General features: G+C 39.6%; 64 protein-coding genes and 1 pseudogene. 48 read left to right on the forward strand and 17 right to left on the reverse strand.

The features are described 5' to 3' along the window. Window positions 1-34 precede the first annotated feature (34 nt). From hemF to ribA, 3 genes are all read right to left on the reverse strand, one after another. Complete coding sequence (hemF, locus tag ACK2M2_RS01025) at window positions 35-976, reverse strand: oxygen-dependent coproporphyrinogen oxidase (protein WP_419345849.1); 942 nt, start codon at window positions 974-976, stop codon at window positions 35-37. A 152-nt stretch (window positions 977-1128) separates the two neighbouring features. Beyond that, the gene (locus ACK2M2_RS01030) at window positions 1129-3000 is read right to left on the reverse strand and encodes an NPP1 family protein (protein ID WP_419345850.1); all 1872 of its coding nucleotides are present in this window, start codon (window positions 2998-3000) and stop codon (window positions 1129-1131) included. A 127-nt stretch (window positions 3001-3127) separates the two neighbouring features. Further along, on the reverse strand, window positions 3128-3730 hold the full coding sequence (ribA, locus tag ACK2M2_RS01035) for a GTP cyclohydrolase II (RefSeq protein ID WP_419345851.1): 603 nt from the start codon (window positions 3728-3730) through the stop codon (window positions 3128-3130). A 319-nt stretch (window positions 3731-4049) separates the two neighbouring features. On the opposite strand from ribA, the gene dxs reads away from it, so the two are divergent. Together dxs and ACK2M2_RS01045 are read left to right on the forward strand one after the other, a co-directional pair. Next, complete coding sequence (gene dxs, locus ACK2M2_RS01040) at window positions 4050-5954, forward strand: 1-deoxy-D-xylulose-5-phosphate synthase (protein WP_419345852.1); 1905 nt, start codon at window positions 4050-4052, stop codon at window positions 5952-5954. 178 nt (window positions 5955-6132) lie between these two features. Next, window positions 6133-6963 carry an inositol monophosphatase family protein gene (locus ACK2M2_RS01045; RefSeq protein WP_419345853.1) on the forward strand — a complete coding sequence of 277 codons (831 nt, stop codon included), beginning with the start codon at window positions 6133-6135 and terminating at the stop codon, window positions 6961-6963. 71 nt (window positions 6964-7034) lie between these two features. Here the strand turns inward: ACK2M2_RS01045 and ACK2M2_RS01050 are convergent, their stop codons facing one another. Further along, window positions 7035-7460 (reverse strand): hypothetical protein, encoded by a 426-nt coding sequence (locus ACK2M2_RS01050; RefSeq protein WP_419345890.1) that lies wholly within the window; start codon window positions 7458-7460, stop codon window positions 7035-7037. A gap of 9 nt (window positions 7461-7469) precedes the next feature. Beyond that, window positions 7470-8117: a hypothetical protein gene (locus ACK2M2_RS01055; RefSeq protein WP_419345855.1), complete on the reverse strand. Its 648-nt coding sequence runs from the start codon at window positions 8115-8117 to the stop codon at window positions 7470-7472. 403 nt (window positions 8118-8520) lie between these two features. On the opposite strand from ACK2M2_RS01055, the gene ACK2M2_RS01060 reads away from it, so the two are divergent. The 6 genes from ACK2M2_RS01060 to ACK2M2_RS01085 all read left to right on the forward strand — a co-directional run bounded on the left by ACK2M2_RS01060 (window position 8521) and on the right by ACK2M2_RS01085 (window position 14128). Continuing rightward, window positions 8521-10440 carry a DEAD/DEAH box helicase gene (locus tag ACK2M2_RS01060; protein WP_419345856.1) on the forward strand — a complete coding sequence of 640 codons (1920 nt, stop codon included), beginning with the start codon at window positions 8521-8523 and terminating at the stop codon, window positions 10438-10440. A gap of 446 nt (window positions 10441-10886) precedes the next feature. Continuing rightward, the gene (locus tag ACK2M2_RS01065) at window positions 10887-11705 is read left to right on the forward strand and encodes an ABC transporter ATP-binding protein (protein WP_419345857.1); all 819 of its coding nucleotides are present in this window, start codon (window positions 10887-10889) and stop codon (window positions 11703-11705) included. After that, the gene (mlaE, locus tag ACK2M2_RS01070) at window positions 11702-12481 is read left to right on the forward strand and encodes a lipid asymmetry maintenance ABC transporter permease subunit MlaE (protein ID WP_419345858.1); all 780 of its coding nucleotides are present in this window, start codon (window positions 11702-11704) and stop codon (window positions 12479-12481) included. The genes ACK2M2_RS01065 and mlaE overlap by 4 nt, the downstream gene beginning before the upstream one ends. Continuing rightward, the gene (locus tag ACK2M2_RS01075) at window positions 12481-13158 is read left to right on the forward strand and encodes an outer membrane lipid asymmetry maintenance protein MlaD (protein WP_409509963.1); all 678 of its coding nucleotides are present in this window, start codon (window positions 12481-12483) and stop codon (window positions 13156-13158) included. Before mlaE ends, ACK2M2_RS01075 begins: the two co-directional genes overlap by 1 nt. 27 nt (window positions 13159-13185) lie before the next feature. Then, on the forward strand, window positions 13186-13815 hold the full coding sequence (locus tag ACK2M2_RS01080) for an MlaC/ttg2D family ABC transporter substrate-binding protein (protein WP_409509964.1): 630 nt from the start codon (window positions 13186-13188) through the stop codon (window positions 13813-13815). A gap of 25 nt (window positions 13816-13840) precedes the next feature. Beyond that, window positions 13841-14128, forward strand: coding sequence for an STAS domain-containing protein (locus tag ACK2M2_RS01085; protein WP_419345860.1), 288 nt, complete (start codon window positions 13841-13843; stop codon window positions 14126-14128). Window positions 14129-14288: 160 nt separating this feature from the next. Here ACK2M2_RS01085 and ACK2M2_RS01090 read toward each other — a convergent pair whose 3' ends face one another. Next, on the reverse strand, window positions 14289-15302 hold the full coding sequence (locus ACK2M2_RS01090) for a magnesium and cobalt transport protein CorA (protein WP_409509966.1): 1014 nt from the start codon (window positions 15300-15302) through the stop codon (window positions 14289-14291). Window positions 15303-15459: 157 nt separating this feature from the next. Here ACK2M2_RS01090 and ACK2M2_RS01095 point away from each other — a divergent pair, with 157 nt between their 5' ends. Both ACK2M2_RS01095 and ACK2M2_RS01100 read left to right on the forward strand, forming a co-directional pair. After that, entirely contained in the window at window positions 15460-16056 is a 597-nt protein-coding gene (locus tag ACK2M2_RS01095; protein ID WP_419345861.1) for a TIGR00730 family Rossman fold protein, read from the forward strand. A gap of 92 nt (window positions 16057-16148) precedes the next feature. After that, window positions 16149-16538 (forward strand): NUDIX hydrolase, encoded by a 390-nt coding sequence (locus ACK2M2_RS01100; RefSeq protein ID WP_419345862.1) that lies wholly within the window; start codon window positions 16149-16151, stop codon window positions 16536-16538. Window positions 16539-16541: 3 nt separating this feature from the next. Here ACK2M2_RS01100 and ACK2M2_RS01105 read toward each other — a convergent pair whose 3' ends face one another. Together ACK2M2_RS01105 and recG are read right to left on the reverse strand one after the other, a co-directional pair. Then, window positions 16542-17171, reverse strand: a complete 630-nt coding sequence (locus tag ACK2M2_RS01105) for a ComF family protein (RefSeq protein WP_419345863.1) — start codon at window positions 17169-17171, stop codon at window positions 16542-16544. 122 nt (window positions 17172-17293) lie between these two features. Next, the gene (gene recG / locus ACK2M2_RS01110) at window positions 17294-19339 is read right to left on the reverse strand and encodes an ATP-dependent DNA helicase RecG (protein WP_419345864.1); all 2046 of its coding nucleotides are present in this window, start codon (window positions 19337-19339) and stop codon (window positions 17294-17296) included. Window positions 19340-19422: 83 nt separating this feature from the next. Between recG and ACK2M2_RS01115 the strand changes: the two genes are divergently transcribed. Then, on the forward strand, window positions 19423-20232 hold the full coding sequence (locus ACK2M2_RS01115; protein WP_419345865.1) for an NAD-dependent epimerase/dehydratase family protein: 810 nt from the start codon (window positions 19423-19425) through the stop codon (window positions 20230-20232). Window positions 20233-20386: 154 nt separating this feature from the next. Here ACK2M2_RS01115 and ACK2M2_RS01120 read toward each other — a convergent pair whose 3' ends face one another. Together ACK2M2_RS01120 and plsB are read right to left on the reverse strand one after the other, a co-directional pair. Then, complete coding sequence (locus ACK2M2_RS01120; protein WP_419345866.1) at window positions 20387-21529, reverse strand: catalase family protein; 1143 nt, start codon at window positions 21527-21529, stop codon at window positions 20387-20389. A gap of 256 nt (window positions 21530-21785) precedes the next feature. Continuing rightward, on the reverse strand, window positions 21786-24353 hold the full coding sequence (plsB, locus tag ACK2M2_RS01125; protein ID WP_419345867.1) for a glycerol-3-phosphate 1-O-acyltransferase PlsB: 2568 nt from the start codon (window positions 24351-24353) through the stop codon (window positions 21786-21788). A gap of 321 nt (window positions 24354-24674) precedes the next feature. Here plsB and ACK2M2_RS01130 point away from each other — a divergent pair, with 321 nt between their 5' ends. Continuing rightward, entirely contained in the window at window positions 24675-25550 is an 876-nt protein-coding gene (locus ACK2M2_RS01130) for an acyl-CoA thioesterase (protein WP_409509974.1), read from the forward strand. A gap of 173 nt (window positions 25551-25723) precedes the next feature. Further along, window positions 25724-26959, forward strand: coding sequence for a dicarboxylate/amino acid:cation symporter (locus ACK2M2_RS01135; RefSeq protein WP_419345891.1), 1236 nt, complete (start codon window positions 25724-25726; stop codon window positions 26957-26959). Window positions 26960-27032: 73 nt separating this feature from the next. Here the strand turns inward: ACK2M2_RS01135 and ACK2M2_RS01140 are convergent, their stop codons facing one another. From ACK2M2_RS01140 to ACK2M2_RS01165, 6 genes are all read right to left on the reverse strand, one after another. Next, complete coding sequence (locus tag ACK2M2_RS01140) at window positions 27033-27980, reverse strand: metal-dependent hydrolase (RefSeq protein WP_419345868.1); 948 nt, start codon at window positions 27978-27980, stop codon at window positions 27033-27035. Window positions 27981-28147: 167 nt separating this feature from the next. After that, window positions 28148-28984 (reverse strand): ribosome biogenesis GTP-binding protein YihA/YsxC, encoded by an 837-nt coding sequence (gene yihA / locus ACK2M2_RS01145; protein ID WP_409509976.1) that lies wholly within the window; start codon window positions 28982-28984, stop codon window positions 28148-28150. Window positions 28985-29086: 102 nt separating this feature from the next. Next, window positions 29087-29530, reverse strand: coding sequence for an RrF2 family transcriptional regulator (locus ACK2M2_RS01150; RefSeq protein WP_409509977.1), 444 nt, complete (start codon window positions 29528-29530; stop codon window positions 29087-29089). Window positions 29531-29652: 122 nt separating this feature from the next. Then, the gene (locus ACK2M2_RS01155) at window positions 29653-30414 is read right to left on the reverse strand and encodes a globin domain-containing protein (RefSeq protein WP_419345869.1); all 762 of its coding nucleotides are present in this window, start codon (window positions 30412-30414) and stop codon (window positions 29653-29655) included. Window positions 30415-30584: 170 nt separating this feature from the next. Continuing rightward, a complete protein-coding gene (locus tag ACK2M2_RS01160; RefSeq protein ID WP_419345870.1) occupies window positions 30585-32168 on the reverse strand; it encodes a helicase HerA-like domain-containing protein in 1584 nt (527 codons plus the stop codon). A gap of 39 nt (window positions 32169-32207) precedes the next feature. Further along, window positions 32208-33401, reverse strand: coding sequence for a PLP-dependent transferase (locus tag ACK2M2_RS01165; RefSeq protein WP_419345871.1), 1194 nt, complete (start codon window positions 33399-33401; stop codon window positions 32208-32210). Between the two features lie 180 nt (window positions 33402-33581). On the opposite strand from ACK2M2_RS01165, the gene ACK2M2_RS01170 reads away from it, so the two are divergent. The 30 genes and pseudogenes from ACK2M2_RS01170 to ACK2M2_RS01315 all read left to right on the forward strand — a co-directional run bounded on the left by ACK2M2_RS01170 (window position 33582) and on the right by ACK2M2_RS01315 (window position 49840). Continuing rightward, a complete protein-coding gene (locus tag ACK2M2_RS01170) occupies window positions 33582-34310 on the forward strand; it encodes a type 1 glutamine amidotransferase (RefSeq protein ID WP_419345872.1) in 729 nt (242 codons plus the stop codon). Between the two features lie 278 nt (window positions 34311-34588). Further along, complete coding sequence (gene rpsJ, locus ACK2M2_RS01175; RefSeq protein WP_004725677.1) at window positions 34589-34900, forward strand: 30S ribosomal protein S10; 312 nt, start codon at window positions 34589-34591, stop codon at window positions 34898-34900. A 60-nt stretch (window positions 34901-34960) separates the two neighbouring features. After that, window positions 34961-35599 carry a 50S ribosomal protein L3 gene (rplC, locus tag ACK2M2_RS01180; protein WP_409509982.1) on the forward strand — a complete coding sequence of 213 codons (639 nt, stop codon included), beginning with the start codon at window positions 34961-34963 and terminating at the stop codon, window positions 35597-35599. Window positions 35600-35610: 11 nt separating this feature from the next. Continuing rightward, on the forward strand, window positions 35611-36213 hold the full coding sequence (gene rplD, locus ACK2M2_RS01185) for a 50S ribosomal protein L4 (protein WP_409509983.1): 603 nt from the start codon (window positions 35611-35613) through the stop codon (window positions 36211-36213). Then, window positions 36210-36530: a 50S ribosomal protein L23 gene (gene rplW / locus ACK2M2_RS01190; RefSeq protein WP_409509984.1), complete on the forward strand. Its 321-nt coding sequence runs from the start codon at window positions 36210-36212 to the stop codon at window positions 36528-36530. The genes rplD and rplW overlap by 4 nt, the downstream gene beginning before the upstream one ends. Window positions 36531-36541: 11 nt before the next feature. Beyond that, complete coding sequence (gene rplB / locus ACK2M2_RS01195; RefSeq protein WP_409509985.1) at window positions 36542-37366, forward strand: 50S ribosomal protein L2; 825 nt, start codon at window positions 36542-36544, stop codon at window positions 37364-37366. Between the two features lie 19 nt (window positions 37367-37385). Continuing rightward, window positions 37386-37661, forward strand: coding sequence for a 30S ribosomal protein S19 (rpsS, locus tag ACK2M2_RS01200; RefSeq protein ID WP_004281508.1), 276 nt, complete (start codon window positions 37386-37388; stop codon window positions 37659-37661). Between the two features lie 9 nt (window positions 37662-37670). Next, window positions 37671-38000, forward strand: a complete 330-nt coding sequence (gene rplV / locus ACK2M2_RS01205) for a 50S ribosomal protein L22 (protein WP_086179951.1) — start codon at window positions 37671-37673, stop codon at window positions 37998-38000. A gap of 1 nt (window position 38001) precedes the next feature. Further along, window positions 38002-38818, forward strand: a pseudogene (gene rpsC, locus ACK2M2_RS01210) (30S ribosomal protein S3). Further along, complete coding sequence (rplP, locus tag ACK2M2_RS01215; RefSeq protein ID WP_409509986.1) at window positions 38758-39171, forward strand: 50S ribosomal protein L16; 414 nt, start codon at window positions 38758-38760, stop codon at window positions 39169-39171. Before rpsC ends, rplP begins: the two are co-directional and overlap by 61 nt. After that, complete coding sequence (gene rpmC / locus ACK2M2_RS01220) at window positions 39171-39368, forward strand: 50S ribosomal protein L29 (RefSeq protein WP_409509987.1); 198 nt, start codon at window positions 39171-39173, stop codon at window positions 39366-39368. Before rplP ends, rpmC begins: the two co-directional genes overlap by 1 nt. After that, complete coding sequence (gene rpsQ / locus ACK2M2_RS01225) at window positions 39365-39622, forward strand: 30S ribosomal protein S17 (RefSeq protein ID WP_409509988.1); 258 nt, start codon at window positions 39365-39367, stop codon at window positions 39620-39622. Before rpmC ends, rpsQ begins: the two co-directional genes overlap by 4 nt. A 94-nt stretch (window positions 39623-39716) precedes the next feature. After that, window positions 39717-40085 (forward strand): 50S ribosomal protein L14, encoded by a 369-nt coding sequence (gene rplN / locus ACK2M2_RS01230; RefSeq protein ID WP_004725701.1) that lies wholly within the window; start codon window positions 39717-39719, stop codon window positions 40083-40085. A gap of 11 nt (window positions 40086-40096) precedes the next feature. Beyond that, window positions 40097-40414, forward strand: coding sequence for a 50S ribosomal protein L24 (gene rplX / locus ACK2M2_RS01235; protein ID WP_409509989.1), 318 nt, complete (start codon window positions 40097-40099; stop codon window positions 40412-40414). 16 nt (window positions 40415-40430) lie between these two features. Then, entirely contained in the window at window positions 40431-40967 is a 537-nt protein-coding gene (gene rplE, locus ACK2M2_RS01240) for a 50S ribosomal protein L5 (RefSeq protein WP_409509990.1), read from the forward strand. Between the two features lie 9 nt (window positions 40968-40976). After that, window positions 40977-41282 (forward strand): 30S ribosomal protein S14, encoded by a 306-nt coding sequence (gene rpsN, locus ACK2M2_RS01245; RefSeq protein ID WP_166322118.1) that lies wholly within the window; start codon window positions 40977-40979, stop codon window positions 41280-41282. A gap of 12 nt (window positions 41283-41294) precedes the next feature. Then, complete coding sequence (rpsH, locus tag ACK2M2_RS01250) at window positions 41295-41690, forward strand: 30S ribosomal protein S8 (RefSeq protein ID WP_409509991.1); 396 nt, start codon at window positions 41295-41297, stop codon at window positions 41688-41690. 13 nt (window positions 41691-41703) lie between these two features. After that, on the forward strand, window positions 41704-42237 hold the full coding sequence (rplF, locus tag ACK2M2_RS01255) for a 50S ribosomal protein L6 (protein ID WP_409509992.1): 534 nt from the start codon (window positions 41704-41706) through the stop codon (window positions 42235-42237). A 14-nt stretch (window positions 42238-42251) separates the two neighbouring features. Continuing rightward, complete coding sequence (gene rplR / locus ACK2M2_RS01260) at window positions 42252-42602, forward strand: 50S ribosomal protein L18 (protein WP_004869518.1); 351 nt, start codon at window positions 42252-42254, stop codon at window positions 42600-42602. A gap of 2 nt (window positions 42603-42604) precedes the next feature. Then, window positions 42605-43102, forward strand: coding sequence for a 30S ribosomal protein S5 (gene rpsE / locus ACK2M2_RS01265; protein ID WP_409509993.1), 498 nt, complete (start codon window positions 42605-42607; stop codon window positions 43100-43102). A 6-nt stretch (window positions 43103-43108) separates the two neighbouring features. After that, window positions 43109-43285, forward strand: coding sequence for a 50S ribosomal protein L30 (rpmD, locus tag ACK2M2_RS01270; RefSeq protein WP_067762901.1), 177 nt, complete (start codon window positions 43109-43111; stop codon window positions 43283-43285). Window positions 43286-43288: 3 nt separating this feature from the next. Next, window positions 43289-43729: a 50S ribosomal protein L15 gene (gene rplO / locus ACK2M2_RS01275; protein ID WP_409509994.1), complete on the forward strand. Its 441-nt coding sequence runs from the start codon at window positions 43289-43291 to the stop codon at window positions 43727-43729. 45 nt (window positions 43730-43774) lie between these two features. Beyond that, window positions 43775-45094 (forward strand): preprotein translocase subunit SecY, encoded by a 1320-nt coding sequence (gene secY / locus ACK2M2_RS01280; protein WP_409510017.1) that lies wholly within the window; start codon window positions 43775-43777, stop codon window positions 45092-45094. A gap of 20 nt (window positions 45095-45114) precedes the next feature. After that, window positions 45115-45231 (forward strand): 50S ribosomal protein L36, encoded by a 117-nt coding sequence (gene rpmJ, locus ACK2M2_RS01285; protein WP_000867907.1) that lies wholly within the window; start codon window positions 45115-45117, stop codon window positions 45229-45231. A 106-nt stretch (window positions 45232-45337) separates the two neighbouring features. Then, window positions 45338-45694 (forward strand): 30S ribosomal protein S13, encoded by a 357-nt coding sequence (rpsM, locus tag ACK2M2_RS01290; RefSeq protein ID WP_004650467.1) that lies wholly within the window; start codon window positions 45338-45340, stop codon window positions 45692-45694. A gap of 19 nt (window positions 45695-45713) precedes the next feature. After that, on the forward strand, window positions 45714-46100 hold the full coding sequence (gene rpsK / locus ACK2M2_RS01295; protein ID WP_004281491.1) for a 30S ribosomal protein S11: 387 nt from the start codon (window positions 45714-45716) through the stop codon (window positions 46098-46100). 12 nt (window positions 46101-46112) lie between these two features. Continuing rightward, window positions 46113-46739, forward strand: coding sequence for a 30S ribosomal protein S4 (gene rpsD, locus ACK2M2_RS01300; RefSeq protein WP_409509995.1), 627 nt, complete (start codon window positions 46113-46115; stop codon window positions 46737-46739). Between the two features lie 17 nt (window positions 46740-46756). Continuing rightward, the gene (locus tag ACK2M2_RS01305) at window positions 46757-47764 is read left to right on the forward strand and encodes a DNA-directed RNA polymerase subunit alpha (protein ID WP_409509996.1); all 1008 of its coding nucleotides are present in this window, start codon (window positions 46757-46759) and stop codon (window positions 47762-47764) included. Window positions 47765-47782: 18 nt separating this feature from the next. Next, complete coding sequence (rplQ, locus tag ACK2M2_RS01310; RefSeq protein ID WP_004281488.1) at window positions 47783-48148, forward strand: 50S ribosomal protein L17; 366 nt, start codon at window positions 47783-47785, stop codon at window positions 48146-48148. 201 nt (window positions 48149-48349) lie between these two features. Continuing rightward, window positions 48350-49840, forward strand: a complete 1491-nt coding sequence (locus ACK2M2_RS01315; protein WP_419345873.1) for a flavin-containing monooxygenase — start codon at window positions 48350-48352, stop codon at window positions 49838-49840. A 123-nt stretch (window positions 49841-49963) separates the two neighbouring features. On the opposite strand, the gene ACK2M2_RS01320 is transcribed toward ACK2M2_RS01315, so the two are convergent. Next, a complete protein-coding gene (locus ACK2M2_RS01320) occupies window positions 49964-51136 on the reverse strand; it encodes an acyl-CoA dehydrogenase family protein (RefSeq protein WP_419345874.1) in 1173 nt (390 codons plus the stop codon). Between the two features lie 191 nt (window positions 51137-51327). Between ACK2M2_RS01320 and ACK2M2_RS01325 the strand changes: the two genes are divergently transcribed. From ACK2M2_RS01325 to ACK2M2_RS01345, 5 genes are all read left to right on the forward strand, one after another. Then, window positions 51328-51585: a succinate dehydrogenase assembly factor 2 gene (locus ACK2M2_RS01325; protein WP_409509999.1), complete on the forward strand. Its 258-nt coding sequence runs from the start codon at window positions 51328-51330 to the stop codon at window positions 51583-51585. After that, complete coding sequence (locus tag ACK2M2_RS01330; protein WP_419345875.1) at window positions 51578-51985, forward strand: hypothetical protein; 408 nt, start codon at window positions 51578-51580, stop codon at window positions 51983-51985. Before ACK2M2_RS01325 ends, ACK2M2_RS01330 begins: the two co-directional genes overlap by 8 nt. Before the next feature lie 573 nt (window positions 51986-52558). Then, the gene (locus ACK2M2_RS01335) at window positions 52559-53665 is read left to right on the forward strand and encodes a hypothetical protein (RefSeq protein WP_419345876.1); all 1107 of its coding nucleotides are present in this window, start codon (window positions 52559-52561) and stop codon (window positions 53663-53665) included. Window positions 53666-53745: 80 nt separating this feature from the next. After that, complete coding sequence (gene rrtA / locus ACK2M2_RS01340; protein WP_409510018.1) at window positions 53746-54354, forward strand: rhombosortase; 609 nt, start codon at window positions 53746-53748, stop codon at window positions 54352-54354. A 416-nt stretch (window positions 54355-54770) separates the two neighbouring features. Next, window positions 54771-56969 (forward strand): TRAP transporter large permease subunit, encoded by a 2199-nt coding sequence (locus tag ACK2M2_RS01345; RefSeq protein ID WP_409510002.1) that lies wholly within the window; start codon window positions 54771-54773, stop codon window positions 56967-56969. Window positions 56970-57019: the final 50 nt, after the last annotated feature.

The following is a 57019-nucleotide window of genomic DNA, read 5'->3' on the forward strand; positions in this document are numbered from 1 at the left end:
ATTCAAACAATCTAAAATGACGGAGGTTTTTAAACTATTTTAGTTCATTTAACCAATCTTTAGGTTTTAAATAATAATCCGTTAAACGTTTTTCGGGGCTGTTTTCATCCCATATTGGACGATATGACCAACCTGCAAGCGGTGGCATACTCACCAAAATTGACTCGATACGACCACCTGTTTGTAAGCCAAATAGAGTGCCTCGGTCATACACTAAATTATATTCAACATAGCGACCACGACGATACAGTTGGAAGTCGCGTTGCGCTTCGGTATAAGGCTTATCTTGATTTTTCTGGAAAATCGGTAAAATAGCTTCAAGGTAGCCATTGCCCACCGCTTGAATATATTCAAAGCATTTTTCAAAGTCCCATTGATTTAGGTCATCAAAAAATAAGCCACCCACGCCACGTTGTTCATCACGGTGTTTTAAATAGAAATAATCATCACACCATTGCTTATGTTCTGCATAAACATTATCACCAAACGGTGCACAGAGATCATACGATTTTTGATGCCATGCAAGGACATCTTCATCATTTGGATAAAAAGGCGTGAGATCAAAACCACCACCGAACCACCAAATTGGTTCTTGACCTTCTTTTTCGGCAACAAATAAGCGAACGTTTGCATGAGAAGTTGGTACATTCGGATTGTTCGGATGGATAACGAGTGAAACACCCATTGCTTGCGCTTTTGCTCCTGCAATTTGCGGATGGCGTTCAGTTGCAGATGCAGGCAGATTTAAAATGTTGATGTGTGAGAACATCACACCACCTTTTTCAACTACAATGCCATTTTGTAGTACGCGAGAGCGACCACCACCACCTTCAGGACGTTGCCAATCATCAATTTCAAATGTCGCAGTCCCACCGCCAATTTTTTCTTGTTGTTCTAGCGCAGAACAAATGCGTGCTTGTAAATCACATAAAAAATCACGTACACGTTGGATATCTGCGGATGTTGGATTCTGCATGTGAACCTCTTGGGAAGATGAAAATAAAATTTCTGAAGTTGTATACATAAAAACATAAAACCATAAAAAAAGTAAGGAATTTAATGCTTTTATTTAAAAAAAAGATGCTTCTATATTTTAAGCATCTTTTAATTGTGTGAGGCTTTATCTGATTAGAATTTTACTTTTGCATTTTCCCATGCTTTAGGCATAACTGGAACTTTATCAATAACTAGAAAGTTTGGTTTAAACCAATGCTTTTCGCAACCCTCAGCAACTCTTACAGGGCAAACTTTGCTATTAAGCCAACTATTGTCATAAATACGCTGAGTCACACGCTCCCAAGATTGTTTAGTTTTCCCTTTACTTTCAAACCATTGTTTAAAGTCAGTGGATGCGTATTTATAGTCTAATATTTGCTTGCTGTCATGACCAAATAGAGTTCCTTGTGGTGTTGGCTGTTCAGATGGTATATAGATACCATTTTTACTTCCTGCAAAATCTGGATAATGGCTATTAATGCCTCCTTCCTGAATGTATTTAAATACAAATGTATTTGGAGCATTTGCTAAGTGTGTCGCTTTTGAAGCTTCTTTGGTTTCAATCCAGCCATGTCGGGTATGGGTTACATATTCTGGCTGATTGTCTTTCATCCAAATAATGACATGTTCCCATTCATTTTTATGCCCACATAACTTCTCTGGTACTGCAGGACTACATTGATCTTTAACCGCATATAAACCAAAAATACGTGCTTTGTAATTTGATTTATTTGAGCTCACTTCATGATATGTCAGATATGCATTATTCATTTGATCGAAATAATTACATTTATCTGTCTTAGAGCCTGCTAAAGGAATTCCAGGATTAGCTCTGAGCGAACCGTCAAGTGCGGTATAGACTGGAGCTGAGGCATAGCACCCATCAGTACCGAAGGCAAAAACAGCACGGCCTTGATTTAATTCTGCATCAGAAGGTGAAATATAATTTTTGAGAGATAAGCAGGCAGTTGGTAATTCATTATTTACTGATTCTGCTTTGGCTTGGGCACAGGTTTTGGTATTCCAATTAGGCGTTTCTAAATGATCAATAGAACCAAAATGTGCATAAACTTTATTATTCTGATTCAGGTCAATGGTACAAGTATTTGCATTGCTATTTTCACAGCCTTCCCAACCTTCAAAGACCATATTGGGTATTGTGGGAGTGGCTGTTAATGTTATGTTTGATATAGCAGATCCTTCAATAGGATTGTTGAGCAAGACTGCTGTATTATTGTCCTTATTTAGAGTTTCAATTCTAGGATCGTTGCTAGTGATTTCGCCATTCTCACCTGATGATATTTCTGTTTGATAGACGGTTTTGGTGAATATTGCTGGCTCTTCAAGCCTTATTAATGAATCAAAAACTTCATCCATAATTGATCTAAATAAAGATGAATCAGCTGTTTTATACGCATCATTAAGACTCATATTGAAGCTATTATTTTTATTATTAAAGTATTCATCATAGTTAAACTCTAATTTCTGAAGAGCTTGAGTATTTTTATTTAAACTCAAAATATCTTCATAATTAATCGTTTTATTGCCATCTAAATCTTCTTTTAAGATTTTATCTGCTAACAGATCTGTAAATATTATCATGTCGGCATAGCTTAAGCCGAGAAACCGTTCCATTGCTTCATTGCTAATGAGAAAGGAAAACTCATTGAATTCAATTTTGTGGTCTAAAATTTGTTGCTTGGTTGCAAGGATGAAACCAATATTTTTCTCACCTGATAAATAGTTAATGATAAATAGATCTTCGGCTTGGCCAAGTAATATAGGAGTATCTTTGAGCTTACCATCTAAAAGGTCAACTGTCTCCGATATACTATTAGGATATTTTAAACTAGTAATTTGAACTTTATCGGTTTTTTCCCCAAAGTTTAGGTGTGTATTTTGGGGTGGAGAAGATGTTTCATTGTTATTGGTTTTAGAATCACTACCATTACACCCCATTAATAATATCGAGAAAATACTCATTGCTAAGATAGTTTTTTTCATGGTCATCTCAAGTTTCTAATGCTAGAAAATAGAATCTAGCCAAGAAAAAGAGTGAAAAATATCCCTGAAATCAGTGATTTTCGCTTAATCTAGTATGGTTTAATTTGATTTATATCACATTTTTGTTTTAAAAATCCTCTTTCTCATACATATGCGACATACGGTCATGTTTAGTTTTTAAATAATCAGCATTGAATTCATTCAAACCCACAGTCAATGGCACACGATCCGTTACATCAATACCTAAGTCAGTTAAGGCTTTAAGTTTTAACGGATTATTGGTGATGAGTTTGACCTGTTTTACGGCTAAATGATCCAGCATAATGCTACACATATCATAAGTGCGGGCATCGGCAGGGAGGTTTAACATCAAATTAGCATCAACGGTGTCATGTCCTTGATCTTGTAAAGCATAAGCACGAATTTTATTGGTCAAGCCAATACCACGACCTTCTTGACGCAGATATAAAATCACACCTTGACCTGCATCATTGATCATTTGCATGGTGTTATGCAGCTGTGGGCCACAGTCACACTTGAGTGACCCAAAGGCATCGCCCGTTAAACATTCAGAATGAATACGTACTAAAACAGGTGCGGTTGGTGCATTTTCAAGACCTTTTGAAAGCGCAACGTGCTCTTCACCAGTTTGTGGATCTTGAAAAACAGAAATTTTAAAGTCACCAAAAGCCGTAGGGAGTTTAGACGTAGCAATAAATTCAATCGGCACAGGCTTAACCATTTTTTGTGTTGAAATTGGCTAAAGTATAGCGTAAAGCATGCATATAGGTAGAATGGTAACGTATGTTTTTATGCACAATCCTGAAAATACATTATTCTTTTTTGTATAAAGAACACGAAAATGGTTGATAAATACTAAGATTATTCAGGATAATTAGACCAAATTGACATAAATGCCGAACTGAGAACCGTTCAGTGGAGCATCCTTATAAATGTGGCGGAAGGTTTGTGATATGATGATCTTTCACGAATATACTACCCCGTGTTCCCAGCTTAGATTTGCCAGGCTTTAGAAGGCTTTGCCACATATGTTGTATACCGAAATCCCGAGTCAACGCCCTGATACGCCATTGTTGAATGGAATAGACCATCCACAACAATTACGTCAGCTTGAGCCAGCCCGTCTGACACAGGTGGCAGATGAGCTACGTCAATATATTTTATACGCTGCTGGACAAAGTGGTGGGCATTTTGGTGCCAATCTTGGGGTCGTTGAGCTGACCGTAGCACTCCATTATAGCTTTAACACTCCCGAAGACCGCTTGGTTTGGGATGTTGGACATCAAGCCTATCCGCATAAAGCTCTAACAGGTCGCCGTGAGCAACTTGTTAGCATTCGTGCGAAAGATGGTTTAGCTGCATTTCCTGCACGTGAAGAATCTGTATTTGATACCTTTGGTGTAGGACATTCATCGACTGCAATTTCTGCAGGTTTAGGCATGGCATTGGCAAGCCGATATCAACAAAAAAAGCGAGAAGTTGTTGCCATCATTGGTGATGGTGCAATGACAGCTGGTATGGCATTTGAAGCCATGAATGATGCGGTTGCCCACAATGCAGACCTAATGGTTGTATTAAATGACAACGATATGTCAATTTCACAAAGCACAGGTGGATTTGCCAAACATCTAGCGTCTATTTGGGAACAAGGTAAATTTATTAATGTTGATGAACAGGGGCAAGCCTTCGTTCAAGATTGCCCTGAATGGGACTTTAATTCTCGTTTGCATGAATCTGCAACTGATGCTGCCGATAACCTATTTAAAGCCATTGGTTTTGATTATTTTGGTCCATTTGATGGACACGATGTCAATCAAATGGTTCAGGTCTTTAATGCGTTAAAACAGCGTAAGGGACCTCGTTTAATCCATATTTATACCGTTAAAGGTAAAGGATTTGCACCTGCCGAAGCGGATCAAATTAAGTACCATGCGATTGGTAAACTCAGCGCGGTAGCTTCAAAAAATACCGCCCCAAAATATGCCGATGTTTTTGGGCAATGGTTGTGTGATGAGGCAGCGCAAGATGAAAAATTGCTCGCGATCACACCTGCAATGTGTGAAGGCTCGGGTATGGTGCAATTTGCACAGCAATATCCTGAGCGTTATTTCGATGTTGCGATTGCCGAACAGCATGCGGTCACACTTGCTGCTGGTATGGCATGTGAAGGCTTAAAACCTGTTGTTGCGATTTATTCGACATTCTTACAACGTGGTTATGATCAACTGGTTCACGATGTTGCTTTGCAAAATCTTGATGTCACTTTTGGTATTGATCGTGCAGGTTTAGTCGGTGAAGATGGTCCAACACATGCAGGGGCGTATGATTATGCCTTTATGCGTACCGTACCGAACATTGTGATTATGGCGCCGAAAGACGAAAATGAATGTCGTCAAATGTTGCATACGGCGTATATGCATCAGGGGCCTGCCGCAGTACGTTATCCACGTGGTAATGGCTTGGGTGTAGAAATTCAGCAAACAATGATCACAATGGATATAGGTAAAGCTGAACTTTTAGCGACGTTTAATACTGAACATGAAGATGGTATTTCGATTTTAGCTTTTGGTAGTCGTGTTCAACCTGCGTTTGAAGCTGCAAAGCAACTTGCTGAACAGCTAGATGTTGCTGTACGTATCGTAAATATGCGTTTTGTCAAACCACTTGATGAGCAAATTATTCGAGATTTGGCAGATCAAACGAGTTTATTTGTTACTGTTGAAGAACATGCAGTAATGGCAGGAGCGGGAAGTGCTGTGAATGAATTTATGGCGCAAGCGCAAATTTTAAAACCTATGTTGAATTTAGGTTTGCCTGATACGTTCTTAGCACAAGCGAGCCATGCTGAAATGTTACAATCTTGCGGTCTAGATGCTAAAGGCATTCAACTTTCAGTTCAACATGCATGGACGAAACTGATTCAGCATGTTTAAAAGTATTAAAAATTATTTTGATATTGAATTGGATGATTTAGCTCAATTAAGCGATATAAATTCATAGCTTATAAACTTCATAAACATTTTTCCCCTAAAAGCCCGAATATTTGCTAAAATATTCGGGCTTTTATGCATTATTCTTTATCAATATCTTCAAATTTGTAGTGGGTGTTCAATGGAACCTATGGTGGTTATGGCTGCGCGTGCGGCTCAATTAGTTGGTCAAGAGCTTTTAAAAGCGCATCAAAATCGTCATAAACTCGATCTACAAGTCGAAGAAAAAGGTATCGATGGTCCTGTAACGCGTGTAGACCGTTATATTGAACAGTTGACGATTGATACACTTCGTAAAAGTTATAAAAATCACAGCTTCCTTGGTGAAGAATTTGGTTATCAAGAAGGTAATGGTCACGACGCTGATTGGTGTTGGATTATTGATCCACTTGATGGCACATTAAACTTCATTAATGGTGTTCCTCATTTCTGCGTATCTATCGCAGTTCAGCACAAAGGTATCACTCAACACGGTGTTATTTATGACCCTGTGAAAGATGAGTTATTCTCTGCAAGCCGTGGTCGTGGTGCAATGCTGAACCAACGCCGTATTCGTGTAAATGTAAAAGACAGCCTTGAAAAGACTTTCATGGGCGTAGGTCATGCATTCCGTAAAGTTCGTAACGGTGAAGTCGTTTCTTATGCAAAAAACCATTTTGATTCATTGTTGAATGTCACTGAGGCAGGCGCGCAATATCGTCGTTCAGGTTCAGCAGCACTGGATCTTGCTTATGTTGCAGCAGGTCGTTTTGATGCTTACTTTGAACTTGGTCTGAAGCCTTGGGATATCGCAGCGGGTGAGTTAATCGTGAAAGAAGCGGGTGGTACTGTTGTTGATGCACGTGGTGGCTCAGAATCTATGGAAAACGGTCAAGTGATCGCTTGTTCTATGAAAATGTTAAAACCACTCATGCAACAAGTTGTTCCTGCTTGGGGTGAAGCTGCGAAGTAATTTATACTTTCGTAGATTGAGTTTGAAAAGCCTTCATTTTTATGAAGGCTTTTTTATGCGATATTTGAAATTTAATCTTTATTTTGTTCCCTATGTTTAATACGCATTTCCCATTCTTCAAATGGAATATTATGTAGATCTAACTCATCTTCTTTTAATTCACTTACACCTTTCATAAGTAGTCCTGGCCAATGATCTTCTTCAGGAATATAGGCAAATTCGAAATCAATCTTTCCTGTTTCTGTTAATGTGATTTTATAGTTTGTCCATTTCTCTGCAAACATATCCAGTGATCTTAACTTTTTCATTAATTCATATATTTGACTTTCAATTTCGTAAGGACTTTCACCAAATAGAAAACTCTCGATTTTCCCATTTTTGAGAAGCCAATCTGCTCCACCTGACCAATGTTCAGGATAAATATCACCTGTAAAATATATTACAGTTGCTTCTTCAGGCATGATAGACCACAGAAGTTCACCAATTTTTTGATAGATTTTTTGTTTTTATTTTTGTTCTTGTTCTTGTTCTTGTTCTTGTTCTTGTTCAGGGTTGCTCCAACTATCTGTCAACTTTTGTGTCCAAAATCGTGATGGAACCATCATGCATGCATGAGTAGAAGGGTGTATTAAAATTGGAATTTTATTACTGGACAATATGCGATTCGGACTATGTTCTCTGGCAAAGACAAATGTTGTTGAACATATTGATGCGTTTGTAAGTGATGATGGCAACTCCCAATCTAAGCCACGCTCTTGCTCATTCGTGACCATTTCTGCAAGTTTACTCAATTGGATATCATCAGGAACAGTATTTTTTAAACTATAAATTTTTGATGCGATTTCTGATAAGTATTCAGGATTATTATCAAAGTCTTGAGTAGAAGAGTAGACAATATGCACGGGATGATCCATCGGACCATCTTGAAATAATAAATTATTCGCTTGTACGACTGCCGCCCAAACAATATTTCCATGATTGAGTAATTTTAATTGTTGTCGATATTGTTCGGATAGTGGATCATCAGCATTCATCCATTTAGGTTGTTTAGATCTAGTGAATAGGTTTTTAATAAAGCGAATAATATAATGATCTTTATTGAAGTTTTTTCTAATCACTTGAATAGTTTCTTGTTCAATGGTTTGTGTAGACATTTTTTTTAATCTAGCTTTGTTGTTTTTAGGGATAAATAGAAGTGTTTTATTTCAAAATAATTATATCTTATTTACTCACAGGAAAAAACAATAAAACTTCGTGACTTTATTTTAAATCCTGCTATACTCCGCCCACGCACTAAATTTCGTTCATTACCTGAACATTTCTCTTCTATATTGTGTAGCGCGTCCGGTCCCAAGAGAGGACAATATTTCGCGCCCCACCCAATCGCTTAAGCGATTCCTTCAGGTTGCGGCTGTTATCAAATGTGCGTTATACGCATCGTCGTTCTCGGATTTCCGCTGATTTCTATTTTTTCAGCGATTATTGCTGTGCCGGTTTTTGCCGATGTCCATCAGACTATATATTTAATGGAGCACCCACATTCGGGTGACATACTCTATGAGCAAAACTTTTGCTGATTTTTCTTTAGACGAGTCGCTACAAAAAGCACTTGAATCTCTTGGTTTTACTGCGCCTACGCCAGTTCAAGAGCAATCTATTCCTGCGGCTATGGAAGGTAAAGACCTTCTTGTATCAAGCCAAACAGGTTCTGGTAAAACTGCTGCATTTTTACTTCCAACATTAAATGCTTTAGCGGGTCAAGACACGCTTAATTCATTTAAAGATCGCATGAAAGCGGTAACTCAACCGAATATCCTTGTTATCTCTCCTACACGTGAGCTTGCACAGCAAGTATGTCAAGATGCTATTGCACTTGTACGTCACATGAAAGGTGTTCGTGTTGCTGCAATCATGGGCGGTATGCCTTTTGGTAAGCAAATTCAACAATTAAAAGGTGCACAAGTTGTAGTTGCGACTCCAGGTCGTTTACTTGATCTTGTAAACCGTCGTCAAATCAAACTTGATTTAGTTGACGCTTTAATTGTCGATGAAGCTGACCGTATGCTTGATTTAGGCTTCTCTGAAGACTTGGAAGCAATCAGCGATTTAGCGTTAAATCGTAAACAAACATTAATGTTCTCTGCAACATTTGCACCACGTATCATTAACCTTGCTGAACGCATGATGAATGATCCAATGCGTATTGCAATTGAAACAGGTCATTCTACAAATACTGACATTACCCAAACTTTGCATTGGACTGATGGTTTTGAGCATAAGAAAAAATTGCTTACGCATTGGTTAAGTGCTGAAGATGTAGATCAGGCTGTTGTATTTGCGTCAACTCAAGAAGATACAGATATGCTTGCTGAAGAGCTTGCAGAAGCTGGTCTTTCAGTTGTAGCACTTCATGGTGCTATGCCACAAACTGTACGTAACCGTCGTTTACGTTCTATTCGTGAAGGTCGTGCAAAAATCCTTGTTGCTACAGATGTAGCTGCTCGTGGTCTTGACGTTCCAACAATTTCACACGTAATTAACTTCGGTCTTCCTATGAAGAACGAAGACTATGTACACCGTATTGGTCGTACAGGTCGTGCGGGTCGTACAGGTAAAGCAATCACTTTGGCAACTTACCGTGAACGCGGTAAAATTCGTGCTTTAGAAGATTACTTAGAAGCGCGTTTGAACGTTTCTGAAATCGAAGGCCTTGAGCCATCTCCACCTCCTGCACGCGGTAGTCGTGATGGCGGCGGTCGTGGTCGTGATGGTGGCGGTCGTGGTCGTAACGGCGGCGGTCGTGGCGGTTTTGGTGGCCGTGATAGCGGTGGTCGTAGTCGTTTTGAAGGCGAAAGCAACTTCAAACGTCGTGATGGTGGTGAAGATCGTCCACGTCGTGAAGGCGGTTTCGGTGATCGTCCACGTGGCGACCGTCCATCGTATGGCGATGATCGTCCAAAGCGTGATTTTGGTGATCGTCCAGCTCCACGCCGTGAGGGTGGTTTCGGTGATCGTCCACGTGGCGACCGTCCATCGTATGGCGATGATCGTCCAAAGCGTGATTTTGGCGATCGTCCACCACGTCGTGAAGGCGGTTTCGGTGATCGTCCACGTGGTGACCGTCCATCGTATGGCGATGATCGTCCAAAGCGTGATTTCGGTGATCGTTCAGCTCCGCGTAGCGATCGTCCATCTTATGGTGATCGTCCTCGCTCTAATGATGATAACCGTGGTAACAGCGTAGATTACAAACCACGTCGTGAAGGTAGCTTCGGCGACCGTCCAAAGCGTGATTTTGGTGATCGTCCAGCGCCACGCCGTGAAGGTGGTTTCGGTGATCGTCCACAACGTTCTTTTGGTGACGACCGTCCAAAACGCACTTTTGGTGGTGAAGATCGTCCTAAGCGTGAATTTAATTCAGATCGTCCGCGCCGTGAAGGTGGAGAAGATCGTCCACGTCGCAAATTTAACGACTAAATATAAAATAGTTTAAGTAAATTTAAAAAAACCAGCTTTAGGGCTGGTTTTTTATTGCATGCAAAATTTATTCTGATACAATAAAGTGTGTTGTAGTTCATGCTTTTTTTATTTTTAGATAAATATAGGTAATAATGTGAATATTCGTATTTATGGAAATTCCCATTTTGGAGTGATTATGTTTAATATTTTCTTCCTGCTCTTGTTATGTAATATCGGATATTTTGTTTTTAGTGTCTTGCTGTAAATGCATTTTGTTTTACCTAAAATAATTTAATAAATAAGAACATTTTAAGTACATTATTCAATAATAAATTTAGTATAAGATTCAGACTTTAAGTATAAAAATGATACACTGCGTCCCAAATTATTATTATTTCATCTTAATACAACTCAGGCTGATCAGAGTATAGTATGCGGACTGTAATTGCAGGAAATGTTCAATTATGAATAATCAAACACTTCCCGACGATCAGGCTTTAATTGAAGTACGCAATTTAAGTTTTAATCGTAGTGAACGTGTCATTTATGACAATGTAAATCTTAAAATTCGACGTGGACAAATTACCGCAATCATGGGGCCGTCAGGTACAGGTAAAACAACTTTATTGCGCCTAATTGGGGGACAATTGACGCCTGATCATGGTGAAGTATTGCTTGATAGAAAAAATATTGCATCCATGTCACGAAATGAGCTTTTTGCTGCACGTGCACGTATGGGAATGTTATTCCAAAGTGGTGCATTGTTTACAGATATGACGGTGTATGAAAATGTGGCTTTTCCCATTCGTGCACATACGAAATTATCTGAAAATTTAATTGCAGAACTTGTGGCTTTAAAACTTGAATCTGTTGGTTTACGTGGTGCTGAAAAATTGATGCCAGCTGAGCTGTCGGGTGGCATGAATCGCCGTGTTGCTTTGGCGCGTGCTATAGCACTTGACCCTGATCTCATTATGTATGATGAGCCATTTGCAGGGCAAGACCCAATTGTGATGGGGGTTTTAACGCGCTTGATTCGCTCTTTACGTGATGCGCTCGATTTGACTTCAATTATTGTTTCACATGATGTATCTGAAACTTTATCTATTGCTGACTATATTTATGTGGTTGCCGAGGGCAAAGTACAAGGAGAGGGCACACCTGATGAATTGCGTCAGCATGCTTCACCGTTTGTACAGCAATTCTTGACAGGTTCGATGGAAGGACCTGTTGATTATCAGTTTAGTCATCAGCCGTATTTAAAGAATGAGGTACATTCATGAATGCAATTGCCTTATTAGGTAGACGTGTTATTGAGCGTGTACAGGGCATTGGAGTTGCAACGCAGATGCTGTTGCAGATCTTATTTTCTATGCCTACAGCTTTGGGCTTCCGACTATTTCTGTATCAAATGTACCGTGTCGGGGTCATGTCATTATTAATCATTGCAGTATCTGGGCTGTTCATTGGTCTAGTCATTGGTCTGCAAGGTTATTCAATTTTGGTTAATGTTGGCTCTGAGTCTATGCTTGGTACAATGGTTTCATTGACTTTACTGCGTGAACTTGCACCTGTTGTTGCTGCGTTGTTGTTTGCAGGACGTGCAGGTTCTGCATTAACTGCAGAAATTGGTTTAATGAAAGCGACAGAACAGCTTTCAAGTATGGAAATGATAGGTGTTGATCCACTCAAACGTATTGTTTCACCGCGTCTTTGGGCGGGGATTGTAAGTTTACCTATGTTATCTGTTATTTTTGCTGCCATTGGAATTATGGGTGGTAAATTGGTGGGAGTGGACTTTTTGGGTGTTGATGAAGGTTCATTTTGGAGCGGTATGCAAGGCACAGTACAGTTTAGTAAAGATGTGCTTAATGGCACAATTATCAAGAGTATTGTTTTTGCACTTATTTGTACTTGGATTGCGGTATATCAAGGTTACGCTTGTGAGCCAACATCGGAAGGTATTGCTACTTCGACAACACGTACGGTTGTCTATTCATCGCTTTGTGTACTTGGTTTTGATTTTGTGTTGACTGCGGTCATGTTCGGAGGGGTTTAATGAAATCACGTAGTAGTGAGCTAGCCGTAGGTATTTTTGTCATTGTCTTTGGGATTGCTCTATTTTTCCTTGCCATGAAGGTTAGTGGCTTGATGGGGACAAATCTCAAAGATAGCTATAGCATGACAGCTACATTTGATAATGTGAATGGTTTAAAACCTCGTGCCAAAGTAACGATGAGTGGTGTCACCATTGGTCGTGTGGAATCTATTACCCTAGACCCTGTTTCACGCCTTGCAAAAGTCACATTTGATTTGGACGGTCAATTGACATCATTTGATAGTAAACAATTGAAAGATGTACAGCAAAATGCACTCGAAGAATTGCGTTACAGTGCTGATTATCAGTCTGCAGATGCTGTGAAACAAAAAGAAATGGAAAAGACACTGATTAGTAACATGACATCCATCACAAGTATTGATGAAGATGCTTATATTATGGTTGCGACCAATGGATTGTTGGGTGAAAAATATTTAAAAGTTGTACCTGGTGGTGGTTTGAATTACCTCAAACGTGGTGATGCTGTAGGTAATACACAAGGCACAATGGATCTTGAAGATCTAATTTCTAAATTTATTACAGGTGGTGCAGGTAAATCATCAAGCGCTGCATCTGAGTCTAAAGATGCACCTGCTACGACCGAAACAACTGATGCTCAAAATTCGTTTGTCGAATAAGCATTAGAGGAGTAACTGAAGGTGAACATGAATATAGTATTAAAACAAACTTTTACAGCAGGTATTCTTGCAACAATGATGGCGACAGTTGCCAATGCAGCACCTACTGAAGCGCCTCCCGCTTTTGTTAAGCGTGTTGCTGATGGTCTTATTTCACGTTTGAAAGCAGATCATGCGAAACTTCAGAGTAACCCCGATGCTGTAAAAGCGATTGTACGTCAAAACCTTGATCCGTATGTCGATGGTCAGGCTTTTACACGTATTGTGATGGGAACATATGCGACGAATCAATACAGTAATGCTGCACAGCGTGCTAAGTTTGAACAAAATTTTCGTAATACATTGATCGAAAACTACGGTAGTGCGTTTGCGAAATTTACGAATCAAACTTATACCATGCGTCCGTATAAAGCGAGTGCAAGTAAAAATCCTGTAGTGACGATCGACTTTAATAACAAAGGTGAAAAAATCCCTGTGTCATTCCAACTGTCAGATCAAGGTTCACAATGGAAAATCCGTAACATCAATGTATCTGGTATTGATCTTGGCTTACAGTTCCGCAATCAGTTTGCAGCAAACGTTCAACGTAACAATGGCAATATTGATAAGGCAATTGCAACATTCAAACCTGATGCTGATGCAGCAGTGAAAAAATAATTGATTGTGAATGATGGGTGGATGCGTGATTGAATTAAAAGATCAGGAATTGTATGTTAGCGGTAAAATTTCTTATGATAATGCTGAAAGCTATTATCAAAGTGGTTTGAAGATTATTCGTGATGAAAATAAATTTCCACTGACAATCAATTTATCTCAGCTTGAACATGGGAGTACTTTGGCATTGTCAGTGTTGGTACAGTGGTTGCGCCAAACACCGAATGTGCAAGGATTACAATTTAAAGCTGTACCTACAAAAATGATGAAAATTATTCAAGCCTGTCATTTACAAGATGATTTGAAATTGATTTAAATCATTAAAGTAAATAAAAAAGCACCGAAAGGTGCTTTTTTATTTCTGTAAAATTTTGAGATTAGCAATATTCAATATATGTAAGAATATTCAGGCATGATTGTAGATGTGGTGCATTTCTTTTGCTTCGCTTTGAAGCAGTGTTTCAAAGCCTTGCTCATCAAATCCATTTTTTCCATCTAAAGTAAATGAGTGGTCCTACAAAGAACGCGATCAAGATGGTGATCACAACATAAAAGCTTGTCGAACCATGTGCAAAAGGTAGAACTTCGGTGTTCATACCATAAATACTTGCAATTAGCATGGGTGGTGCAAGCATACTGGGTAAAATGGAGAATCGACGAATCGTATCATTCTGCTCAGTATTAATGAAGCCTGACGTGGTGTCGAGCAGGAATCGAACTTTTTGGAATAAGAATGCATCGTGTTCGACCAGTGAGCGAACATCCTCACTAAGCTCTCGAATATCTGCATCATAAATATGACTACCCAATGCACGAGGTCGGGATAAGAAGGTCAGTACTCGGCGTAAATCAATCAGGCAGAGTTGTGCTTTTCCGAGCATATCCTCTTTTTGAGCCAAACGTGTAATCATATCATCAAGGTCTAAAATCATTTCACGATGACGCACGTTCAAGACTTCAGTTGAATACGACTCAAGGTCTTTGTGAATATCTTCGAGGATATCGGCAAGTTCATCGAGTTTAGCTTCAAGTAGACCAAGTAAAATCCAAGTCGGATCTTTATAGTCAATATCATAGTCATTGCGGCGGGCACGGGCACGAAAGGCACGAAAGGCTACAAGTTTTTCACCACGTAAGGTGAACAAGCGGTTTTTATGTAAAATGAATGCAACCGTTTGTACCGTTGCCAGCATGTTAGTTGAATCATCAGGATCACCTTCAACCTGATAGTTTTTATTTTTTGTTAAAAAATAGGTACTGATATGTAAAATTCCATCATCATCACGATAGAATCGAGCAGAGGATGAAATATCTTCGAGTGATTTTAGCGTAGGAAGATTTTGTTCATAGGCATCTAGCACCCATTCTTGTTCTTCTTGTGAAGGTGCAATAAGGTCAACCCAAACCAATTCAGGGTGTAAGTCAAAACCGCCATTAATGGTTGCATCTTCCAAGCTACCGCGCTCTGTGGCATAAAAGGCTTCAAGCATCGTCTCTTTCTCCTTTGCGCAGTATACTGAGTTAATTGATGGGTGTATTTTAGACAAGGATTCCGAGGAAAACACGGAATACATCGCTTATTTTTAAAAAATCTCTCGTATTGTTTAATTTTACATCATGACCATAGCATAACAGGGTTAGATTTATATGAATTCTATCGCAATTTTTTGTGGATCTGCATTTGGATCAGATTCTATCTTTGCTGAAACGGCAAAATTAACGGGTGAATTAATCGCTAAGCAAGGGAAAACCTTAGTTTATGGTGGTGGTCGTTCAGGCTTGATGGGTATTGTTGCAGACAGCGCATTGGCTGTTGGTGGTCAGGTCATTGGTGTGATTCCACAGAATTTGGTCGATGCTGAATTGGCACATCCAGATTTAACCAAACTGTATGTTGTTAAAGATATGCATGAACGTAAAACTAAAATGTCTGAACTCTCCGATGGTTTTATTGCTTTACCGGGTGGTTCTGGGACATGGGAAGAGATTTTTGAACAATGGACTTGGGCACAGCTAGGTATTCATTTAAAGCCGTGTGCATTTTTAAATGTTGAAGGTTTTTATAGTGATTTATTTAAGTTTATTCAATTGAGTACACACAAAGGTTTTACTAAAGAACGTTTTACTGATGCCTTGATTTGTTCAGATTCTATAGAAGCGATTATGGCTCAATTTGAAGTATTTGTTGCACCTGAACCAAAATGGGGTAAACAAGAAAGAGTACAAGAAGAAAAGCGTGCTTAGTTTTTGTTAAGTTGTAAAAACACAATATATTGATTTTAATTTTAATTAACATCACAATATATTGTGTTTTTTGCTTTTAATTATTTTAATGTATGAATGTTATTACTGTTGCTGCGGCTGTTATTTTGAATGATCAAAATCAGTTATTATTGGTGAGAAAGAAAAATACTCAATTTTTTATGCAAGTTGGTGGAAAACTTGAGCTTAATGAATTACCTGAACAAACAATGCTACGTGAAATTGAAGAAGAAATTAGTACGACTGCACAAATACAGCAATTTTTAGGTCGCTTTGAAACGCTCGCTGCTAATGAAGCAGGGCATCAATTGGTGAGTTATGTTTATCAGGTAAATTTAGATCACGCACCAAAAATGGATGCTGAAATTGCAGAAATGAAATGGATTGATTTAGACCATGATCAGACTTTACTTGCACCGCTTACAAGGGAAGTGGTTATTCCGTGGTGTAGGGCAAATTTATAGGTTTTAGTCTGCTGCGGCAATACAGGCACTATAAATTTGCTGACAGCCGAGTTTGTTCAGTGCTTGTATAAGCGCCTGAATAGAACTACCTGTGGTCACTACATCATCGATGATGAGTACTTTTTTATATTTACGTCTTTCGGTAGAAATGATTTGAAATTGATTTTCGATATTTTCAATACGTTCGATTCGACTTAAACCTTTTTGCGAGTGTTGTGCTTCACGGTTAATGGGTTGCCATACAGGAATATTTAGTTCCTTAGCCATAATTTTGGCAATAATCAGCACTTGGTTATAGCCACGATCTGCGAGCCGTTGCGTTGAAATAGGCATAGGTACAATGGCTTGGACTTTAGGCAGTCTTAAATTTAATAAGCTGTGTGCCAGTAAATTTTGGTATTGTAATTGTTGTTCATATTTGTAGGTCAGAATCACTCGGTCTATGGGAAATTGATAATGATGAGCGCAAAGAATTTGTTGTTCATGCCGTATGATATGTTGTTTGAGCCATGGCAGATGTTCCCAACAATCGTTACATAATGAATGATATTGTTGTTGGTCTATGCCACAGAGTAGACAATTTGACATGCTTTGCACGCTTTTTTGTAGAATTCGGCTGATGAGTTGGAACATATTTTTATTCTTTTTTTTAATTTTAAATATCAATTTTAAAGTAAATTTAGCTATTAAAAAATGATTTTTGCATAGTGAAATTAATAAAGTAAGTCCCCCCCTAAAAGGGATGAGGACTTTGTTTAAACATATGCATACCTTGGTGCTTCAGGTAGCCATCGTTTCAGCAAGGCTTCTGCATTTACAGGATAATCTTTTAAAACTTGACTTGCGACATAATGTGCTTGATTTAGTAAGTGGTCATCTCGTTCGAGTTTGGCAACACGAAAGCCCATATCACCTGTTTGTTTTGTGCCAAGTAATTCACCTGGTCCACGTATTTCTAAATCTTTTTCAGCAATCAGAAAGCCGTCATTAGTTTCCCGCATGATACGCAAACGTTCCTGCCCATTTTGGGACAGCGGATGCTTATACAACAGGGCGCAGAAACTCGCTGTTGCCCCACGTCCGACACGACCACGAAGCTGATGCAGTTGTGAAAGCCCAAGACGTTCAGCATTTTCAATGATCATAATAGAGGCATTCGGCACATCAACACCCACTTCAATCACGGTGGTAGCAATCAATAGCTGTAATTCATTGTCTTTAAATTGTTGCATGACAGATTGCTTTTCATCAGCCTTCATTTTGCCATGTACAAGTCCAATATTCAGTTGTGGAAAACGTTCTTTAATTTCCGCATAAGTGGCTTCAGCCGCTTGAGCATCCAAGGTTTCAGACTGCTCTACAAGTGTACATACCCAATAGGCTTGCTTGCCTTCGGCACAGTTTTTCGCAACACGCTGTAAAACTTCTTCTCTACGCTCTAGCGGAATTGTCACGGTTTGAATAGGTGTGCGACCTGGCGGAAGTTCGTCAATGACTGAAGTATCTAAGTCACCATAGGCAGACATTGCGAGTGTTCGAGGAATGGGGGTGGCAGTCATCACCAATTGATGTGGCGTGGTATTGTCTACGCCTTTATTACGCAGTGCTAAACGCTGATCGACCCCGAAACGGTGTTGTTCATCAATAATGACTAAACCGAGTTTGGCAAATTCGACATTATCCTGAAATAGCGCATGTGTACCAATAATCACATTTGCAGTACCATCTTTTAGCGTGAGTTCAGCCGTAGCACGTGCCTTACCTTTTTGTTTGCCTGAAAGCCATGACACATTTAAACCGAGTGGTTCAAACCATTTTTTAAAGTTTAAATAATGCTGTTCCGCTAAAATCTCAGTCGGCGCCATGAGTGCAACTTGCCAACCTTCCTCAAGTGCATGGCAGGCGGCAACTCCTGCAACAAGGGTTTTTCCTGCGCCTACATCACCTTGAACAAGGCGAAGCATTGGTTTGTTTTGCTTTAAATCTTTGGCAATTTCATTTGATACACGTTTTTGTGCATGGGTCATTTCAAAAGGCATGCTCGCCAATAGTTGCTTGGCAAAGGTTTTACTGTAGCTAAATGATGGTGCTGCGATTTGTTGTATATATGCACGGCGAGTCAATAAGCTAATTTGATGTGCCACCAATTCTTCAAAAATTAGGCGTTGCTGAGCAGGGTGTGAACCTTGCGACAGTTGCAACATATTGGCATCTACAGGTGGATGATGAATATATTCAAGTGCTTGATTTAGCGCATAACCATTGGTGAATTTTTCAGGGAGTAATTCAGGTAAATCATCGGCGTGATGATTCAGTGCCTGTTTGACGTATTCACGTAGTTTAGGTTGGGTTAAGCCTTCAGTCGCAGGGTAAATTGCGGTGAGTTCAGTGTGGGGTAGTGGTGTAAGTTCGGTAATGAGCTGTATTTCAGGATGATATAACTCTAAACCTCTTGCACCGACTCGAACCTCACCGAATATTCTCAAGCGATTACCTGCTTTGGCTCGATCCATCAAGGCTTTATAAATATGATAAAAACGTAAGGTGACTTTACCGAAATCATCCTGCAATAAAATCGCCATCGACTTGCGTTTTCCAGGTGGCATTTCAATAGACTTGACCACGCCTTCCATAAGGTAACTACGTCCAACCTGTAATTGGTTCATGGCAATGATCGTGCTACGATCTTCGTAGTCACGTGGTAAATGGAACAGCAGATCATCTGTCGTGAAAATATTCAGTTTTTCAAGTAAAGTTGCGGCAGCATTGCCAACGCCTTGTAATTGATGAACAGCAGCCATTTTCCCTCAACTTAGTGTGTACTGATTTAATCATCAGTTTCGGTGAGTCAATTTTTGATGAATCGGTTTAAATAGGTCGGATCATGCATATTCTATTTATAGGTTATGGTAAAACATCTTCGCGGGTTGCTAAACAATTATTTCAGCAGAATCACCAAATTACCACAGTGAGTCGTAGTCCAAAGACTGATGATTTTGCTCAACATCTGACGCAAGATATACATCAACTCGATTTATCGCAGATTTCACTTGTCGATGCTGTCTATGTGCTTTTAGCACCACCTCGAAATACGTCTTCAAGTTTTGTTGAAGCTTACATGCATACTTATGTCAATTCTGTTCAGCCCATTGTTCGTGCATTAAAGGATCATCCTGTAAAGAGGATTGTTGTGGTGTCTTCAACTCGTGTGTATGGGGAAAATCATGGTGCGGTGATTAACGATGATTCACCGACTATTCCGTGTGATGAGCAAGGTTATTTGCTGTTAAAAATGGAAGAATTATGGCAACAGGCTTATCCAAATGAATGTGTAATTGTACGCCCGACAGGGATTTATGGGACTTCATCTGCAAGAATGGTAAAACTTGCTGAAGTCACAAAGACTTATTCTAATATTCATTGGTCTAATCGGATTCATATTTATGATCTGGCGAACTTTTTAGCGCATTTGCTTCACGTGGAACATCCTGAAAAATCATATATTTGTACAAATAACCAACCCCAACCTTTGCATGAAATGATTTTAAAAATTCAACGTGATTTGAATTTACCTGAGTTGGTTTTGCAAAGTCAGAATGAAACTGGGAAAAAGATTTTTGCGGATAATATGGTGAAGAGTGGGTATAAATTAAAGCATGATAGTTGTTTGCTAGATTATAGAAAGTTGTTATAAATGTTTGATGCATGTTATTTTGTAATTGATTTTATTAGAAATTTAAAAACTAAGAATTTTTTTGTGAAACATGAGTGATCTATAAAAAAGTCAGTTTAAATAAACGGACTTTTTTATATCTTTCTATAATTTTATAACTTCTATATAAATGAATTTATGAATGTGGCTCTATTCTTTGAGTAGAATTCATCTCATGTCTCACCCGGCTAATACGTTCATAAATTACTTTTCGCATTCTGTTTATTGCTCCAAGCGGTTTATGTTCAGGTAGCGTATGCCATGGGGTAAAAGAAAGGTTTTCACAAAACTTATTTTGTTCAGGAGTATCAAAAACTTGTTGTGGAATACGAATTGTTGCTACTTTATAAAAAGGGGCTTTGTTTTCTTTCCATTCAGTCATAGAGTCCTCGACTGACATGGTATTTGATGTTCGAGGCTGTATTAAAAACTCCATGCAAGCATCATTTTTTTGCAGACTTGTTTTGAGTGCTTCTCTTAAGAAATCATGATTCGGAGCGTATGGAATAGTCTCTTTAAATGCTGAACATGCTTGTATAGAATACTTTACAGCTTCACGATTCTGTCCTAGTCCCATCTGGTATGGCACCATAGACCAATACCTTGTATGCAAAGGATTTGAAATTTTATTTCGAGAGTTGAATGCGATCCAAGTGCCTTTCGCCCCTAATGCAAAGGGGATATGAAGTTGTTTAGAAGAATGCTCACTATTTATATCCTGCATTAACGATAAATAACGAGCAGGGTTATTTACAAAAAAAACAGGGTGATTAATCATAATAAAATCTTGAGTAGATGCTTCATTCGCTAAAAGCTTTGTTCCTGGTACTCCTAAAATTTTTATTGCGATGCCTCGAGCATCTTTTTTTATGTCTGCTTGCGTCGCATCGCGAGATCCATTAGAAAAGCGAATCCAAGATTGATATGTTTTTCCAGGAATAAAAACACCTTGAGCTAAATTTTTAGGTAGTTTTTCATTGATCTTGAATTCTGCATGTACACAGCCATGGGCTTTAGGATGTGCATCTCGTAGTGCGATACCTGTTGTATATTGCTTTCGAATGGATGTTTCAATGATATCTGCAATTTCTATAGCTGTGGTTGTTTCATTTGGATAAAGGTGTTCATTTAGACCTTCATCTATTGCGGGATAACTAACATCATTTGACGAGTTAAGTGTAATCGGTAAGGTATTCGCATTGACAGTAGAGCAGATATTGATGATTACGATAGACTGTAATAGTCGACTTAAACATATAGGCTTGATCAATTTTATCATTGATATCTCCTTGCGTTGAGCAAGTATCATGTCTAATTTATTTGCCTGATAGAGATCAGGTTCATTTAATCCATCAATAATTATAAAATTGAAAAGCCACTGAGCTTATAAATATTTTTGAGTTAAATTTAGCTTCAAATATAGCTTATTTAAGATAATGAGGGATGCTAAATTGATTTTTATTTTCAAATAGATATCGATTATATTTTAAATTAAGTCCTCCTCTCCAATTAGGAGAGGAGGGATGTATAAGGATTTACTTCTTCTTCCGTTTTAAGCGTTTCTTCGCTTGCTGCGCAGCTAAAGCATCTAAAGCCGCTTTTAACTCATCATCGGTAAATGACGTAATGTGTTGAAGCATTTGTAAAGTTACATCATCCAATACCAAGTTTGCATACTGTGCAACATTGCTAAATTGCTCACCATACACAATTGCATGATCTTCATTGGTCTTGATATAACCTTGTTCCGTCAATACTTTTACAAAGCTTTGGAATAGTGCTTTATCAAAGAACTCAGGTGAATTGAACTCATATAACACAGACAAACGCTGACCGACCAAATAACTCAATTCCTCAACCTGACGAATCGAAATATTGCCCGAACCACGTTGCGAAATTAAAGCCATCGTCATGTAATAGCGCTCAAGACTCTGACGTACAGGCGCAGCTAAAACTGCAAGCTGGTTATGGTCTTCCGAATTTGGTGTAGGGCAGAAAATAAAATCTTCATCATCGACAAAAATCAAGTTTGCTTGCGCCAAAGCATTAATATATTCAGTGACTTGAGCATTTATTTCACTATCATTCCATTTTAAGAACAATTCAGCTTTCAAAAATGGATAAAGCGTACGAATGACATTTAACAAATCAGTTTTATTGATCCGACCATTATGCTCTACCAAGGCAGCAATAAGTGATGGTAAAACAAAAGCATGCAAAATGTTATTGCGGAAATATGTTAATAAAACTGCTTGATTGTCTGCAATCGCAATAATATCGCCAAGTACGTGAGGTACACGCTTAATCAATTTTAGTTTAAGACCATAAGCAATGATTTCTTTCCCTGAAAGTGGCGTGACTTGCGTACGACCATCATAAGGAATAGCGGTGAGCAAATTGCGATAAGTATCGAGTTGCTTCACACAAATTTCTTCATCAAGCGTGTGTTTCGGTGTCGCCAATAAAATCAACGAGAGCAATGAAACAGGGTTAATCACGACAGCACGGTTGATATTTTCTAAAATTGCATTGGCTGAGCTATTTACCGCATTTGAAATTTCTTGTGGAATCGGATCATCATTATGTTCAATTTTGATCTTGTCTGCGCCGTGTGCTTTGAGTAAATCATCCAAGAATACAGGCTCGCCAAAGTTAACGTGAACTTTACCGAAAATACGTTCAATCTTTTTCAAAGTTTGAACAATACCCCAAATGGATTCAGACTCTTTGGCTTTACCATTCATCTCACCGACATAGGTTGCACCTTCCATCAAGCGCTCATAACCCACATAAGTTGGAATGAAGACAATCGGTTTCGCACGACCACGTAAATGGCTATGTACCGTCATTGCCAACATACCTGTTTTTGGTGGAAGTAAGCGACCTGTACGTGAGCGACCACCTTCAATGAAGTATTCTAAAGGTGTGTTACGTGACAAAATACTAAATAAATATTCTTTAAATACAGAAGTGTAAAGTGCATTACCGCGGAATGAACGACGAATAAAGAATGCGCCACCACCACGCAGAAGTTGACCCACAAACGGCATATTCAAGTTATCGCCTGCGGCAATATAGGGCACCATCAAACCACGTTTGTAGATCACATATGACAATAATAGGTAGTCGATATGACTACGGTGACATGGCGTATAAATGACTTCGTAATCTTTGACCAACTCGCGAACGGTACTGAAGTTATGCACTTCCACACCATCATAAAGCTGAGTCCATAAACGAGTTAGTGCTTTATCGGCAAAATGTACTGCTGACGCTGAGTAGTCCGAAGCGATTTCATTGACAAAACCAATGGCTTTGCGTTCAGCATCAATCATGCTTACTTTAGAACGAATGCTTTCTTTACGAATGGCATCTTGTACATCAGGCGCTTTAATCAATGAGTGCATAACATTGCGGCGGTCAGATAAATCAGGCCCTAAAATCACTTCACGCTGACGATCTAAATATTGATTGAGATGACTAACAATATAAGTGACAGGTGATATATTTGGATGATGGATATTGGCATATTCCACAAGGCTTTTTAACGATTGTGCATCATGGAACTCTAGATAAGACTGACGACCATGAACGCCAATATTCATTAGTTGTTTGACTTTACCTGGTGTTGCCCATGTATCTGCAAACAACAGTTTCAGTAATGAATCTTCTTTATCGGGTGAACGCCCCCAAAGCACCGTGACTGGAATCAGCTCAATGTCGTAATCAGGGTGTTTTTCTAAAAATTCAATGAGACGTAATAGACGCGGTGGAAATGAATGCGTCGTCGATTGCAGTAAATTATGATCATCTTGATGTTGTAAAAAGATGACCGCTGCTTTTTCTTTTTGTGTTTCAAGTACAAGTGGATCAAGTGCTGCTGGGAGTTTTAAGCGACGTGTTTCACCATCAACCACTAACGCATTACTACGAGAATGGTTTTGTAAAACATAGCAGACCACTTTTTTATTGGCTTGTTGTGGAGATTGAGAATCCGCTGCTACATCGGACGGAATTTCTCCAAGAACATGCGGTGTGACCACAAGGTCAAGCAGCTTACTGGAAAGCCGACGGTACATTTGACCAAAACCACTCTTGGACATAAAAACTCCTAGCAAATGATGAACAGCACATGTATTTCAATGAGCAATATTTTCTATAAATTAGTAGACAAACAATAGGTCATTTTCAGCCAAATTATAGTGAAATACGCGGACTTTATCGTTAAAAATCGTATTTTTACAGATTATAACAAAGTTAAGTTGTGACAACACAGTCAATCAAACTTTAGTATTTTGCTAGGGAGTTGTGGCAAAATAAAAAATCATCTGTGTTGAGTCACTATTTTTGATTAAAAATAGCAGCCAAATACAGAAAATACGGAATCTATTTTAGAGTCTTATCTCTTATCGTGCGGATTGTATATGAATAATCTAACCCAAGAATTGGTTGAACTACTAAGCTTAGAAAGGCTTGAAGCGAATATTTTTCGTGGACAAAGCCGTAACCTTGTAGGCAAGCGTGTATTTGGTGGACAAGTCCTTGGGCAGGCTTTACGTGCGGCTTCTTATACAGCAGATCGTCCTGTAAATTCATTACATGCTTACTTCTTATATGGGGGAGATATTAACGCACCCATTATTTATGAAGTTGAAAATTTGCGTGATGGGAAAAGTTTCTTAAGTCGCCAAGTGAAAGCTATTCAGCACGGTCGTATCATTTTCACAGCAATGGTGTCTTTTGCAAATTATGAAGAGGGCTTGGAGTATCAAATTGAGCAGCCAGAATATCCTGCGCCTGAAACATTAAAGCCTGAACAAGAGCTCAAAGAAAATTTGGTGAGCTTCGTTCCTGAAAATATTCGTACCGCATTTATGCGTCCACGTCAGGTTGAAATTCGTCAGGTAAATGCAAGTAATCCATTTCAGCCACAGCCTGAAGCACCGTCGTATGCACATTATTTACGGACGCATCAAGATTTGCCTACTGATGTTGTTGATGATATTTCCTTGCATCAAGCAATTGTTGCTTTCTATTCAGACTACACTTTAATGATGACGGCTTTACGCCCACATGGCGTGAATTATTTATCGCCAAGTTTGCAATGTGCGAGCATTGATCATGCCATCTATTTCCATAGACCTGTCCGTGCCGATGAATGGATGCTGTATGACATGGATGCAACGGTGAGTGCCAATTCACGCGGTTTGAACTTTGGGCGTATGTGGCAAAATGGTCAGTTGGTTTGTAGTACAACACAAGAAGGCTTAATGCGTTTACGTGAAATTGAAACGCAATAATATGATTTAAAATAGCTATAAAAGACATGTAACATGATAAAAGCCTTGAATAATTCAGGGCTTTTTATTGTTCAGTAGAAGAGTTGGTTATGTGCTTTTCACAAAAAAATTCTCGATTATTCAATGTTTCAATGGCATATTTCAATTTGAATTTATAAGAAAGCATAATGACGATGAACCTGAATACTCAGATTCTGATTGCAGCCATATTGGGCGTCGCATTTGGATTTTTACTCAATCAATTTCCTCAGACCGCTTTTTTTGACCATAGTATTTATGGTTTGAGTATTTTGAGTAGCATTTTTATTGGTCTGTTAAAAATGCTTTTGGTTCCACTTATTTTTAGCTCCATTGTGGTTGGGGTATCTAATTTACAGTCGGGCGGGCAGTTGAGTCGGACATGGAAAATTACATTGCTCTGCTGTGTGACGACCACGACATTGGCATTGATACTCGGTATTGGTGCAGCGCATTTATTTGGTGTCGGACAGGGCGTTGATATTGCTATGTTTCAGGATGCAATGAATGAACATCAAACACCAGATACACTGACGCCATCTGCATTCTTTACCAACTTTATTCAAAATACCTTAATTAATCCGTTCAAGGCATTTTCGGATGGTAATGTGCTTGCTGTTGTCGTTTTCGCATTGATGCTTGGTGTGGCTTTGGTGAAAGGCGGTGAACGATTTAATTCAATCAAAAAGCTTAGCACGCAATTTTTTGAAGTGATGATGATGCTAGTTGGTTGGGTCATGAAACTTGCGCCCATTGGTATTTTTGCGCTCCTTGCAAAATTGGTATCGACAGAAGATATTTCAATATTGAGTCGTTTAGCGGAGTTTGCTGCTGTTGTAACGGGTACAACTATTTTTCATGGAGCAGTTGTGCTGCCATTACTGCTGTGGATTTTTGGCAAGATGAGTCCGATCACCTTTTTTAAGGGAACACGCACAGCACTGATCACTGCATTTGCAACAAGCTCGAGTTCTGCAACCATGCCATTGTCGATGAAATGTGCACAAGAAAATTTAGGCGTTCGTCCGCAAGTTGCAGGTTTTGTGATCCCGCTTGGTACACAATTAAACATGGATGGCACGGCACTCTATGAAGCTGCTGCTGCTTTGTTTATTGCAAACTTGATGGGACTAGATTTAAGTATAGGACAACAATTGATTGTTTGTTTGACGGCAATGATTGCATCGCTTGGTGCACCAGGGATTCCAAGTGCAGGCATGGTGACGATGATTATGGTTTTACAGTCTGTTGGATTACCTGCCGAAGCAATTGCAATTCTACTTCCTATAGATCGTTTACTTGATACTGTACGTACCGTAGTCAATGTTCAAGGTGATATGATGATTAGTGTGGTGGTTGATCGCCATACGAGAAATGTCATAAATAATTAATTTAGAAGTATTTAGAGAAAATAAAAAACCTGCTAAAGCAGGTTTTTTATTTTAAATTTTTTAGTAATTTGTATTATGCAACTTTCAGTAATGCACGTTTTGCAGCAGGTGATTTATCTAAATAGGCAATTGCATCTTCAGTTTTTGCTTCATGTACTGGATCATACCAAGGCATCAAATAACCAAGTTGCTGTGAAACCAACCAAAGCGGATGTGGCATAAGACGGTTATCTGTTTGCGCAATACGAACCCATTCACGCCAAATCCATGGTTTATAAAGCGCAGGTTTTTTGTCTGCGAAACGTGGGTCTTGTCTCATAATATGTGCTGCACCATCAACCCATAGCCCTATAACAGCAGCAATTACAAGTAAGCTCTGATAGTAACGAGAAATATAACCACCACCCAAATGGCGATAAAGGTCAAATGCAACAGTACGATGTTCAATTTCTTCTGCACCGTGCCATTTGACCAAATCAAGCATATTGGCATCTGCACCGAGCTCTTCCCACTTTTTGTTGTACAGAACGTATTTTCCGAGTACACAAGTCATGTGCTCTACAGTGGCAATAATGCCTAATCGGAATAAATCCCATTGATGCTCAAGTGGGCCAGGTACGGGAATAAAGGTGAGGGGTTTGTCAGCTAGAACTTTAGTAAATAACAAATCCATCAATTTTAGATTACGATCAACATCAATGTTGCGAATAGTGAGATATTCTTTATTTGCTGAGTTGTGTGCTTGAGCATGCATAGCTTCTTGGCGGATGAATGCACGAACATCTTCTTTCAGTTTTTCATCGGTAATTTGTGGTAAAACTTTGTTGTATAAACGACAAAACCAAAATTCACCAGCAGGTAAAATCATATTAATTTCATTAATAAAATAGCTAATGAAAGGTTGATTTGGAATCCAATCAATCGGTGTATCTTTCCATTCAAATTTGACTTTACGCGGTTTGATTGAGTATTGGATGGAAGAACCAATTTTACTGTTTTTGATGCGTGAGAGTAATTTCATAGCAGAGTCCCTGATTCTAATTGTTTATGATTTTATTTGTTGTAATCATCAACAATGCTTACATGTACTGAGTATAAAAAAAAGTCCCAAATTGTATTTAGCAATTTGGGACAATCAAATATCAATTGGTGATGATTTTTGTTGGACAATCTATAAAAAAGAAGGTTTTAGTTTAAATTTGGCTGTTCATCGCCTAAATCATCATCTTGATCCATATCTTGTTCATCATCTAAAAGATCATCTTCCGAAGCTTCAGGAATAGCATCTAAATCAAACACTGTATTTTGTTCCAATGTGTAATTTAAACGTCCTGCCATAACACTTGCAAGTTCTTCAAGTCCTTGTTTATTCATTGATGAGAACAACTGAATGGAGAAATTGAGCTTCATTTTACGCAGTTGTTGTTGTACATCAATGAGCACTTGACTAGCTGGGCCACGGTTCAATTTATCTGATTTAGTCAATAGAACATGAACAAAAAGTTGACGAGAATACGCCCACTCTAACATCATGACATCGAAGTGTTGTAGAGGATGGCGAATATCCATCAATAACACTAAACCTTGTAAACTTTGACGATGAATCAGGTAGTTTTCAAGTTCTTTTTGCCAAACAATTTTCATCGATTCAGGTACGGCAGCATAGCCATAGCCAGGTAAATCGACAAGACGTTGATCAGGATTCCCCAAGCTGAAAAAGTTAATCATTTGGGTACGACCAGGACGCTTTGATGCTCGTGCTAGTTGTTTTTGATTAGTCAATGCATTGATTGCACTTGACTTACCTGCATTTGAGCGACCTGCAAAAGCAACTTCATATCCCGTATCTTCTACGCATAAATTCAGTTTTGGTGCACTCATCAGAAACTCAGCTCTGCGTAACCAGTTTAAAGACGAATTTGCATACTCTTCAACCACAGAGTCCACTTTGCGTTCATAACTAATTTTTTGCTTAGGTGCTTGAGCAATTTTAGCGTTTCTTGATTTACCACTGTGGCGATGCATAATCCAACTTCGAAAATAACGGAATAAGATGCATTATAAAGGAAGTCGGTGATTCAGGCGAATTTTGCAGATCAACAAGCCGATTTATCATGATGAAAAATGTTACAGATTAAGCAGTGAAATCAAAGGAGCTTGATTTGTTGAGCCTTGAGGTGATGTATTGAGAACATCAGATAGGGTGTATTGGTTTAAGCTAAGATAAAACTGTTGTATGGCATGATCAAGAATACCTTTTAAACCACAGTTTGTACGAAAAACACAAGGTGGATTATTGCATTCTACAATAGGCGCATAGCCTTGTAGGACTTGAACAACATTGCCAAGTTGGGCATTTAAAGTTGTTGGATTGAGTTGAATGCCGCCGCCTTTACCTCGTGTGGTAATAATCCAATGTTGCTTTGCCATAAAATGCACAATTTTTGTCAAATGATTTTGAGAGACGTGCAAATCTGCTGCAATTTCTGCAATGGTATAAGGCGTATCTCTAGAGCGTGAAATATACATGAGTATGCGTAAAGCATAATCAGTGAATTTATTGAGTTGCATTTTGGCGTGATCTTATCGATGCGACTTGGTAGTTTGTATTATTTTAGCCTGAAAGCTCCCTTTTCGGGAGCTTTCAGTTGAAATTTACGATTTATGGCTATTTAAATGCAGATAGAAAAGTCTTATTTTGCCTGTGGAGCGGTGAGTTGAACTTGATCGCCGACTTTATATTGATTCAGTAAAATATCTGAAACTGAGTACTCGGTTGGATTGTCGGTTGTTTTTACTTCAAATTGGTACTGTTGTTCATCACCTGAAAGTAAGATGAATTGATGGGGTTGCTGTAGTTCTTGTCCAGGTACTTTAACTTTTACCGAAATAAATTGACCAGCAGGTGCGGTTATAATAGTTAAACCATCACTTGCTTTAACCGTAAAGCGCTTCCCATGTTCAGTCGCTGTAATGTCACTAATAGTGAAGTCGCGCCATCCTGCCCATCCACCATTTTGTGTCGCTAAGCGTTCATATTTTTGTTTTTCAACACCAATTAAAATATCTGCCAATTGTAAATATGCAACTTTCCATGCGGCAATCAGTTCAGAATCCATCGGTACATTGAGAACTTCACTGATTGAGTTTAAAAGGTTCTCACCCACAATCGCGTATTGATCAGGTTGAATATCTAAGCTGACATGTTTTGTGGTGATGTGTTCAATTGCTTTGGCTAAAACAGATGGATTTTCGATATGTTCCGCATACGCCAAAACCGCAGCAGCTAAAGCTCTTGGTTGGCGACCAGAATTTTGGCTATCTAAGTTAAAGATATTTTTTAACTCAGGATGGTTGTTTAACATGCGGTTGTAAAAGTAGCTTGTTAAAGCAACACCATTTTCACGTAATACAGGAACAGTTGATTTTACAAGTTCAATATGTTCAGGAGTCATTTGCTGGACCTCTTGTTGTCTGGCTATTTAAAAGATGTATTTAAAATACATCTTTATATTTAAATGTACAATAACTTTGTTGTAAAAAAGGCATAAAAAAATTAAGGATAATGTTTATCCTTAATTTAAGCTTTTTAAAATGAAGTGTTTATTGGTGAAATAAAAAAAGGTCAGCGCCCACCAAATAATGAACCTAATAGACCACGAACTAGTTTTTGCCCAGTACTACCACCTAAGCTACGTGCTGCACTTTTTGCAAAAGTACCAAGTACATCTTGTGTTATTTTTGCGCGTGCTGCAGCGGCTTTCTCTTCCTCTTTAGCTTGAAGTTTTTCTAGGCGTTCTTGATCTTTATTTTGTTGTTTTTCCATATTGGCTTGAAACTTGGCTTGTTCTTTTTGCATTTGCTCAAGTTGTTTGGCTTGTTCAGTTGCGACTTGCAATGCAACAAGCTGTTGCTCATTTTCACTGACTTTACGTTGTAACATTTCAAAAGCGCTATCACGATCAACAATTTGATCGTAAACACCAGCAACAATACTTTGAGCCATGAGTGCTTTACGCTCATCTAGGGTAATGGGATTAAATGCAGAGTAGGGAGGCATAACCATGCCGCGCTCTACAATTTGCGGTGTCCCTTGCTCATCTAGACAGCTAATAAGGGCTTCACCTACTGCAAGTTCAGTAATGGCTTCATCGACTTTGAAGGTTGGGTTGGCACGAAACGTATCCGCAGCTGTTTTTACGGCTTTTTGATCTTTTGGAGTAAAAGCACGGAGAGCATGTTGCACACGGTTACCTAATTGTCCAAGAACATTCTCAGGAATGTCTAAAGGGCTTTGTGTAACAAAATAAATACCTACGCCTTTAGAACGAATGAGGCGTACAACTTGTTGAATTTTCTCTTGTAACGCAGGACTTGCATTGTCAAACAGTAAATGGGCTTCATCGAAGAAGAATACCAATTTAGGTTTATCCATATCACCGACTTCAGGTAATTTTTCAAATAACTCAGACAGCATCCATAATAAAAATGTTGCATAGAGTTTCGGGGTATTCATGAGCTTGTCGGCAGCCAATAAGTTAATGTAACCATGACCATTAGGATCGGTTTGAATAAAATCCATAATATCGAGGCTAGGTTCACCAAAAAAGCGATCTGCACCTTGATCACCCAATGCGAGCAAATTACGTTGAATTGCACCTAAGCTCGCAGGAGATAAATTACCATATTCAGCTTTTAATTCGGCTGCATGTTCACTGACATGAGTCAGCATTGATTTTAAATCTTTAAAATCAATTAGTAGTAAACCTTGGTCATCTGCAATACGAAACACCGCAGAAAGTACACCTTCTTGTGTTTCATTTAGATTGAGCATTTGTGCTAAAAGCAAAGGGCCAATTTCAGAAATAGTGGTTCGGATAGGATGCCCTTGTTCACCAAATAAATCCCAAAAAATGGTTGGAGATGCTGCGAATGGGACAGCATTTATACCTAAACTTTTAATACGCTCATCAAACTTAGCATTGCTACTGCCTGCTTTGGCAATACTTGAAACATCACCTTTAGCATCTGCCAAAAATACAGGCACACCTATACGAGAAAAACTTTCGGCAAGTACCTTTAATGTTACGGTTTTTCCAGTTCCTGTTGCTCCTGCGATCAAACCGTGGCGGTTAGCAAACTGTGAATGTAAAACAATATCTTGTGTAGTATCTGACGTTTTTTTTGCAATAACGATTGGTGTGCTCATGTACGGTTCCTATTGTGATTATTCCGTTGATGTCGCTGCTTATTTTGTTTTCATATGATGTAGTGCTGTGGTGATATCTTGAATTAAGTCTTGTGGATGTTCAAGACCAATACAAAAACGCACCAATAAACCTTGTTTTAAATGTGGAGTATCCAAATGACGCATATCTTTGAGGTTATAAAGCATCACTAAGCTGACTGGACCACCCCAGCTAAAACCAAGTTTGAATAATGATAAATTATCACAAAATGAACGAATGGCGCTCATATCATATTCAGGTTTAAAAATAACACTGACTAACCCTGCACTTTGCGCTGTTTGGCAAGTGTCTTTCCAAAAACGATGACTAATATTGTCTGTATCGGCAGGGTGGAGGACTTGTGCAAACTCAGGTTGAGTTTTAAGCCATTCTAACAGCGTAATCGCTGAAGCAGATTGATGCTCATAACGTAGTTGCATTGATGAAAGACTACGCTGAACTTGTGCTGCATCATCACCTGAAATCGCGATGCCTTGAATGGCGTGCATACGGAATAATTGATGATGCAATTTTTCATCCCGTGTCACCACTGAACCCATCAAAATATCACCACCACCACTTGGATATTTAGTCAGTGCATGCACGGTTACATCTACACTTAAATGTTCGCTTGAAAAGTCGAAAGCATTAAAGGCAAGTCCTGCCCCCCAAGTATTATCGAGAGCAGTCAGAATATTGTGCACTTTGGCTTTTTGAACCAAATTGATTAAATCGGGAAACTCTAAAGTCACTGAGCCAGCCGCTTCTAACCAAATTAATTTCGCCTTTTCTGTGGGTTGAAATGATTCAATATCTATCGGGTTATAGACTTCGACGGTAATACCATAGCGCATTTCAAGATTGCGCAAATGCTCCATATTGGGGCCATAAATGTTATCTGAGACCCACACTTCATCACCATGCGCTAAAAAGCAAGAATTGACGAGGTTGATGGCAGACAAACCACTTGGTGCAAGCAGGCAATATTTTCCGCCTTCTATTTGAGCAATATGATCGCCTAAAGTAAAAGTAGTGGGTGTGCCATGTGTACCATAACTATAGTCATAAGCATCCGTCCAATGGCGATTAAACAGTGCATCGGTATTTTTAAAAATAATAGTCGATGCACGAAATAAAGGCGGTTGAACTGTCGCAATATATTGAGGTGCTTTGCGAGGTGAATGAATTAAAGCCGTTTGATGATTATATTTCACAGAAAACTCTAAATTTTAGAAAACAAATATTTATGAAAGAAAAGCACATTAAATTCACGGAGCAAAGAATTAAATTGTGAAAATTTATCACCATTCAAAATATTGGCTTCGTTTTTGCACTATGCATTAGAACAATGAATATTTTTAATCTCAAATGAAATAACAAGAATAGGGTCTAACATGATGAAAAAGTTAAAAGTACATTATTTTCAACATATTGCAGGTGAGGGTTTTGGCAGTTGCTATGAATATCTAAAACAACAAGGAGCTGAAATTAGTGCAACCGAATTTTTTGCATTACCTAAAGATTTTAAGCTGGAAATTGAAGCATTACCCAACATAGAAGATGTTGATTTATTAATGATTATGGGAGGGGAAATGAGTGTGAATGATGAAGCTAATTACCCATGGTTACGCATAGAAAAGCGTTGGCTTAGACGGTACTTAGCATCATCAAAACCTGCTATAGGCTTATGTTTGGGGGGGCAACTCATTGCAAGTGCATTGGGTGCAAATGTACACAGACACCACACTCAAGAGATTGGTTGGACTAGAGTTTTTAAAAGCCTGTATTGTAAAGAAGGTGACTTTCAGTTGCCTGAGCATGTTGATGTAATGCAGTGGCATAGCGAAACGTTTGACCTTCCAAAGGGTGCAATTCGGTTGGCGGAAAATAGTGTGTGTCATAACCAAGTGTATCAAATTGGGAACAATGTACTTGGTTTTCAATTTCATCCTGAAATTACACCACAAGCTTTAAAGCTTTTTGTTGCACATGAAGAAGAACAAAATGTTTTTTATGGGAAAAATCAGCAGTCGTTAAGAGATCTGGAGCGGTCAGATAAAACTGCATTTATTCCAGGGCATCAATTATTGAATCGTGCAATTGAATATGTGCTACAGCCTTAAAGGCAATGACTATACAGAAAAGTGATAGCTTACAATTAATTCACTAAAATATGGGAAAAAATGGCAATAGCGTTTGCTTAAGTGTTAAACAGTCGCTATAATAAGTGACCCTTCAATATGATGGGCTGAATGGCAAATAACGTCGTTCAGATATCGTTACAGTCATGGCATCGATCATGACCATAGTGATTTTCACTGCTCTTGACACTTATCCTTTTTTAGTGGGGTGAGATGCGTCAGGAGTGATTCTTTATATATTTGGCTTGGAGTTAACTGGTATGTCTAACCAGAGAATTCGTATCCGTCTTAAGTCTTTTGATCACCGTTTAATTGATCAATCTTCTCAAGAGATCGTAGAAACAGCAAAACGTACAGGTGCACAGGTGTGTGGTCCAATCCCTATGCCTACACGTATCGAACGTTTTAACGTTTTGACATCACCGCATGTAAACAAAGATGCGCGTGACCAATATGAAATCCGCACATACAAGCGTTTGATCGACATCGTTCAACCTACAGACAAAACTGTAGATGCGTTGATGAAGTTGGATCTTGCAGCTGGTGTTGATGTTCAGATCGCATTGGGTTAAGGCTTTCGGGTTAATTAACGCTCTAAGTTAATTAGGCCGCTTTTTTAGAGGTTTATGCACATGGCTATTGGTTTAGTCGGTCGCAAGTGCGGTATGACACGTATCTTTACAGATGCTGGTGTTTCTGTACCTGTAACAGTGATTGAGGTTGATCCTAACCGTATCACTCAAATCAAAACGCTTGAAACTGATGGTTATCAAGCGATTCAAATCACTACTGGTGAACGTCGCGAATCTCGCGTAACTAACGCTCAGAAAGGTCACTTTGCGAAAGCTGGTGTTGCTGCTGGTCGTCTAGTTCAAGAATTCCGCGCTACAGAAGCTGATCTTGAAGGTCGTGAAGTTGGTGGTTCTCTTACCGTTGAATTGTTCACAGTGGGTCAAATTGTTGACGTAACTGGTCAATCTAAAGGTAAAGGTTTCCAAGGTGGTGTTAAGCGTTGGAACTTCCGTACGCAAGATGCAACTCACGGTAACTCACTTTCTCACCGTGTTTTAGGTTCTACTGGTCAAAACCAGACACCTGGTCGCGTATTCAAAGGCAAAAAAATGGCTGGCCATTTAGGTGCTGAACGCGTAACTACACAGGGTCTTGAAATCGTTTCTATCGACACAGAACGTTCAGTTCTAGTTGTTAAAGGTGCGGTTCCTGGTGCTACCGGTGGCGACGTTATCGTTCGTCCTACGATCAAGGCCTGAGGGGAAATATTGTGAATTTAAATACTGTTTCCGGTTCAGCTGTTGAGTTGTCTGAAGTTGCGTTTGGTCGTGACTTTAACGAAGCACTTGTTCACCAAGTAGTAACAGCATATTTAGCTGGTGGCCGTCAAGGTTCTAAAGCTCAAAAATCACGTGGTGAAGTATCTGGCGGTGGTAAAAAACCTTTCCGTCAAAAAGGTACAGGCCGTGCGCGTGCTGGTTCTATTCGTAGCCCAATTTGGGTTGGTGGTGGTAAGACTTTTGCTGCTCGTCCACAAGATTGGTCTCAAAAAGTTAACCGTAAAATGTACCGCGGTGCAATGCAATGTATCCTTGCTGAACTAGTTCGTCAGGATCGTCTTATTTTGGTTGAAGAGTTCTCTGTTGAAGCTCCTAAAACTAAAGAATTGCTTGCAAAGCTTAACGACTTGAACGCTACTCGCGCATTAATCGTTACTGAAGCTGTAGATGAAAATCTATATTTAGCTGCACGTAACATTCCACATGTTGATGTGGTTGATGCTGCTGGGATCGATCCTGTTGGTTTGATCGCGTTCGACAAAGTTGTTATGTCTGTAGCTGCTGCTAAGAAAATTGAGGTAGAACTCGGATGAACAACGAACGTATCTATCAAGTCCTTCAAGGACCTGTATTCTCAGAAAAAGCACAAGTTTTAGGCGAAACTGCTGGTGTTCAAGTTTTTAAAGTTGCTATTAACGCAAACAAACTTGAAATCAAAAAAGCTGTTGAGCAACTATTTGGTGTCGAAGTTGTTAAAGTTAACACGACGATCACTAAAGGGAAAACAAAACGCTTTGGTAAAACATTAGGACGTCGTTCTGATGTTAAAAAAGCATACGTCACCCTGAAAGCTGGCCAAGATGTTGAAATGGCTGACTTGGGCGATACCGCTGAAACCGCAGCGGAATAAGGACGAAGATTATGCCGATTCAAAAATGTAAGCCAACGTCTCCGGGACGTCGCTTTGTAGAGAAAGTGGTTCATGACCACCTTCACAAAGGCGCACCGCATGCACCGTTGGTTGAAGCTAAAAAACGTACTGGTGGTCGTAATAACAACGGTCACATTACGACTCGTCACGTAGGTGGTGGTCATAAACAGCACTACCGTCTTGTTGACTTTAAACGTAATAAAGATGGCATTCCTGCAACTGTAGAGCGTATTGAATACGATCCTAACCGTACATCACATATTGCACTTGTGCTTTATGCTGACGGTGAGCGTCGTTATATCATCGCTGCTAAAGGTTTGCGCGCTGGTGATAAAGTTCAGTCTGGTAACGATGCTCCAATTCGTCCAGGTAACTGCTTACCACTTCGTAATATGCCAATCGGTTCTACACTTCATAACATCGAGCTTAAAATTGGTAAGGGCGCACAGTTAGTACGTTCTGCTGGTACTTCTGCTCAGTTGTTGGGTCGTGACGGTTCTTACGCAATTATTCGTCTACGTTCTGGCGAAATGCGTAAAGTACACGTTGAATGTCGCGCTGTGTTAGGTGAAGTATCTAACTCAGAAAGCAACCTTCGTTCACTTGGTAAAGCAGGTGCATCTCGCTGGCGTGGCGTTCGTCCTACCGTTCGTGGTATGGCGATGAACCCAGTAGACCATCCACATGGTGGTGGTGAAGGGCGTAACAAAGGTATTCAACCTGTAAGCCCATGGGGTCAAAAAGCTAAAGGGTACAAGACACGTACCAATAAGCGTACGACTAAGATGATCATTCGCGACCGTCGCGTTAAGTAACAAGTAAAGGAATCTGACAATGCCTCGTTCTCTGAAAAAAGGCCCATTCGTCGATGCGCACTTGTTCGCTAAGGTTGAAGCGGCTATCGCGGCTAATAACCGTAAGCCGATCAAAACTTGGTCGCGTCGCTCGATGATCCTCCCGGATTTTGTTGGTTTAACAATTTCTGTCCATAATGGCCGTAACCATGTTCCAGTGATTGTATCTGAACACATGGTTGGTCATAAACTCGGTGAATTCGCGCCAACTCGTACCTATCGTGGTCACGGTGTTGACAAGAAATCTAAACGTTAAGGTGCTATGATGGAAGTTACTGCTAAATTACGCGGTGCCGCTATCTCGGCACAAAAAACTCGTTTGGTTGCAGATTTAATCCGTGGCAAATCAGTTGCTCACGCGCTTAACATCTTGAACTTCAGCAACAAAAAAGCTGCAGTTTTAGTTAAAAAAGCATTGGAATCTGCGATTGCAAACGCTGAACATAATAACAGTTTAGATGTAGACGACCTTAAAGTTTCTACGATTTACGTTGATGAAGGCACTAGCCTTAAGCGTATTATGCCACGTGCTAAAGGCCGTGCAGATCGTATTACTAAGCGTACTTGTCACATTACCGTTAAGGTAGGGGTTTGATATGGGTCAGAAGGTTCATCCAATCGGTATCCGCCTTGGTGTTGTAAAACGTCATAACGCCAACTGGTATGCGAGTCCGAAACAATACGCTGAATATTTGCTTAAAGATCTTCAAGTTCGTGAGTTTTTAACTAAAAAACTTAAAAGCGCGATGATCAGCAATATTCTTATCGAACGTCCTACTGGCGCTGCTAAAGTAACTATTAGCACAGCTCGTCCTGGTATCGTTATCGGTAAAAAAGGCGAAGATATTGAGAAATTACAGCGTGAACTTACTCAAATTATGGGTATTCCTGCGCAAGTAAGCATCAATGAAATCGACCGTCCAGACCTAGATGCTCGTTTAGTTGCTGAAGCAATTGCTTCTCAATTAGAAAAGCGTGTAATGTTCCGTCGTGCTATGAAGCGTGCGGTTCAGAATTCTATGCGTGCTGGTGCTAAAGGTATCAAAGTTGAAGTTTCAGGTCGTCTAGGCGGTGCTGAGATTGCTCGTACTGAGTGGTATCGTGAGGGTCGTGTACCTTTGCATACACTTCGTGCTGACATCGACTATGCTACTATGCGCGCTGAAACAACTTACGGTACGATTGGTGTTAAAGTTTGGATTTTCCGTGGTGAGATTTTAGGTGGCATGAAACAAGTCATGAACCCTGCTCCTGCAGAAGATCGTCCAGCTAAACGCGGTCGTGGTCGTGGTGAAGGTCAGGAGCGTCGTGGTCGTCGCAATGATCGTTCTGCTGAAAAAGGAGAATAATCCATGTTGCAACCTAAACGTACTAAATTTCGTAAGGTACAAAAAGGCCGTAACACTGGTCTAGCGCATCGCGGTAGCACTATTTCTTTTGGTACTATTGCTCTTAAATCAGTTGAACGTGGTCAAATGACTGCGCGTCAAATTGAAGCAGCGCGTCGTACAATTAGCCGTCGTGTAAAACGTGGTGGTAAGATCTTTATCCGTGTTTTCCCTGATAAACCAATTACTGAAAAACCATTAGAAGTTCGTATGGGTAAAGGTAAAGGTTCTGTGGAATACTGGGTTTGCCAAATCAAACCAGGTAAGATCTTGTACGAAATGGATGGTGTTAGTGATGAATTGGCTACAGAAGCATTTAAGCTTGCTGCAGCTAAACTTCCTTTCAAAACCACTATCGTTACTAAGACGGTGATGTAATGAAAACTAAAGATCTACGTGAAAAATCGGTAGAAGAATTGACAGCTTTGCTTGATGAGCAACAGCTTAACCAATTCCGTCTTCGCATGGCGAAAGCAACTGGTCAATTGGGTAAATCGCATGAAGTTGCGGTTACTCGTAAAACTATTGCACGCATCAAGACACTCCTTACCGAAAAACAGGGGAACGGACAATGAGTGAGCAAACAGTTCGCACGTTAACAGGCAAAGTAGTAAGCGACAAGATGGAAAAATCTATCGTTGTACTTATTGAACGCCGCGTTCAACACCCGTTGTATGGCAAATCAATTCGCCGTTCAACTAAATTACACGCTCATGATGAGAACAACACAGCTAAAACTGGTGATGTTGTAACTATCAAAGAAAGCCGCCCAATGTCTAAAACTAAGTCTTGGACTTTAGTTGAAGTGATTGAAGCTGCTGCTGAGTAATTAACGTTCTGGTTGCATCATTGGTCAATTTCGAGTACTCTTTGAGCCTTTCGAAATTGCGACCGGTGATGCGACTCGGTTTTGGAGTAGGGCAATGATTCAAACCGAAAGTATGCTAGACGTAGCAGACAACAGTGGTGCTCGCCGCGTACAATGTATTAAAGTACTAGGTGGTTCACATCGTCGTTATGCTTCTGTTGGCGACATTATTAAAGTTACTGTAAAAGAAGCAATTCCACGTGGCCGTGTTAAAAAAGGTGACGTGATGAATGCAGTTGTAGTTCGTACTAAATTCGGTATTCGTCGTCCAGATGGTTCTGTGATCCGTTTTGATGATAATGCTGCAGTTATTTTGAACAACAACAAGGCTCCGATTGCCACTCGTATTTTCGGACCAGTGACTCGTGAACTTCGTACTGAACAGTTCATGAAAATCATTTCATTGGCTCCTGAAGTTCTATAATAGAGGCAATCATGGCTAAGATTAGAAAAGGCGATCAAGTAATTGTGATCGCAGGTAAAGAAAAAGGCAAACAAGGTACTGTTTTGTCTGTTTCAAATGACCGCGTTATGGTTGAAGGCCTTAACTTGGTTAAGAAGCATCAAAAGCCGAATCGTGCAACAGGTGCTGAAGGCGCTGTAGTTACACAAGAAGCTTCGCTTCATATTTCAAACGTAGCAATTTTTAATGCTACAACCCAAAAGGCTGACCGTGTTGGTTACCAAGTGATTGAAGGCGCGAAAACTCGTGTTTATAAATCAAATGGTGAATCAGTGGCGGCGGCGAAGTAATAGGTTGAAATAGGCTATGGCCAGACTTAAAACACGTTATAACGACGAACTTAAAGCTCAATTATTAGAGACTTTAGGTGTTAAGAATGTGATGGAAATTCCTCGCATTACTAAAATCACGATCAACATGGGTGTTGGCGCAGCAGCAGCTGACAAAAAACTCCTTGATGGTGCTTTATCTGATATGCAAGCTATTGCTGGTCAAAAACCAGTTCTTACATTAGCTCGTAAATCAATCGCAGGTTTTAAAATCCGTGATGGTTGGCCGATTGGTTGTAAAGTAACTTTACGCGGCGAACGTATGTACGAATTCTTAGACCGTTTGATCTCTATTGCGATTCCTCGTATTCGTGACTTCCGCGGTTTTTCTGCGAAATCATTCGATGGTCGTGGTAACTATTCAATGGGTCTTAAGGAACAGATTATGTTCCCTGAAATCGATTTTGATAAGATTGATCGTATTCGTGGTATGGATATTACCGTTACTACGACTGCTCGCACCGATGACGAAGGCCGTGCGCTATTGCGTGCATTCGGCTTCCCGTTCAAATAAGAGGTCGATATGGCTAAGAAAGGTATGATTAATCGCGAGTTGAAACGCGAAGCTACTGTTGCTAAATACGCTGCAAAACGTGCTGAATTAAAAGCAATTATTGCAAACGTAAATGCTACAGATGAAGAACGTTTTGAAGCGATGATGAAATTTCAAGCATTACCACGTAATGCATCTCCAGTACGTCTACGTAACCGTTGTGGTTTAACTGGTCGTCCACATGGCTATTTCCGTAAGTTTGGCTTAAGCCGTAACAAATTGCGTGAAACAGTTATGCAAGGTGATGTACCGGGCGTTGTTAAGGCAAGCTGGTAAGGAGCACTATAAATGAGTATGCAAGATACCGTTGCCGACATGCTAACACGTGTTCGTAACGCACAAATGGCTAAAAAACAAACTGTTTCTATGCCTAATTCTAAGTTGAAAGTTGCTATTGCTAGCGTACTTCAACAAGAAGGTTATATTTCTAACGTAGAAGTTGCTGATGCTGAAGGTAAAGCAACTTTAACAATTACGTTAAAATACTATGAAGGCAAACCAGTTATTGAAACTGTGAAACGCGTAAGCCGTCCAGGTCTACGTCAGTATCGCGGTAAAGATAACCTTCCTAGCGTTAAGCAAGGTTTAGGTATTGCAATTGTTTCTACAAGCAAAGGCATCATGACTGATCGCGCTGCACGTTCTGCAGGCGTTGGTGGTGAAGTTATTGCTTTTGTATCTTAATAGGTGATTCCTCATGTCTCGTGTGGCTAAAGCCCCAGTAACTGTACCGAATGGTGTAACAGTTACTCAGAACGGCCGGCAGGTCGAAGTGAAAGGCAGCAAAGGTACGTTGTCTTTCAACCTGCATGCGCTGGTCGAGCTTAAACAGGAAGAAGGTAAACTTCAAATTGCTCCAATTTCAGAATCGAAAGATTCTTGGATGCAAGCTGGTACTGCTCGCGCTGTGTTAAATAACCTTGTAAAAGGTGTTAGCGAAGGCTTCGAACGTAAGTTGCAGCTTATCGGTGTTGGTTATAAAGCTGCGGTTAAAGGTACAACTGTACATCTTAACCTTGGTTTTTCGCACCCGATTGATTACGCTCTTCCTGAAGGCGTAACTGCTGAAACTCCTACTGCAACTGAAATCATTTTGAAATCAGCAAGCAAACATTTGCTTGGTCAAGTAGCTGCAGATATCCGTGGATATCGTCCACCAGAGCCGTATAAAGGTAAAGGTGTTCGTTATTCTGACGAAGTTGTACTTCGTAAAGAAGCTAAGAAGAAATAAGGCGCGAGGTTCTTATGAACGAAAAGAAACAATCCCGTTTGCGTCGTGCGAAAAGCACACGCTTGCACATCCGTGCATTGGGTGCGACTCGTTTGTGTGTAAACCGCACACCGCGTCACATTTATGCTCAAGTTATTTCTGCGGATGGTGGCAAAGTATTAGCGCAAGCTTCTACTTTGGATGCATCTTTACGTAGTGGTTCTACAGGTAATGTAGATGCTGCTACTAAAGTAGGTGCTTTAATCGCAGAGCGCGCGAAAGCTGCTGGTGTTACTAAAGTAGCATTTGACCGTTCTGGTTTTAAATATCATGGTCGTATCAAAGCCTTGGCTGATGCTGCTCGTGAAAACGGCTTGGAGTTCTAATCATGGCTAAAGTTGAACAAAACGAAGGTCTTGTTGAAAAGCTGGTTGCCGTTGATCGTGTAGCCAAAGTTGTTAAGGGTGGTCGTATCTTCTCTTTCACAGCATTAACTGTTGTGGGTGATGGTAATGGTCGTGTAGGTTTTGGTCGTGGTAAAGCACGTGAAGTTCCAGCTGCTATTTCTAAAGCACTTGAAGCTGCGCGTCGTAACATGATCACTGTTGATCTTGTTGATGGTACTGTACAGCACCCGATCAATGCACGTCACGGTGCAAGCCGTGTTTACATGCAACCTGCATCTGAAGGTACAGGCGTAATTGCTGGTGGTTCAGTACGTGCAGTACTTGAAGCAGTTGGCGTACGTAATGTATTGACTAAGTGCTACGGTTCTACAAATGCAGCTAACGTTGTGAACGCTACTTTTAATGGTTTGCGTGACATGACTTCTCCTGAGAAAGTTGCTGCTAAACGTGGCCTTTCAGTAGAACAAATTCAAGGGTAATCAATCATGAAAACGATTAAAGTTACCCAGACTAAATCTTCTGCGCATCGCTTGAAAAATCACAAGCTTAGCCTTAAAGGTTTAGGTCTGCGTCGTATTGGTCATACTGTAGAAGTGCAAGATACGCCTTCTAACCGTGGTATGATCAACCAAGTCTACTATATGGTTAGTGTAGAGGAGTAAGCCATGACTCTGCGTTTAAATGAACTTTCACCTGCTGAAGGTGCAAAACGTGATAGCCGTCGTCTAGGCCGTGGTATCGGTTCTGGTGTTGGTAAGACTGGTGGCCGTGGTGTCAAAGGTCAAAACTCACGTAAGAGCGGTGGTACTCGTCCAGGTTTCGAAGGTGGTCAAACTGCGTTATATCGTCGTTTACCTAAATTCGGTTTCACTAGCCAATTGGCTTTGAAAACTGCTGAAGTACGCTTGTCTGAACTTACTAAAGTTGAAGGTGATATTGTTTCACTTGAAACTTTAAAAGCTGCAAACGTTGTACGTAAAGATATGTTGCGTGCTCGTATTGTTCTTTCTGGTGAAATCACTCGTGCATTTACTGTACAGGGTGTAGCTCTGACTAAAGGCGCTAAAGCTGCTCTAGAAGCTGCTGGCGGTAAAGTCGAGGAGTAATCGCAAGTGTCTATGTCTCCTAGTTCTTCAGGTCATGTCAACATGATGAAAGGTCAGCCATTTCATGTGAAATATCGTGAAATTATTCGCCGATTAATGTTCTTGATTGGTGCTTTGGTTGTCTTTCGACTAGGAGCGCATATTCCGCTGCCAGGTATTGATAATGTCGCTTTGAGTCAGTTTTTTAAAGACAATGAAGGAACCTTCCTTGGCTTATTTAACATGTTTTCGGGCGGGGCATTGGAACGAATGTCCATTCTAGCGTTGGGAATTATGCCGTATATTTCTGCATCGATTATCGTGCAGTTAATGTCGACAGTTGTTCCCTCGTTGGAGGCATTAAAGAAAGAAGGCGAACAGGGTAAGCGTAAGATTAATCAATATACGCGCTATGGTACCTTGATACTTGCACTTGTGCAGGGTGTGGGAATGTGTGCTGGTCTTATTAGTCAAGGGATTACTTTGACATCTGGATTGGCATTTTATATTCCAGCACTGACTTCTTTAGTCGCAGGCACAATGTTCTTAATGTGGTTAGGAGAGCAGATTACCGAACGTGGTGTTGGTAATGGTATCTCTATGATCATTTTTGCAGGTATTGTAGCTGGTTTACCAGGCATTGTGACTCAGTCATTCACTAGCGTGAGTAATGGGTCTGCGAGCTTGATTGGATTAGCGGTATTTGGTTTGCTTTCAGTTGCGGTTTTGGCTGCAATTGTATTTATTGAGAAAGCACAGCGTCGTATCGCTGTGAATTATGCTCAGAAACAACAAGGTCGTCGTGTATTCACTGCACAACAGACACACTTGCCATTGAAGATTAATATGGCAGGGGTTATTCCAGCAATTTTCGCAAGTTCGTTATTGCTGTTCCCTGCAAGTTTAGGTCAATGGTTAGGTAGTGCTGATCCAAATGCAGGTTTTATTAAACGCGGTCTTCAAGATCTAGCATTGGTCTTATCGCCTGGACAGCCTTTGTATCTGGTACTCTTTGGTGCGTTAATTATCTTTTTCTGTTATTTTTATACGGCGCTGGTTTTCAGTCCTAAGGAAGTTTCAGAAAACTTGAAACGCAGCGGAGCTTACGTACCTGGTATTCGCCCAGGTGAGCAAACTGCTCGTTACTTAGATCATATTCTTAATCGATTGACATTTATTGGTGCAATTTATATTACAGTCGTATGTTTGATGCCAATGATTCTGCAAAGTTCATTTGGTATTCCATTCCATTTGGGTGGAACATCATTACTGATTGTAGTAGTTGTTGTAATGGACTTCATGGCTCAGCTACAAGCTCATCTCACTTCGCATCAATATGATAATCAATCATTAATGAAAAAAACGACTGCTCATCCTAAAGGATAAGCGCACTTAGAGGTTTCATCATGAAAGTACAGGCTTCTGTAAAAAAAATATGTGGTAGCTGTAAAGTTATCCGTCGTAATGGGGTTATTCGCGTAATTTGTAGCGCTGAACCTCGTCATAAGCAGCGTCAAGGTTAATTTAATTAAGACCTGTTGATTTCAGTAGGCTAATTAGGTTATTATCCGCCCTTCAAGATTTTTGTAGGGCGGTTGATTATCTCTACTGCCTTTTTGGAGAATTTGAATGGCTCGTATTGCCGGTGTAAACATTCCGGATAACAAGCATGCTGTTATCTCTCTTACGTATATTTTTGGTATTGGTCGCCATACAGCTAAAAACATTTTAGCTGCTGTTGGTATTGCTACTACGACTAAAATCCGTGAATTAGATGATGCTCAGCTTGATGCGATTCGTGCAGAAATTACTAAGGTTCCAACCGAAGGTGATTTACGTCGCGAAATTTCCATGAACATTAAACGTTTAATGGATTTAGGCTGCTACCGCGGTCTTCGTCATCGTCGCAGCTTGCCTGTTCGTGGACAACGCACCAAAACTAACGCTCGTACCCGTAAAGGTCCGCGCAAACCTATTAAGAAATAAGATTTCTGGAAGCTAAAAGATGGCTAAAGATACTCGCGCACGCAAGAAGGTCACTCGTACCGTCTCTGAAGGTGTTGCACACATTCACGCTTCTTTTAATAACACCATTGTTACGATTACTGATCGTCAAGGTAATGCATTGGCTTGGGCTACTTCAGGTGGACAAGGCTTCCGTGGATCGCGTAAATCAACACCGTTTGCTGCTCAGGTAGCTGCTGAAGTTGCTGGTAAAGCTGCTTTGGATTACGGTTTGAAAAACTTGGACGTCCTTGTAAAAGGTCCTGGTCCAGGTCGTGAATCTGCGGTTCGTGCATTAGGTGCAGTGGGTTATAAAATTAACAGCATTACTGATGTGACACCGATTCCGCACAACGGTTGTCGTCCACCTAAAAAACGTCGTGTGTAAGGAGAAACATTCATGGCTCGTTATATTGGTCCAAAATGCAAACTCTCTCGCCGCGAAGGGACAGACCTGCAATTAAAATCTGGCGTTAAACCATTTGACGTCAAAACTAAAAAAGCTGCTAAAGCTCCTGGCCAACATGGCGGAGCTCGTGGTGGTAAACAATCTGAGTACTCACTACAATTACGTGAAAAACAAAAAGTACGTCGTATGTACGGTGTTTTAGAGCGTCAATTTAGTAACTACTATAAAGAAGCTGCTCGTGTTAAAGGCGCAACAGGTGAAAACTTATTGAAGTTGCTTGAAAGCCGTCTTGATAACGTAGTTTATCGTATGGGCTTTGGTTCTACACGTGCAGAAGCTCGTCAGCTTGTATCTCACCGTTCAATCACTTTAAATGGTCGTCGCGTTAACATCGCTTCAATCCAAGTTAAAGCGGGTGACGTGATTGCAGTTCACGAAGGTGCTAAACAACAATTACGTATTAAAAACGCAATTGAATTAGCTACTCAACGTGGTACGGCTTCTTGGATCGAGATCGATCATTCGAAACTTGAAGGTACGTTTAAAGCTGCACCAGATCGTTCTGATCTACCTGCTGAAATTAACGAAAGCTTGATTGTAGAATTGTATTCTAAATAATCCTTGAGGTAGCAATAATGACGCGTACTGCAAACGAGTTTCTAACTCCGCAAGCGATCAAGGTCGATGCGGCAAGCGGGACCTCGGCAAAAGTGATTCTTGAGCCTTTAGAGCGTGGTTTTGGCCATACTTTAGGTAATGCTTTACGTCGCATTCTATTGTCTTCTTTACCTGGCGCTGCTGTGGTTGAAGTTGAGATAGAAGGTGTCGAGCACGAGTACAGTACTTTAGAAGGCTTGCAGCAGGACATCGTCGAGCTCTTGCTGAACCTAAAAGGATTGTCGATTAAGCTGTTCGATCAGAACGAAGCATATTTAACATTAGAAAAGCAAGGGGCTGGTGACGTAACTGCTGCCGATCTTCGTTTACCTCATAATGTTGAAGTGGTTAACCCTGAACATTTGATTGGTACTTTAAGTGCTTCAGGCTCATTAAAAATGCGCCTGAAAGTTGCTCAAGGCCGTGGTTATGAAACATCTGACTCACGCTTCCCTGAAGGCGAAACTCGCCCTGTAGGTCGTTTACAGTTAGATGCTTCTTATAGCCCGATCAAACGTGTGTCTTACACAGTTGAAAATGCTCGTGTAGAACAACGTACTGACCTTGATAAACTTATCATTGATCTTGAAACTAATGGTACAGTTGATCCAGAAGAAGCAATCCGCAAAGCGGCAACAATCTTGCAACAACAAATTGCAATTTTTGTTGATCTTCAGAAAGATCAAGCTCCTGTTGCTCAAGAACCTCGTGAAGAAGTTGATCCGATCTTGCTTCGTCCAGTGGATGATCTAGAGCTAACTGTTCGTTCTGCTAACTGTTTGAAAGCAGAAAATATTTACTACATCGGTGATTTGGTACAGCGTACTGAAGTTGAGTTGTTAAAAACTCCTAACTTAGGTAAAAAATCGCTTACTGAAATCAAAGATGTTCTGGCATCGAAAGCTTTGCAACTCGGCATGCGTTTAGAGAACTGGCCTCCGGCTAGCCTCCGTATGGATGATCGCTTTGCTTATCGTAGCCGTTAATTAAGTAGGACTATCACCATGCGTCATCGTAATAGTGGTGTGAAATTAGGCCGTACAAGCAGTCATCGTAAAGCGATGTTCCAAAACATGGCTAATTCTTTGTTTGAACACGAGTTGATTAAAACAACTGTGCCTAAAGCAAAAGAGTTACGTCGTGTAGCTGAGCCTTTAATCACTTTAGCTAAAAACGATACAGTAGCAAACCGCCGTTTAGCGTTTGCTCGTACTCGTTCAGCAGCAACTGTTGGTAAATTATTTACCGTTCTTGGCCCTCGTTACAAAGAACGTAACGGCGGTTATCTACGTGTTCTTAAAGCTGGTTTCCGTGCAGGTGATGCTGCGCCGATGGCTTATGTAGAGCTTGTGGATCGTGAAGTAAACTAATTACTTAACGCCATAGAACAGTCGGTTGTTCGAAAAAGGTCGGTATTTTACCGACCTTTTTTATTGCCTGATTGTTAGACAAAATATGTGACTTGTCCTGTATTGATATAAAAAAAATGATAAAAACTCAAACTTGACATTGTGTATTGTCAGATTTATGCTTTAATAAAAATGTACTCATGAAAAGGTTATAAAAAGAACATGGATAAACAAATTGATATTCTCATTGTTGGTGCAGGTATTTCTGGTATTGGTGTTGCAACACATCTTGTGCGTAATTCACCAAACCGCTCTTTTACGATTATTGAACGTCGTGAAAATGTTGGCGGAACATGGGATCTTTTTAACTACCCCGGTATTCGCTCAGATTCAGATATGTCGACATTCGGTTTTAATTTTAAACCTTGGCAGGAAGCGAAAGTTTTAGCAGATGGAACATCAATCAAGGGGTATGTTTCAGAAGTTGTTGATGAATATAAGTTGAAAGAAAAAATTCTCTTTAAGCATCGTGTGTTATCTGCAAATTATGATTCTTCAATCAAAAAATGGACTGTAGAAATTGAAGATGAGAATCAAAAAATTCAAACGTGGCAAGCAAATTTTTTGATTGGTTGTACTGGTTATTATAATCATGATCGTGGTTATCAGCCTGATTTTCCTGGAAAAGAGTCGTTTAAAGGTGAATTTGTTAATCCGCAATTTTGGCCTAAAAATCTAGATTATCAAGGTAAAAAAGTAGTGATTATTGGTAGTGGTGCCACAGCCATTACACTTGTACCTGCGCTTTCTAAAGGCGGAGCTAGTCATGTGACAATGCTACAGCGCTCTCCAACTTATATTGCTACGATTCCATCGGTAGATATGGTTTATGACAAGATGCGTAAGTTTTTGCCTGAAGATGTGGCATATAAACTGACGCGCGCACGAAATATCGGTATGCAACGTGGTATTTATGCATTGGCAGAGAAACAGCCTAAAATTTTGCGTAAATTATTATTGAAATCTATTGAATTGCAGCTAAAAGGTAAAGTGGATATGAAACACTTTACACCTAACTATAACCCATGGGAGCAGCGCCTTTGTGTTGTTCCAGATGGTGATTTATTTAAAACTTTGCGTTCAGGTAAAGCTTCTGTTGAAACAGACCATATTGAAAAAATTACTGAAACAGGCATTCAGCTTAAATCAGGTAAGCACTTAGATGCAGATATTATTGTATCTGCAACAGGTCTTGAAATTCAAATTTTAGGTGGTGTGAAAGGAAGTGTTGATGGGAAGCCATTGGATACCTCTAAACATATGTTATATCAGGGGGTGATGGTTAGTGATGTACCAAATATGGCGATGATTATTGGCTATATCAATGCATCTTGGACATTAAAGGTGGATATTGCGGGTCAATATATTAGCCGACTTCTTAATCATATGGAGAAGAATGGTTATGATGAAGTCATTGCAAAAGGTGATGCATCTGAAATGGAAGATGATACTGTGATGGGCAGTTTGACTTCAGGTTATGTTGCCCGTGCGATAGATGTGATGCCGAAACAAGGTAAACATGCGCCTTGGAAAGTGACTAATAATTATCTTGCTGATCGTAAAGAACTAAAAAATGCGAGCTTTAATGATGATGTTTTACAATTCAGTAAAAGAGAGCTTGATGCTGTAAAAAAGCCTAAATTAGTTTCTTGATGGATTGATGTTGTTCATTATGATAAAAGGAGCGTAAGCTCCTTTTTTTGATTCTTTGTATAAGTTTAAATGAGTTGATAAAAATAAGGAGCATATGCTCCTTATTTTTTTATGATTTTATTTTTATAATGAACGTGAAATAAGTTCTTTCATAATTTCATTGGTTCCTGCATAAATACGATTTGCACGGTTATCGATATACGCACGGGCAATTGGATATTCAAGCATGTAGCCATAGCCGCCATGTAATTGTAAACACTCATCGACGACTTTTGAGAATAATTCCGAAATTTTATATTTTGCAGCCGCAGCCGCATCAATTCCGAGTTTTTCTTCAAGTTGTAATTCCATACAACGGTCTAAATAAGCACGAGAGAAGTCAATTTCGGTACGCATTTCAGCAAGTTTAAAACGTGTATTTTGGAATGCACTAATTGGCTTACCAAAGGCTTTACGATCTTTTGTATATTGAACAGTATGAGAAAAAGCAGCTTCTGAACCTGCTTGGCAGATAATAGCAACGAGCATACGTTCCCAAGCCAATTCTTTCATGAGCATCATAAAGCCCATGCCTTCCATACCGAGTAAATTTTCCTTTGGTACACGAACATCTTCAAAAAATAACTCACAAGTGTCCTGACCTTTCATGCCTATTTTATTAAGCGGTTTACCTTTGCTAAAACCTACACGATCAGCTTCAACAATAATTAGTGATAAGTTTGATGAACCTTTGTCAGTACGGCCTGTTTTACAGACGACAATCGCCATGTCGCATAAATAGCCATTCGTAATAAAAATTTTAGAACCATTAATGACATATTCATCGCCATCTAGCACAGCAGTTGTTCGTACCGCTTGTAAATCTGAACCTGTTCCTGGTTCGGTCATTGCTATCGCTGTAACAGTTTCACCTGAAGCCATTTTAGGCAACCATTTTTTCTTTTGTTCTTCATTACCGAAATTGTTGACATAATTGGCAACAATGTCTGAGTGTAATGAAAAACCTGTCGAAGAATCCATAGCATAGGCTTGCTCTTCAATCAAAATCATACTGTAAAGACGGTCTACACCATAACCACCGTATTCTTCAGGCATTGTGGCACACAGAAGCCCCATTTCCCCAGCTTTGTTCCATAAATCACGATCTACATGTTGTTGTTGTTCGTACTTTTCAATATTTGGAACAACTTCTTTTTCATAAAATTTACGTACAGTTTCACGAAATGCTTCATGTTCGGCATTAAATAAATTACGTGGCAACATATTAGTTAAAGGACGAATTGCACCTGATTGCATTGTTATATTTTCCCTAGGAAGAATTATTGTTCAGTTAGAAAATACGAAAAATTGAATCAAGATACAATGTGATGAATCATCATTTACTTGATCGATTTGATAAATTTGGTCAGTCAAAAGAATTTATTACGGTGTGATGCAGGTAATCGGGTACACTAGAAGAGTAAACAGTTCAATTTGGGGGGAATATCATGTCTGAAGAAATTACACTTGAAGAACGTAAAGTGGTTTATCGTGCACGTCGTGGGCTCAAAGAAATTGATGTGTACTTCGACCCGTATGTAAAACAATATTATCTTCTTGCAGATGATGCTGAAAAAGCATTATTTAAAGAATTGGTTGATCAAGAAGATCCTGATTTACTTGATTGGTTTATGGAAGTTTCAGAACCATCTCGTCCAGAATTGCGCGCGTTGATCAATAAACTGAAGCACTACGTTCATGGCTGATGTACCGATTGTGGCATCGCATCATACCTTTCATCTGAAACGCAGTCGAATTGTGATTGTGTTTCAGTCTGTATTTTTTGCTTTAATGATGTTTGGATTATTTCAATTATTACATCCTATACTTTGTATTGTTGTGTTATTGGTCGGATGTGTAGTATGGGGTATTCACTTTCGTCAGCCTTATGTTGAGCATTTAGAACAGCTCGATCATGCTGAATGGTCATTCAAGATATCGAGTTCCACACAGATTCAGCGTAGCCAAGTGACAGGTATGTTTGATCATCAGTTTTATGTGATTTTGTATTTTTCTAATCAAAAATTAAAACCATTGATCATTTGGCAAGACCAACTGCCATTAATTTCGTGGAAAATGCTTAAAACCAGAGTGAATTTAAGTTAATTGTTTGACAGTTTTAAAAGTGATAATTATTAAAAAAATAATAAAAATCAGATAATTAAGTATTTTTTTTAAAGTTATTTTGAAATTGTCTAATCAAAAATGAATAAACGATGATGAAAATAAAATTGTCAGACAATTATGTGGCTGTTTTTTTTCAAATCGATGTAAATTAAATCTACCAACAGTAACCGAGGATTTCAAAATGAATGAAATTCACAACTATTGGTTTCTAGTCATCGCAATTGTTCTTGCGATTACCATAGGAAGATTAGGAACTATACTGAGGGAACAGATTGAGAAAGCTCACGATAATAAAGTGAGAATGCAAAAACTCAAAACTAACAAACTCTCCTGAGAGTTTATCGTTTAATAAGTAGCATGTGCTGAACCGTCGCAATGCTACTTTTTTTTGCCTGAAATTTGCATTAAACTAAAATTGGGTCAATTTCTAATACAATTATAAATGACACACTAGACAGAATTAAAATTAGAGTAATTACTCTTTAATAAAGAGCATGCATCTGATATTTTAATCAAAAAGGAATAAACAAAATTATATTGAGGACAGGAAGTATGTCTAAGGTCCATCGAATTGGTCAATTTGTTGCAACTGCTATCGTTGCCTCGTCTATTTTATCAGGTTGTTCTTATGTTGTTAAAACAGGTGCAAATGTCGCTCTAGGTTTTAGTGAAAAGCATATTGTTCCACCTATTTTAGCAGGTGGTGATACAGATATGGCTTGTAATACAGGCACCGCTTTAACACCTGCCGTGATGGCAACGAAAGATATGGGTGCAGATCCAACGCGGATGGCAGTATTACTGTACTCTGCAGCAGGATTGTGTGCTGAAAATAATGCCTTAAATGCAGAACTCCGTTATTTGCGTGCTTCGAAAGATGGCAAAGTGACTGAAGCTCAAGATGCGCGTATTGAACAGAAACGTTGGGCGGCATTGGCAGCAGAGCGTCAGTATACGGGGTATCAGTTATTTGCAGAGCGTTGGCAGGCAAAGTATAAGTATAAATTGGGAGATTCTTGCCCAACGATGCATAAGGATATAGATCAGACCGTTTATTTACTTGGTATGCTGAGTGGCTTACAAGCAATGACCAATGATATTAACTCAGGTGGTGCAGTAAATGTTCCAAAAGATATCGCTGCTATTGTTGAACGCGGGATGACGTGTTTGGATAATACCAAGTTCTGGGGTGCGCCAATGGCAACACGTGCTGTCATTTGGACGCTATTGCCAGGTGCTAGTGATGGTAAACCAGATCCATACGTGACATTGAAACAATCTATGGAAATAGGTGAGCAAAAAGGTGTCCGCTTAGCACACGCCCTAAATGCTGTAGCTGCGCAAGCGAGTGGTGATGATACAAAAATTCGTGATGCTTTACGCGCTTATGCAGCATCACGAGCAGAAGATAAGCCCGTTAATCCTGAGTTTCGCTTAGTTGATGGTATGGCAGGGCAAATGGTTCAAGGGATTGCTGATCGTTATTGGACTGAAAATACAGGTGTACGTGCAGCCGATGATGGTATGAGTAATTTCTGGGATGACCAAGCGACAACAGGTGATGATGAATTGTTTGGCGACTCTGTTAATAATGGCGAATCACCAGATACAGGTGGAGCAGAAGTGCCCGCTACAGTAACTGAAGAAACACAACCTTAAAATAAAGGGATTGAGTTTTAAAGTGAAGAATCAAGAAAGAGCTATAAAAAGGCTCTTTCTTGATTATGGGAGTATGAATGATGCATGAAACGGAATGGCTTAAAAAAACATTACTCATGTTGGCAGTTTGTGTCTCTATTTCTGCCTGTTTACAAATTTTTCAACAATATTTCATTTATTGGCGATTCAGTTTTTTTACTGAACCTTGGCGATGGTGGACAGGGCATTGGGTGCATGTTGGGTGGATTCACTTTTTATTGAATATGCTCGCTTTTATCTGTCTGCCTTTTATCTTTCCTATGATGAGAAAACGCTATTTAATTTTTCTGCTTTTGACATTAGCACCCTGTATTAGTTTTTGTTTTTACTTTATTTACCCTGATGTTCAAGCATATGCGGGTTTATCTGGTGTATTGCATGGTTTATATGTGGCATGTGCTTTGGCATGTTTACAATTGAAAAAAGAACGTAAATTTTCAATTTTAGTTTTGGTTTTGGTTTTGCTAAAAATAGTTTGGGAAAACAGTTTTGGCTCTTTACAGACGGCAACTTTAATTGGGAGTCCAGTTTTGGTGGAAGCACATTTAATGGGTGTAATAATTGGTGCAATCTGCACTGCGTTGATGTTATCTGTACAAACACTTTATCCACAAAAAATTAAAAATATAATGTTTGTAAAGTTAGAATAGTGATTCACATAATTTTTCCATAAAATTGCTCATAAAAATCATTGGATAAGAAAACTATATCTAAATGTAGTCTTAAGCTCAAATGTACCTTGTCTTAAAATCAGAATGAATCTATGTAGGAGCTACAATCGTTTGTTTTTCTTGCTTCTTTTGTAATTAAAGATATGTTAGTAAACAAGATGGAGCATTAAATTTCGTATAAAATGCTTATATTCTTGTGATGAACTTGAATGAGTTGGCATAAAGTATCCAAAAAAAATCCAACTATGTCATGTTATTGAACGATGAAATAATGCACATTGAATTGTGTAATATCAGGAATGGATATTAGGTAAAGGATTTTACCTGAGACCAAAAATAAAATATGAACTGTACAAGCAATTGTATGGTGGAAACATATAAAAACTGGAATAACAATGCAAGAACCTGTAAATAAAAGATCGGGATTAGGTCTACTCGGTTATCTATGGAATGAGTGGTTCTCAACTTTTTCCATACTTATCTTACTTCTTCTGACCCTGATTGTTGGGACGGGGGATATGATCCATGGTCAGATGCTTCGTATAGGTGAACGCCTATATGGAAATGAGCAAATAGGAATGCAATATTCCTTTTTGCGTGCGGAACCTATAAAACCAGAATGTGAACGCCATCCTAATATTGACTTGCTTGTACAACAGCAAATGAAGTCAAACTCAAATGATGAGTTTGCTGATATTTTTGGTACAACGTCAGAATCTGATGTACGTCAGTCAGTTGTGGCGGCTCAACAGCAATGTGAAGAAAAACACGCATTCTATGATAAATCGATTAAATACATGGAAGATCATTCATCTATCCGTGCTTATCGTAGTATGGAAACTGGATTCTTCTGGATCCTCAAATGGGGGACGGAAAACCGAGTTTTATTATTGATCTTGATGGTGGTGATTGCTGCAATCACAGCATCTTTGAAAATGCATCACATTGGTTTACGCCCAGCTCGTACTAAACTTGATTTTAAAGTTTATAACATTGCAATGATCGTGGGTAATGGCTTACTGAGTGCATCGGTGATTAGCCAATATCGTTCAGTCATCAATTCAGGCGTAGTTTCAACCTATGAAACCATTGGTGTGTATTGGTTATGGATGTTCCTCTTTGTCGTTCTGACCATTATCAGCATTTATAAGCTATTTCAAACACCTGAAAATGCTGAATCAGGCGGTAACTTTGGTTTGGCTTTACTGAGTATTCCTTTGTATGCATTCATGGCGATTGTGACGGGTATTGCGTTCACCTTCTTTATGGATTATTCGATGGGTCAAGGGATTTATCTTGGTCTACTGATTGAGTTCTCAGGAATTTTCTTAAACTTAGCACTGTTTATTTGGGCAGGGATGTTGTTGACACAAACTCGAGTCATGGATTTATTCCTTGCAGTGTTGCGACCATGGAATCTTGCACCAGAAACATTAACTTGGTTGATTTTGATTGGTGCGGCAATTCCAACAGCATATACGGGAGCCTCAGGAATCTTTGTTGTAGCTGCGGGTGCGATTATCTACCGTGAAGTATGGAACTCAGGCGCACGTCGTCAATATGCACTTGCTGTTTCTGCAATGTCAGGCTCGTTGGGTGTTGTTTTACGTCCATGTTTACTTGTGATTTTAATTTCAATGCTCGACAGTCGTCATGTCACTTCTGATGAGTTATTTGATCACGGTATTTATGTATTCTGGTTAACAGCATTTATTTTCCTTGGAGTTTCATTATTCCTTGCTGAAGATAAATTCCGTATTAATTCACCAAAAATTGCGGTGCCGGGCATGTTACGTGCATTTGTACCTGTGATTCCGTATATCGTAATTGTATTTGCTGTTGTTGGTTTCTATAAATTCGGTCTAGATACACAAATGGACGAATTCACTGCACCAGTGATTCTACCGATTATGCTTTTAGCCTTTATCTTGTTTGATAAGATTTTTGGTGCGAAATTACCTGTTCCTGAAAATCCAAAAAAAGCACTGGCACTTGAGCATGAGAAACACTCTCAGTACTTGCAAGAACATGGTGCGACTGCTGAAAGTAAGCGTAGTTTTAAAAATTCAGTTTGGTTTGCAACATCTGAAAGTGTTGGACATATCGGTGCATTGATTATGCTGATGGCATTATCTGCAAGTGTTGGTGGTCTGATTGAACGTAGTGAAATTGTGACAATGGTACCGACACATTTGGGTAGCATTCTCATTACACTCGGCTTCATGGCGTTGTTACTTGCTTTAATTGGTATGACAACAGATCCATTTGGTGCGGTGATTTTGGTTGCAGCAACCATTGCCCCTGTAGCCTTTGAAAATGGCATTCATCCGATTCACTTCTGGATGATTGTATTGGTTGCATTTGAATTTGGTTATGTAACGCCGCCTGTGGCACTGAACCATCTACTGACGAGGCTCTCGGTCGGTGATGCGGAAGTCGCCGCCGCGGACGCAGAAGCAAAGGAGAAATATACGAGCTTCTACTACCGTTATGAGCGTTGGATTCTACCAATTGTGGTCTTATTCTCAGCCTTGTTAATCGTCACCTATGTACCATACTTATTTAATATGTTTGATTGGTATAACGCCAAGTAATTGATAAGTTAGAAAGAACAAAAAGCACCTTTAGGTGCTTTTTGTTTGGG

Source organism: Acinetobacter sp. TY1 (assembly GCF_048551395.1).
Lineage (GTDB): Bacteria > Pseudomonadota > Gammaproteobacteria > Pseudomonadales > Moraxellaceae > Acinetobacter.

Bases quoted from the DNA above. Each gene is read 5' to 3' on its own strand.
- ACK2M2_RS01330 (WP_419345875.1), top strand. From the start codon at position 51,578: ATGGCTGATGTACCGATTGTGGCATCGCATCATACCTTTCATCTGAAA.
- ACK2M2_RS01075 (WP_409509963.1), top strand. From the start codon at position 12,481: ATGAAATCACGTAGTAGTGAGCTAGCCGTAGGTATTTTTGTCATTGTC.
- hemF (WP_419345849.1), bottom strand. From the start codon at position 976: ATGCAGAATCCAACATCCGCAGATATCCAACGTGTACGTGATTTTTTA.
- ACK2M2_RS01325 (WP_409509999.1), top strand. From the start codon at position 51,328: ATGTCTGAAGAAATTACACTTGAAGAACGTAAAGTGGTTTATCGTGCA.
- secY (WP_409510017.1), top strand. From the start codon at position 43,775: ATGAAAGGTCAGCCATTTCATGTGAAATATCGTGAAATTATTCGCCGA.
- rpmC (WP_409509987.1), top strand. From the start codon at position 39,171: ATGAAAACTAAAGATCTACGTGAAAAATCGGTAGAAGAATTGACAGCT.
- ACK2M2_RS01150 (WP_409509977.1), bottom strand. From the start codon at position 29,530: ATGCAACTCAATAAATTCACTGATTATGCTTTACGCATACTCATGTAT.
- rrtA (WP_409510018.1), top strand. From the start codon at position 53,746: ATGCATGAAACGGAATGGCTTAAAAAAACATTACTCATGTTGGCAGTT.
- rpsD (WP_409509995.1), top strand. From the start codon at position 46,113: ATGGCTCGTTATATTGGTCCAAAATGCAAACTCTCTCGCCGCGAAGGG.
- ACK2M2_RS01135 (WP_419345891.1), top strand. From the start codon at position 25,724: ATGAACCTGAATACTCAGATTCTGATTGCAGCCATATTGGGCGTCGCA.
- rplP (WP_409509986.1), top strand. From the start codon at position 38,758: ATGTTGCAACCTAAACGTACTAAATTTCGTAAGGTACAAAAAGGCCGT.
- ACK2M2_RS01060 (WP_419345856.1), top strand. From the start codon at position 8,521: ATGAGCAAAACTTTTGCTGATTTTTCTTTAGACGAGTCGCTACAAAAA.
- rplE (WP_409509990.1), top strand. From the start codon at position 40,431: ATGGCCAGACTTAAAACACGTTATAACGACGAACTTAAAGCTCAATTA.
- rplQ (WP_004281488.1), top strand. From the start codon at position 47,783: ATGCGTCATCGTAATAGTGGTGTGAAATTAGGCCGTACAAGCAGTCAT.
- rpsQ (WP_409509988.1), top strand. From the start codon at position 39,365: ATGAGTGAGCAAACAGTTCGCACGTTAACAGGCAAAGTAGTAAGCGAC.
- rpsH (WP_409509991.1), top strand. From the start codon at position 41,295: ATGAGTATGCAAGATACCGTTGCCGACATGCTAACACGTGTTCGTAAC.
- ACK2M2_RS01345 (WP_409510002.1), top strand. From the start codon at position 54,771: ATGCAAGAACCTGTAAATAAAAGATCGGGATTAGGTCTACTCGGTTAT.
- rplO (WP_409509994.1), top strand. From the start codon at position 43,289: ATGACTCTGCGTTTAAATGAACTTTCACCTGCTGAAGGTGCAAAACGT.
- mlaE (WP_419345858.1), top strand. From the start codon at position 11,702: ATGAATGCAATTGCCTTATTAGGTAGACGTGTTATTGAGCGTGTACAG.
- yihA (WP_409509976.1), bottom strand. From the start codon at position 28,984: ATGCATCGCCACAGTGGTAAATCAAGAAACGCTAAAATTGCTCAAGCA.
- ACK2M2_RS01090 (WP_409509966.1), bottom strand. From the start codon at position 15,302: ATGCTTGAAGCCTTTTATGCCACAGAGCGCGGTAGCTTGGAAGATGCA.
- rpsM (WP_004650467.1), top strand. From the start codon at position 45,338: ATGGCTCGTATTGCCGGTGTAAACATTCCGGATAACAAGCATGCTGTT.
- rplF (WP_409509992.1), top strand. From the start codon at position 41,704: ATGTCTCGTGTGGCTAAAGCCCCAGTAACTGTACCGAATGGTGTAACA.
- rplV (WP_086179951.1), top strand. From the start codon at position 37,671: ATGGAAGTTACTGCTAAATTACGCGGTGCCGCTATCTCGGCACAAAAA.
- recG (WP_419345864.1), bottom strand. From the start codon at position 19,339: ATGGCTGCTGTTCATCAATTACAAGGCGTTGGCAATGCTGCCGCAACT.
- ACK2M2_RS01160 (WP_419345870.1), bottom strand. From the start codon at position 32,168: ATGAGCACACCAATCGTTATTGCAAAAAAAACGTCAGATACTACACAA.
- dxs (WP_419345852.1), top strand. From the start codon at position 4,050: ATGTTGTATACCGAAATCCCGAGTCAACGCCCTGATACGCCATTGTTG.
- plsB (WP_419345867.1), bottom strand. From the start codon at position 24,353: ATGTCCAAGAGTGGTTTTGGTCAAATGTACCGTCGGCTTTCCAGTAAG.
- ACK2M2_RS01155 (WP_419345869.1), bottom strand. From the start codon at position 30,414: ATGACTCCTGAACATATTGAACTTGTAAAATCAACTGTTCCTGTATTA.
- ACK2M2_RS01305 (WP_409509996.1), top strand. From the start codon at position 46,757: ATGACGCGTACTGCAAACGAGTTTCTAACTCCGCAAGCGATCAAGGTC.
- rplX (WP_409509989.1), top strand. From the start codon at position 40,097: ATGGCTAAGATTAGAAAAGGCGATCAAGTAATTGTGATCGCAGGTAAA.
- rpmD (WP_067762901.1), top strand. From the start codon at position 43,109: ATGAAAACGATTAAAGTTACCCAGACTAAATCTTCTGCGCATCGCTTG.
- ACK2M2_RS01170 (WP_419345872.1), top strand. From the start codon at position 33,582: ATGATGAAAAAGTTAAAAGTACATTATTTTCAACATATTGCAGGTGAG.
- ACK2M2_RS01320 (WP_419345874.1), bottom strand. From the start codon at position 51,136: ATGCAATCAGGTGCAATTCGTCCTTTAACTAATATGTTGCCACGTAAT.
- rplN (WP_004725701.1), top strand. From the start codon at position 39,717: ATGATTCAAACCGAAAGTATGCTAGACGTAGCAGACAACAGTGGTGCT.
- ACK2M2_RS01105 (WP_419345863.1), bottom strand. From the start codon at position 17,171: ATGTTCCAACTCATCAGCCGAATTCTACAAAAAAGCGTGCAAAGCATG.
- ACK2M2_RS01045 (WP_419345853.1), top strand. From the start codon at position 6,133: ATGGAACCTATGGTGGTTATGGCTGCGCGTGCGGCTCAATTAGTTGGT.
- rpmJ (WP_000867907.1), top strand. From the start codon at position 45,115: ATGAAAGTACAGGCTTCTGTAAAAAAAATATGTGGTAGCTGTAAAGTT.
- rplC (WP_409509982.1), top strand. From the start codon at position 34,961: ATGGCTATTGGTTTAGTCGGTCGCAAGTGCGGTATGACACGTATCTTT.
- ACK2M2_RS01120 (WP_419345866.1), bottom strand. From the start codon at position 21,529: ATGATAAAATTGATCAAGCCTATATGTTTAAGTCGACTATTACAGTCT.
- ACK2M2_RS01030 (WP_419345850.1), bottom strand. From the start codon at position 3,000: ATGAAAAAAACTATCTTAGCAATGAGTATTTTCTCGATATTATTAATG.
- ACK2M2_RS01140 (WP_419345868.1), bottom strand. From the start codon at position 27,980: ATGAAATTACTCTCACGCATCAAAAACAGTAAAATTGGTTCTTCCATC.
- rpsE (WP_409509993.1), top strand. From the start codon at position 42,605: ATGGCTAAAGTTGAACAAAACGAAGGTCTTGTTGAAAAGCTGGTTGCC.
- ACK2M2_RS01100 (WP_419345862.1), top strand. From the start codon at position 16,149: ATGAATGTTATTACTGTTGCTGCGGCTGTTATTTTGAATGATCAAAAT.
- ACK2M2_RS01095 (WP_419345861.1), top strand. From the start codon at position 15,460: ATGAATTCTATCGCAATTTTTTGTGGATCTGCATTTGGATCAGATTCT.
- rpsJ (WP_004725677.1), top strand. From the start codon at position 34,589: ATGTCTAACCAGAGAATTCGTATCCGTCTTAAGTCTTTTGATCACCGT.
- rplB (WP_409509985.1), top strand. From the start codon at position 36,542: ATGCCGATTCAAAAATGTAAGCCAACGTCTCCGGGACGTCGCTTTGTA.
- ACK2M2_RS01115 (WP_419345865.1), top strand. From the start codon at position 19,423: ATGCATATTCTATTTATAGGTTATGGTAAAACATCTTCGCGGGTTGCT.
- rpsK (WP_004281491.1), top strand. From the start codon at position 45,714: ATGGCTAAAGATACTCGCGCACGCAAGAAGGTCACTCGTACCGTCTCT.
- ACK2M2_RS01080 (WP_409509964.1), top strand. From the start codon at position 13,186: ATGAATATAGTATTAAAACAAACTTTTACAGCAGGTATTCTTGCAACA.
- rplW (WP_409509984.1), top strand. From the start codon at position 36,210: ATGAACAACGAACGTATCTATCAAGTCCTTCAAGGACCTGTATTCTCA.
- rpsN (WP_166322118.1), top strand. From the start codon at position 40,977: ATGGCTAAGAAAGGTATGATTAATCGCGAGTTGAAACGCGAAGCTACT.
- ACK2M2_RS01315 (WP_419345873.1), top strand. From the start codon at position 48,350: ATGGATAAACAAATTGATATTCTCATTGTTGGTGCAGGTATTTCTGGT.
- ACK2M2_RS01130 (WP_409509974.1), top strand. From the start codon at position 24,675: ATGAATAATCTAACCCAAGAATTGGTTGAACTACTAAGCTTAGAAAGG.
- ACK2M2_RS01055 (WP_419345855.1), bottom strand. From the start codon at position 8,117: ATGTCTACACAAACCATTGAACAAGAAACTATTCAAGTGATTAGAAAA.
- ACK2M2_RS01065 (WP_419345857.1), top strand. From the start codon at position 10,887: ATGAATAATCAAACACTTCCCGACGATCAGGCTTTAATTGAAGTACGC.
- ACK2M2_RS01335 (WP_419345876.1), top strand. From the start codon at position 52,559: ATGTCTAAGGTCCATCGAATTGGTCAATTTGTTGCAACTGCTATCGTT.
- rplR (WP_004869518.1), top strand. From the start codon at position 42,252: ATGAACGAAAAGAAACAATCCCGTTTGCGTCGTGCGAAAAGCACACGC.
- rpsS (WP_004281508.1), top strand. From the start codon at position 37,386: ATGCCTCGTTCTCTGAAAAAAGGCCCATTCGTCGATGCGCACTTGTTC.